At 61.0% G+C, this 54,877-nt stretch carries 59 protein-coding genes, 3 tRNA genes and 3 pseudogenes (2 of these 65 running past the window's edge); 39 read left to right on the plus strand and 26 right to left on the minus strand.

Going from position 1 to position 54,877, the window contains the following annotated elements; all coding sequences use genetic code 11:
* The 6 genes from exoR to F2982_RS00900 all read right to left on the minus strand — a co-directional run.
* Positions 1-30, minus strand: partial view of an exopolysaccharide production regulator ExoR gene (gene exoR / locus F2982_RS00875; protein ID WP_112711567.1) — the beginning only. Its footprint begins 771 nt before the window's first position; only the first 30 of its 801 coding nucleotides appear in the window; its start codon is at positions 28-30; the stop codon falls past the left edge of the window.
* Position 31: 1 nt separating this feature from the next.
* Entirely contained in the window at positions 32-523 is a 492-nt protein-coding gene (locus tag F2982_RS00880; protein WP_203428983.1) for a hypothetical protein, read from the minus strand.
* Positions 524-752: 229 nt separating this feature from the next.
* A complete protein-coding gene (locus tag F2982_RS00885; RefSeq protein ID WP_203428984.1) occupies positions 753-2,003 on the minus strand; it encodes an OmpP1/FadL family transporter in 1,251 nt (416 codons plus the stop codon).
* A gap of 403 nt (positions 2,004-2,406) precedes the next feature.
* The gene (locus tag F2982_RS00890; protein ID WP_203428985.1) at positions 2,407-5,247 is read right to left on the minus strand and encodes a valine--tRNA ligase; all 2,841 of its coding nucleotides are present in this window, start codon (positions 5,245-5,247) and stop codon (positions 2,407-2,409) included.
* Between the two features lie 119 nt (positions 5,248-5,366).
* Positions 5,367-6,245 (minus strand): DUF2497 domain-containing protein, encoded by an 879-nt coding sequence (locus F2982_RS00895; RefSeq protein WP_203428986.1) that lies wholly within the window; start codon positions 6,243-6,245, stop codon positions 5,367-5,369.
* Between the two features lie 219 nt (positions 6,246-6,464).
* Positions 6,465-7,109: a protein-L-isoaspartate O-methyltransferase gene (locus tag F2982_RS00900; RefSeq protein ID WP_112711563.1), complete on the minus strand. Its 645-nt coding sequence runs from the start codon at positions 7,107-7,109 to the stop codon at positions 6,465-6,467.
* Positions 7,110-7,474: 365 nt separating this feature from the next.
* Here F2982_RS00900 and F2982_RS00905 point away from each other — a divergent pair, with 365 nt between their 5' ends.
* The 8 genes from F2982_RS00905 (at position 7,475) to F2982_RS00940 (ending at position 10,852) form a co-directional block, all read left to right on the plus strand.
* Entirely contained in the window at positions 7,475-7,699 is a 225-nt protein-coding gene (locus F2982_RS00905) for a hypothetical protein (protein ID WP_203428987.1), read from the plus strand.
* A gap of 70 nt (positions 7,700-7,769) precedes the next feature.
* A complete protein-coding gene (locus tag F2982_RS00910) occupies positions 7,770-7,913 on the plus strand; it encodes a hypothetical protein (RefSeq protein ID WP_162708597.1) in 144 nt (47 codons plus the stop codon).
* Between the two features lie 99 nt (positions 7,914-8,012).
* Positions 8,013-8,168: a hypothetical protein gene (locus tag F2982_RS00915; protein ID WP_203428988.1), complete on the plus strand. Its 156-nt coding sequence runs from the start codon at positions 8,013-8,015 to the stop codon at positions 8,166-8,168.
* Between the two features lie 160 nt (positions 8,169-8,328).
* Positions 8,329-8,402, plus strand: a tRNA-Cys gene (locus tag F2982_RS00920).
* Positions 8,403-8,602: 200 nt separating this feature from the next.
* Positions 8,603-8,836, plus strand: coding sequence for a hypothetical protein (locus F2982_RS00925; RefSeq protein ID WP_112711560.1), 234 nt, complete (start codon positions 8,603-8,605; stop codon positions 8,834-8,836).
* A gap of 56 nt (positions 8,837-8,892) precedes the next feature.
* Positions 8,893-9,060, plus strand: coding sequence for a hypothetical protein (locus F2982_RS00930; RefSeq protein WP_199629396.1), 168 nt, complete (start codon positions 8,893-8,895; stop codon positions 9,058-9,060).
* A gap of 146 nt (positions 9,061-9,206) precedes the next feature.
* Complete coding sequence (locus F2982_RS00935) at positions 9,207-9,848, plus strand: DUF47 domain-containing protein (protein WP_112711559.1); 642 nt, start codon at positions 9,207-9,209, stop codon at positions 9,846-9,848.
* On the plus strand, positions 9,848-10,852 hold the full coding sequence (locus tag F2982_RS00940; RefSeq protein ID WP_203428989.1) for an inorganic phosphate transporter: 1,005 nt from the start codon (positions 9,848-9,850) through the stop codon (positions 10,850-10,852). Before F2982_RS00935 ends, F2982_RS00940 begins: the two co-directional genes overlap by 1 nt.
* A gap of 9 nt (positions 10,853-10,861) precedes the next feature.
* Here the strand turns inward: F2982_RS00940 and F2982_RS00945 are convergent, their stop codons facing one another.
* Complete coding sequence (locus F2982_RS00945; RefSeq protein ID WP_203429992.1) at positions 10,862-11,161, minus strand: hypothetical protein; 300 nt, start codon at positions 11,159-11,161, stop codon at positions 10,862-10,864.
* Positions 11,162-11,277: 116 nt separating this feature from the next.
* Between F2982_RS00945 and F2982_RS00950 the strand changes: the two genes are divergently transcribed.
* Positions 11,278-11,352: transfer RNA gene (locus tag F2982_RS00950), tRNA-Asn, on the plus strand.
* Between the two features lie 29 nt (positions 11,353-11,381).
* Complete coding sequence (locus tag F2982_RS00955; protein ID WP_203428990.1) at positions 11,382-11,699, plus strand: hypothetical protein; 318 nt, start codon at positions 11,382-11,384, stop codon at positions 11,697-11,699.
* Here F2982_RS00955 and F2982_RS00960 read toward each other — a convergent pair whose 3' ends face one another.
* On the minus strand, positions 11,700-11,996 hold the full coding sequence (locus tag F2982_RS00960; RefSeq protein WP_203428991.1) for a hypothetical protein: 297 nt from the start codon (positions 11,994-11,996) through the stop codon (positions 11,700-11,702). It abuts the gene before it with no gap.
* Between the two features lie 211 nt (positions 11,997-12,207).
* On the opposite strand from F2982_RS00960, the gene F2982_RS00965 reads away from it, so the two are divergent.
* From F2982_RS00965 to F2982_RS00990, 6 genes and pseudogenes are all read left to right on the plus strand, one after another.
* Positions 12,208-12,519 carry a hypothetical protein gene (locus F2982_RS00965; protein ID WP_199629399.1) on the plus strand — a complete coding sequence of 104 codons (312 nt, stop codon included), beginning with the start codon at positions 12,208-12,210 and terminating at the stop codon, positions 12,517-12,519.
* A 153-nt stretch (positions 12,520-12,672) separates the two neighbouring features.
* Positions 12,673-14,124 carry a deoxyribodipyrimidine photo-lyase gene (locus tag F2982_RS00970; protein WP_203428992.1) on the plus strand — a complete coding sequence of 484 codons (1,452 nt, stop codon included), beginning with the start codon at positions 12,673-12,675 and terminating at the stop codon, positions 14,122-14,124.
* Positions 14,121-15,467: an FAD-dependent oxidoreductase gene (locus F2982_RS00975; protein ID WP_203428993.1), complete on the plus strand. Its 1,347-nt coding sequence runs from the start codon at positions 14,121-14,123 to the stop codon at positions 15,465-15,467. The genes F2982_RS00970 and F2982_RS00975 overlap by 4 nt, the downstream gene beginning before the upstream one ends.
* 2 nt (positions 15,468-15,469) lie before the next feature.
* The gene (locus tag F2982_RS00980) at positions 15,470-16,318 is read left to right on the plus strand and encodes a DUF1365 domain-containing protein (protein WP_203429993.1); all 849 of its coding nucleotides are present in this window, start codon (positions 15,470-15,472) and stop codon (positions 16,316-16,318) included.
* A 79-nt stretch (positions 16,319-16,397) separates the two neighbouring features.
* A complete protein-coding gene (locus tag F2982_RS00985) occupies positions 16,398-17,657 on the plus strand; it encodes a cyclopropane-fatty-acyl-phospholipid synthase family protein (protein ID WP_199629457.1) in 1,260 nt (419 codons plus the stop codon).
* Between the two features lie 9 nt (positions 17,658-17,666).
* Positions 17,667-19,000: pseudogene (locus F2982_RS00990) on the plus strand (MFS transporter).
* On the opposite strand, the gene F2982_RS00995 reads toward F2982_RS00990, so the two are convergent.
* Both F2982_RS00995 and F2982_RS01000 read right to left on the minus strand, forming a co-directional pair.
* Complete coding sequence (locus tag F2982_RS00995; protein ID WP_203428994.1) at positions 19,001-19,837, minus strand: SDR family NAD(P)-dependent oxidoreductase; 837 nt, start codon at positions 19,835-19,837, stop codon at positions 19,001-19,003. It lies immediately after the preceding pseudogene.
* Positions 19,838-19,937: 100 nt separating this feature from the next.
* The gene (locus F2982_RS01000) at positions 19,938-20,588 is read right to left on the minus strand and encodes a ChrR family anti-sigma-E factor (protein ID WP_246777489.1); all 651 of its coding nucleotides are present in this window, start codon (positions 20,586-20,588) and stop codon (positions 19,938-19,940) included.
* A 218-nt stretch (positions 20,589-20,806) separates the two neighbouring features.
* Here F2982_RS01000 and F2982_RS01005 point away from each other — a divergent pair.
* The 6 genes and pseudogenes from F2982_RS01005 to F2982_RS01030 all read left to right on the plus strand — a co-directional run bounded on the left by F2982_RS01005 (position 20,807) and on the right by F2982_RS01030 (position 25,538).
* Positions 20,807-21,846 (plus strand): annotated as a pseudogene (locus tag F2982_RS01005) (cysteine synthase A).
* Between the two features lie 6 nt (positions 21,847-21,852).
* A complete protein-coding gene (locus F2982_RS01010) occupies positions 21,853-22,590 on the plus strand; it encodes an alanyl-tRNA editing protein (RefSeq protein ID WP_203428995.1) in 738 nt (245 codons plus the stop codon).
* 43 nt (positions 22,591-22,633) lie between these two features.
* A complete protein-coding gene (gene sseA / locus F2982_RS01015; protein WP_203428996.1) occupies positions 22,634-23,503 on the plus strand; it encodes a 3-mercaptopyruvate sulfurtransferase in 870 nt (289 codons plus the stop codon).
* A gap of 5 nt (positions 23,504-23,508) precedes the next feature.
* Positions 23,509-24,069 carry a GNAT family N-acetyltransferase gene (locus F2982_RS01020; RefSeq protein ID WP_130278467.1) on the plus strand — a complete coding sequence of 187 codons (561 nt, stop codon included), beginning with the start codon at positions 23,509-23,511 and terminating at the stop codon, positions 24,067-24,069.
* A gap of 97 nt (positions 24,070-24,166) precedes the next feature.
* Positions 24,167-24,964: a M15 family metallopeptidase gene (locus tag F2982_RS01025; RefSeq protein WP_203428997.1), complete on the plus strand. Its 798-nt coding sequence runs from the start codon at positions 24,167-24,169 to the stop codon at positions 24,962-24,964.
* A gap of 73 nt (positions 24,965-25,037) precedes the next feature.
* Positions 25,038-25,538: a DUF1203 domain-containing protein gene (locus tag F2982_RS01030; RefSeq protein ID WP_203428998.1), complete on the plus strand. Its 501-nt coding sequence runs from the start codon at positions 25,038-25,040 to the stop codon at positions 25,536-25,538.
* Between the two features lie 16 nt (positions 25,539-25,554).
* Here F2982_RS01030 and ald read toward each other — a convergent pair whose 3' ends face one another.
* Positions 25,555-26,673, minus strand: coding sequence for an alanine dehydrogenase (gene ald, locus F2982_RS01035; protein ID WP_203428999.1), 1,119 nt, complete (start codon positions 26,671-26,673; stop codon positions 25,555-25,557).
* 157 nt (positions 26,674-26,830) lie between these two features.
* Here ald and F2982_RS01040 point away from each other — a divergent pair, with 157 nt between their 5' ends.
* From F2982_RS01040 to F2982_RS01050, 3 genes are all read left to right on the plus strand, one after another.
* Positions 26,831-27,292: an Lrp/AsnC family transcriptional regulator gene (locus F2982_RS01040; protein ID WP_199629411.1), complete on the plus strand. Its 462-nt coding sequence runs from the start codon at positions 26,831-26,833 to the stop codon at positions 27,290-27,292.
* A 72-nt stretch (positions 27,293-27,364) separates the two neighbouring features.
* A complete protein-coding gene (locus tag F2982_RS01045) occupies positions 27,365-28,246 on the plus strand; it encodes a DMT family transporter (protein WP_130278470.1) in 882 nt (293 codons plus the stop codon).
* An 85-nt stretch (positions 28,247-28,331) separates the two neighbouring features.
* Complete coding sequence (locus F2982_RS01050) at positions 28,332-28,667, plus strand: PilZ domain-containing protein (RefSeq protein WP_112711541.1); 336 nt, start codon at positions 28,332-28,334, stop codon at positions 28,665-28,667.
* A gap of 3 nt (positions 28,668-28,670) precedes the next feature.
* Here F2982_RS01050 and F2982_RS01055 read toward each other — a convergent pair whose 3' ends face one another.
* Positions 28,671-29,372, minus strand: coding sequence for a hypothetical protein (locus tag F2982_RS01055; protein ID WP_203429000.1), 702 nt, complete (start codon positions 29,370-29,372; stop codon positions 28,671-28,673).
* A gap of 198 nt (positions 29,373-29,570) precedes the next feature.
* On the opposite strand from F2982_RS01055, the gene F2982_RS01060 reads away from it, so the two are divergent.
* A complete protein-coding gene (locus tag F2982_RS01060; protein ID WP_203429001.1) occupies positions 29,571-31,559 on the plus strand; it encodes a bifunctional 2',3'-cyclic-nucleotide 2'-phosphodiesterase/3'-nucleotidase in 1,989 nt (662 codons plus the stop codon).
* 37 nt (positions 31,560-31,596) lie between these two features.
* On the opposite strand, the pseudogene F2982_RS01065 reads toward F2982_RS01060, so the two are convergent.
* Positions 31,597-32,558, minus strand: a pseudogene (locus tag F2982_RS01065) (LysR family transcriptional regulator).
* A 135-nt stretch (positions 32,559-32,693) separates the two neighbouring features.
* Here F2982_RS01065 and F2982_RS01070 point away from each other — a divergent pair.
* Positions 32,694-33,308, plus strand: coding sequence for an FMN-dependent NADH-azoreductase (locus F2982_RS01070; RefSeq protein WP_112711538.1), 615 nt, complete (start codon positions 32,694-32,696; stop codon positions 33,306-33,308).
* 51 nt (positions 33,309-33,359) lie between these two features.
* Here the strand turns inward: F2982_RS01070 and F2982_RS01075 are convergent, their stop codons facing one another.
* Positions 33,360-33,944: a TetR/AcrR family transcriptional regulator gene (locus tag F2982_RS01075; protein ID WP_203429002.1), complete on the minus strand. Its 585-nt coding sequence runs from the start codon at positions 33,942-33,944 to the stop codon at positions 33,360-33,362.
* Between the two features lie 107 nt (positions 33,945-34,051).
* On the opposite strand from F2982_RS01075, the gene F2982_RS01080 reads away from it, so the two are divergent.
* Entirely contained in the window at positions 34,052-34,828 is a 777-nt protein-coding gene (locus F2982_RS01080) for an SDR family oxidoreductase (RefSeq protein WP_112711536.1), read from the plus strand.
* 2 nt (positions 34,829-34,830) lie between these two features.
* Here F2982_RS01080 and F2982_RS01085 read toward each other — a convergent pair whose 3' ends face one another.
* From F2982_RS01085 to ilvA, 3 genes are all read right to left on the minus strand, one after another.
* Complete coding sequence (locus tag F2982_RS01085; protein WP_203429995.1) at positions 34,831-36,099, minus strand: GGDEF domain-containing protein; 1,269 nt, start codon at positions 36,097-36,099, stop codon at positions 34,831-34,833.
* 157 nt (positions 36,100-36,256) lie between these two features.
* On the minus strand, positions 36,257-36,589 hold the full coding sequence (locus F2982_RS01090) for an HlyU family transcriptional regulator (protein WP_199629416.1): 333 nt from the start codon (positions 36,587-36,589) through the stop codon (positions 36,257-36,259).
* A gap of 37 nt (positions 36,590-36,626) precedes the next feature.
* Complete coding sequence (gene ilvA / locus F2982_RS01095) at positions 36,627-37,883, minus strand: threonine ammonia-lyase (RefSeq protein WP_203429003.1); 1,257 nt, start codon at positions 37,881-37,883, stop codon at positions 36,627-36,629.
* Positions 37,884-38,061: 178 nt separating this feature from the next.
* On the opposite strand from ilvA, the gene F2982_RS01100 reads away from it, so the two are divergent.
* Both F2982_RS01100 and F2982_RS01105 read left to right on the plus strand, forming a co-directional pair.
* Entirely contained in the window at positions 38,062-38,457 is a 396-nt protein-coding gene (locus tag F2982_RS01100; protein WP_203429004.1) for a VanZ family protein, read from the plus strand.
* Positions 38,458-38,490: 33 nt separating this feature from the next.
* A tRNA-Leu gene (locus tag F2982_RS01105) sits at positions 38,491-38,576 on the plus strand.
* Between the two features lie 5 nt (positions 38,577-38,581).
* Here F2982_RS01105 and F2982_RS01110 read toward each other — a convergent pair.
* From F2982_RS01110 to wrbA, 4 genes are all read right to left on the minus strand, one after another.
* Positions 38,582-38,989 carry a GFA family protein gene (locus F2982_RS01110; RefSeq protein ID WP_203429005.1) on the minus strand — a complete coding sequence of 136 codons (408 nt, stop codon included), beginning with the start codon at positions 38,987-38,989 and terminating at the stop codon, positions 38,582-38,584.
* Between the two features lie 70 nt (positions 38,990-39,059).
* A complete protein-coding gene (locus tag F2982_RS01115; protein ID WP_112711519.1) occupies positions 39,060-39,326 on the minus strand; it encodes a hypothetical protein in 267 nt (88 codons plus the stop codon).
* A gap of 329 nt (positions 39,327-39,655) precedes the next feature.
* Complete coding sequence (locus F2982_RS01120; protein WP_162708602.1) at positions 39,656-39,817, minus strand: hypothetical protein; 162 nt, start codon at positions 39,815-39,817, stop codon at positions 39,656-39,658.
* Positions 39,818-39,951: 134 nt separating this feature from the next.
* Entirely contained in the window at positions 39,952-40,548 is a 597-nt protein-coding gene (wrbA, locus tag F2982_RS01125; protein WP_112711518.1) for an NAD(P)H:quinone oxidoreductase type IV, read from the minus strand.
* A 223-nt stretch (positions 40,549-40,771) separates the two neighbouring features.
* Between wrbA and F2982_RS01130 the strand changes: the two genes are divergently transcribed.
* The 5 genes from F2982_RS01130 to F2982_RS01150 all read left to right on the plus strand — a co-directional run bounded on the left by F2982_RS01130 (position 40,772) and on the right by F2982_RS01150 (position 48,361).
* Positions 40,772-41,548, plus strand: a complete 777-nt coding sequence (locus F2982_RS01130) for a competence/damage-inducible protein A (protein ID WP_199629424.1) — start codon at positions 40,772-40,774, stop codon at positions 41,546-41,548.
* A gap of 111 nt (positions 41,549-41,659) precedes the next feature.
* A complete protein-coding gene (locus F2982_RS01135) occupies positions 41,660-42,502 on the plus strand; it encodes a universal stress protein (RefSeq protein ID WP_203429006.1) in 843 nt (280 codons plus the stop codon).
* Positions 42,503-42,661: 159 nt separating this feature from the next.
* Entirely contained in the window at positions 42,662-43,156 is a 495-nt protein-coding gene (gpt, locus tag F2982_RS01140; RefSeq protein WP_112711515.1) for a xanthine phosphoribosyltransferase, read from the plus strand.
* Positions 43,157-43,352: 196 nt separating this feature from the next.
* Positions 43,353-43,946, plus strand: coding sequence for a hypothetical protein (locus F2982_RS01145; protein WP_203429007.1), 594 nt, complete (start codon positions 43,353-43,355; stop codon positions 43,944-43,946).
* A gap of 590 nt (positions 43,947-44,536) precedes the next feature.
* Positions 44,537-48,361, plus strand: coding sequence for a vitamin B12-dependent ribonucleotide reductase (locus F2982_RS01150; protein ID WP_203429008.1), 3,825 nt, complete (start codon positions 44,537-44,539; stop codon positions 48,359-48,361).
* 279 nt (positions 48,362-48,640) lie between these two features.
* On the opposite strand, the gene F2982_RS01155 is transcribed toward F2982_RS01150, so the two are convergent.
* Complete coding sequence (locus tag F2982_RS01155) at positions 48,641-48,937, minus strand: GIY-YIG nuclease family protein (protein WP_203429009.1); 297 nt, start codon at positions 48,935-48,937, stop codon at positions 48,641-48,643.
* Between the two features lie 203 nt (positions 48,938-49,140).
* Between F2982_RS01155 and F2982_RS01160 the strand changes: the two genes are divergently transcribed.
* Both F2982_RS01160 and F2982_RS01165 read left to right on the plus strand, forming a co-directional pair.
* Positions 49,141-49,353 (plus strand): hypothetical protein, encoded by a 213-nt coding sequence (locus F2982_RS01160; protein WP_112711510.1) that lies wholly within the window; start codon positions 49,141-49,143, stop codon positions 49,351-49,353.
* A 90-nt stretch (positions 49,354-49,443) separates the two neighbouring features.
* Positions 49,444-50,037 carry a carboxymuconolactone decarboxylase family protein gene (locus F2982_RS01165; protein WP_203429010.1) on the plus strand — a complete coding sequence of 198 codons (594 nt, stop codon included), beginning with the start codon at positions 49,444-49,446 and terminating at the stop codon, positions 50,035-50,037.
* A gap of 419 nt (positions 50,038-50,456) precedes the next feature.
* Here the strand turns inward: F2982_RS01165 and F2982_RS01170 are convergent, their stop codons facing one another.
* The 3 genes from F2982_RS01170 to F2982_RS01180 form a co-directional block, all read right to left on the minus strand.
* Entirely contained in the window at positions 50,457-50,648 is a 192-nt protein-coding gene (locus F2982_RS01170) for a hypothetical protein (protein ID WP_203429011.1), read from the minus strand.
* Positions 50,649-50,667: 19 nt separating this feature from the next.
* On the minus strand, positions 50,668-51,663 hold the full coding sequence (locus F2982_RS01175; protein WP_246777490.1) for an alpha/beta hydrolase: 996 nt from the start codon (positions 51,661-51,663) through the stop codon (positions 50,668-50,670).
* A 117-nt stretch (positions 51,664-51,780) separates the two neighbouring features.
* Complete coding sequence (locus tag F2982_RS01180) at positions 51,781-52,626, minus strand: oxidoreductase (RefSeq protein ID WP_199629430.1); 846 nt, start codon at positions 52,624-52,626, stop codon at positions 51,781-51,783.
* A 170-nt stretch (positions 52,627-52,796) separates the two neighbouring features.
* Between F2982_RS01180 and F2982_RS01185 the strand changes: the two genes are divergently transcribed.
* Complete coding sequence (locus F2982_RS01185) at positions 52,797-53,219, plus strand: lipocalin-like domain-containing protein (RefSeq protein ID WP_130282451.1); 423 nt, start codon at positions 52,797-52,799, stop codon at positions 53,217-53,219.
* 4 nt (positions 53,220-53,223) lie between these two features.
* Here F2982_RS01185 and F2982_RS01190 read toward each other — a convergent pair whose 3' ends face one another.
* Positions 53,224-54,111, minus strand: a complete 888-nt coding sequence (locus F2982_RS01190) for a LysR family transcriptional regulator (RefSeq protein ID WP_203429013.1) — start codon at positions 54,109-54,111, stop codon at positions 53,224-53,226.
* A gap of 128 nt (positions 54,112-54,239) precedes the next feature.
* Between F2982_RS01190 and F2982_RS01195 the strand changes: the two genes are divergently transcribed.
* Positions 54,240-54,877, plus strand: partial view of an oxidoreductase gene (locus F2982_RS01195; protein WP_203429014.1) — the 5' portion only. Its footprint extends 196 nt past the window's final position; only the first 638 of its 834 coding nucleotides appear in the window; the start codon lies at positions 54,240-54,242; its stop codon lies off the right edge, out of view.

Consider the following 54,877-nt stretch of genomic DNA (forward strand, 5'->3'; position numbering starts at 1 on the left):
TCTGAAAAGTCTGAACTCGGATGTCAGCATTTCAATCAGTTTCTTTCGCTTCCATCGCAGACCAGCCCGGCAGCAAAAACTCCGCTGCACGCGTCCCGGCGTATCTCCTCCAGGCGAGCGATCCCGCGGCGAGCTCTCTGGCTCCTTTGCCCGCGTCGCATCCAGCCTTCCGCCCTTCTTCGAGGGCCTGAATTTCCTGCGCATCGCGATAGACCACCCGGGTTCCGGCCTGGCCCGCCTGCAATGCCTGCGGCGTCATTTTCGCGGAAGAAACGTCTGTCTTTCCGCCTTCCCAATATCCGTAAACACCAAATGTGACCAAACCGGTATCGGCGTGATCGCGGTGCTCGTCAGCGCCCGTCATGGACGCGGAAACATCGGAGAATGGACAGATGGAAGACACGACTTGAGAGCGAAATTTTCCGGCGGAATCGCCTTGCGGGAAAAGCTGAATCGCAAATGGAGCGGAATGAAATCCGGTCTCCGATCGGCTCTCGCCTGTCCCTGAAAAAACTCGACCCATCTTACTTTTCAAACGCACCCTACGCCTGCCATTCCCTTGCCCGCAAATACCGCTGCGCCCTGTTTGTGGCGGGAAATGGACAAATTCGCCCTAGAGATAGCTTACGCCAACTGTCGTAAAAACTGTTGCGGATTCGTCACAAAATGGGATGTCCAAAAGGCATGATTAATATGGCATCAAGCAAAGAAAAGCCCGGCACTGGGCCGGGCTTTGTGCTCCGATGATGGCGTTAGAACTTGACTTTGAAATCAGCCGAAATTGCCGCGACTAGATCGTTTCCAAAGGAGTAGGAGACGTCGTCGCCGTATGTGACCCCTTGATAGGTCACCGCGCCAGACTCGCCGCTCGTCAAGATGCCAAGTACACCAGCCAACCGGAGCTCAACATTGTCGTTAGGGGTATATGCGACGCCCGTACCAACCGTCCACGTATCGGTCTGCGTGCCGTAGCCCTGGCTAGTACCCCGATCCCAAGTCAAACTTACCGCGCCACTCCATTGGTCGTTGAATTTGTGACCAATGCCGGCGGTAACCGTCCAACCGTCCTTATAAAGCAAATCCAAGTCCGTACATGGCTGCAGCGCAGTAGGCGTAGCCGGGCAGAAATTTAGAACCTGCAATTTGCTCCAGTTGGCCCATTTAACAGAGCCAAAGGCCAACCAATCGGGTGCGATACCACTTTGAAGCTTCAACTCAAGCGTATCCGGCAAATCGGCGGAGCCCGAGACGGCATATCTTGTGCCAACAACCGGCAGGACATGCGTCAGATCAATGTTGCCTGTAATATTATCCAAGCTAACAGAGCTGTTGTAGACTAGGCTCGCCCTGAGTGCATATTCAGGGATTTCATAAGCCGCGCCGACGCGCCAACCCCAGCCATCCCCTTCGAGATCCAATCTGCCAATGCCCGAGAATCCAGCCGGCAATAGCGAAGGATCCTGAACAAGCCGCTCCTTGAACCCACTAACCTCTTGATAGAATCCGCCACCAATTATTCGGAACTGGCCCGGACCCATATCAAACTTGTACGAGCAAGTAGCAGCGTAGTTGTCACTCTCGACTTTGGTTTCAATATTTTGGTTCGCGCCAGCCCAGTTTACGCCGGGATTGGTGTGAGCACCCCAAGGCTGTGAGTAATCCGCCAAGCAGTCCACGCTGTCACCAATTGCGGCCTTAAAGCCAACTCTTGGAACCCAATAGCCATCGGTATCATGAACAGAATCGGGCCGGCCGTTAAGATCACCCCCACCATATTCGTTGGTGAAAGGGTTGGTTGGATTTGTGTCGGTATCGACGACGTTCTTCAGTTTCCGCTGCGGAGCGACGTAAACAGCCGAACTATTGAACGAGAATGGCCCCGTATCGAACAGCTGGTCGATATTGTAGCCGCCGCGTTCCAGGCCGCCGGCAAATGACGGCGATGCGAAGGACGAAAGGATAACGAGCGATGCTACGCCCTTGGAAAACATACGAGATGCCATTGTGTCTCCCCCACTCAAGCAATGCAGATGGCTGCACCTTGCAAAGGAATGGCGCGGATGACAATGCGCGCCTTCATGCCGCCACAATGCATGCAAGAAGTTAAATTGACGTAAGAAATTGACGAGCACGTCAAAAATTTGGGTATGGTAAAATTTTATCCTAACAAACTAATCATTTCGGATTATTTTTAAACGATCGTTCCAAGCCACCTAGCCCCTGTATCAATCTGACAACAGTCGGTCTTTTCGGCCTCTTCCACTGAAAATTTCGCAGATTCGTCAAACTCCACAGGGTGGAAACGCTAATTAAGGCATGCGTTTTCGACTCATGATGCCGGAAATAGAAAACGGCGCCCGGAGGGTTCCGGACGCCGTTTTGGAATAGTTTGCTACCAAGAGTGGATCAGGCCTCGATCACCCTTGCAAGCGCTACTTTCAGGCTGGCCATCTGGCTCTCGAATTCCGCGAGACGCTCGCGCTCGGCCTCCACCACTTCAGGATTGGCGTTGGCGACGAACTTCTCGTTGGAGAGCTTGCCCTTGACGCGGGACATCTCGCCCTCGGTCTTGGCAATCGCCTTTTCGAGGCGGGCCTTTTCCGCGGAGAGATCGATCAGCGAGCCGAGCGGCAGGCAGGCCGTTGCCTCGCCGATGACGATCTGGGCTGCGCCCTTCGGGGCGGCGTCGGCGAGCGAGACACTTTCGACACGCGCCAGGCGCTTGATCGCCGCGTCGTGACGCGACAGGCGTTCCTTGGTCTCGGCATTGGCGCTGACGAAGACCAGCGGTGCAGTTGCCGACGGCGGAACGTTCATCTCTGCTCGGACCGAGCGGATTCCCGAAACGAGGTCGATCAGCCAGTTGATCTCATCGGCTGCAGCATCATCCGAGAAGGACGGCGCGGGCCAGTCGGCATGGCAGACGAGCGTATCGCGCTCCGCGCCTTCGCCGGCCGTATGGGCCCAGAGCTCTTCAGTCATGAAGGGCATGAACGGATGCAGCAGCTTGTAAATCTCTTCGAGAATATAGGCGCTGCAGGCCTGTGCTTCCTTCTTGGCGGCCTCGTCTTCGCCGCTGAATACCGGCTTCAGCAGTTCGAGATACCAGTCGCAGACCTGGTTCCAGACGAAGCGGTATAGCGCGCCCGCAGCATCATTGAAGCGGTAGGCTTCGATGGCTTCCGTTACGTCACGTTCCGCACGGGCAAGTTCCGTCAGAATCCAGCGGTTGATCGTCAGCTTGACGCCTTCAGGCGCAAAATTCGGATCGCTCTTGGCGCCGTTCATCTCGGCAAAGCGCGTGGCGTTCCAGAGCTTGGTGCCAAAGTTGCGATAGCCGGCGATGCGCGCGGGATCGAGCTTCACGTCGCGTCCCTGCGCCGCCATGATGGCGAGCGTGAAGCGCAGCGCGTCGGCGCCGTATTCGTCGATCAGTTCCAGCGGATCGATGACGTTGCCCTTCGACTTCGACATCTTCTGGCCGTTCTTGTCGCGAACCAGAGCGTGGATATAGACCGTGTGGAACGGCTCGACCGGATTGCCGTCGGCGTCCTTCATGAAATGCAGACCCATCTGCATCATGCGGACGACCCAGAAGGGAATGATGTCGAAGCCGGTGACCAGAACGTTGGTCGGGTAGTAGCGGGCGAGCTCCGGGGTCTTCTCGGGCCAGCCGAGCGTCGAGAACGGCCAGAGCGCCGACGAGAACCAGGTGTCGAGCACGTCTTCGTCGCGCGTCAGGATTTCACCCGGCTGGAAGTTCTCGATCTTGTCCTGCACCCAGGCCTTCCACGGGCCTTCATGGGCGAGGTAATGCTGGATCGCGGCCTCGAGCGCCTCTTCCTCGGTCTTCTCGACGAAGACCTGACCATCCGGGCCATACCAGGCCGGAATCTGGTGACCCCACCAGAGCTGGCGGGAAATGCACCAGGGCTGAATGTTTTCCATCCACTGGAAATAGGTGTTTTCCCAGTTCTTCGGGACGAACTTGGTGCGGCCCTCGCGAACCGAGGCGATCGCCGGCTTGGCGAGCGTCTTGTTGTCGACCCACCACTGTTCCGTCAGGCGCGGCTCGATCGGCACGCCGCCACGGTCGCCATGGGGCACCATGTGCGTATGCGGCTCGATCTTGTCGAGCAGGCCGGCTTCCTCGAAGATTTCGACGATGATCTTGCGGGCAGTGAAACGGTCCTGGCCTTCGAGACGGTCCCATGCGCCATGAAGTGCCGCCGGATGATCAAGGCCTTCGAGGAAATCCTCGTTGTCCTTGATATTAACGGAGGCATCGACGTTCAGGACGTTGATGGCACGCAGGCCGGTGCGCTTGGCGACGTCGAAGTCGTTGAAGTCATGCGCCGGCGTCAGCTTGACCGCACCGGTGCCCGCCGTCGGATCGGCGTAGCTGTCAGCAACGATCGGGATCTTGCGGCCGACGATCGGCAGGATGACATGCTTGCCGACGATCGACTTGTAGCGGTCATCGTCAGGATTGACGGCAACGCCGGTGTCGCCGAGCATGGTTTCCGGGCGGGTCGTGGCTACGACGAGATAGTCGCGCGTTTCGAATTCGGTCGGCTTGCCCTCTTCATCGAAAGCAACCGGATGCTGGTAGGTGACGCCCTCTTCCAGCGGATAGCGCAGGTGCCAGAGATTGCCCTTCACTTCGATCTGCTCGACTTCCATGTCGGAAATCGCCGTCAGAAGCTTCGGATCCCAGTTGACCAGACGCTTGTCCTTGTAGATCAGGCCTTCCTTGTAAAGCGTTACGAAGACTTCAAGAACGGCTGCCGAAAGGCCCTCGTCCATCGTAAAGCGCTCGCGCGACCAGTCGCAGGAAGCGCCAAGGCGCTTCAGCTGGTTGAAGATCAGGCCGCCCGATTCAGCCTTCCATTCCCAGACCTTGTCGATGAAGGCGTCGCGGCCCATTTCGCGGCGGCCGGGAAGCTGCTGTTCCATCAGCTTGCGCTCGACAACCATCTGCGTGGCGATACCGGCATGGTCCATGCCTGGCTGCCAGAGCACGTCCTTGCCGCGCATGCGCTCGAACCGGATCATGACGTCCTGCAGCGTGTTGTTGAGCGCGTGGCCCATGTGCAGGGATCCCGTCACGTTCGGCGGCGGGATCACGATCGTGAACGTTTCGGCACCAGGCTTCTTGTTGGCACCGGCACGGAAGGCATCGGCTTCGTCCCATTTCGCAGCGATTTTCGGTTCGACTGCGGCGGAATCATAGGTCTTGTCGAGCATTTTATGACCAAACTTCGGGGTTTTAGGATGCGGGTTTGTAAATAGGATGGCTGCAGGCAAGTCAATAAAAAAGCCGCCCCGGAGACCGGAGCGGCGCATTCGGCAAAAGGCGTTTCCGGTTAGCGGCGCGGACCGCGCGCCACGCGCTCGATTTCCTCGCGCACGAGGCGCTCGACCAGCGTCGGCAGATTGTCGTCGAGCCATTCGCGCAGCATCGGGCGCAGCATGTCCTCGGCGATCTCGTCGAGAGAGCGGCGCTCGGCGCCGTCGATCGCCAACGCCAGCTCTTCGAAGGAGCGCGCAACCTGGAGGCTGGCATCCTGCGAGATCAGCGCCTGGGCTTCTTCGAGAACCTGCGGCAGGAAGGAGGGAACCGGTGCTTGCGCAACGGGTGCCGGAGCAACCGGGGCTTCAGGCGCCATCGACGCCTGCGGCTCGGCAACCGGCTCGATCTCGGATTCCACGGCCTGCGGCAGCGGCTCGGGCTCGGCAGGCTGAACTTCGGCAACAACCGGAGCAGGCTTCGGCGCCGGCAGCGGCGCAACAACCGGTGCAGCGGCGACCGGCTCGACCGGACGGCGGATTTCCTCGGCAACAGGTGCGGCAACGGGTTCCGGTTGACGGAAGACCGGCGGCAATTCGCGCGGCGGCTGGGCCGGCAGGCGCTCGGAAGCGGCGCGGACGCGGGCGGCGACATCGGCGAGCGACATGGCGCGCGCCGGCTGCTCGGCCTCGCGGGTGCCAGCCGAATTGGCGGCAACAAAGCGGGGATCCTGCGTCAGCACCGGCTCGGGGAATTCGACATTGGCGTAGGTGTCATCGACCGTCAGGTGGATGTTGGAATCGTGACCTTCATCCTCGGCATCGTCACCGTAAACCGGAGGCAGAGACGGGGAAATGGCCTTGCCGGCGCCCGGCTCATTGCTCTCGATGATCTGGCGGATCGACGCCAGGATCTCTTCCATGGACGGTTCACGCGCTACGCTTGGCTGAGCCATATCTATCCCCGTTAAGCTTAAAGCAACGATCGGATTGCATGGAGTGGGCATCCGAATCACCCAGACAGTAGAATACCCAGACGCGAAAAAAATCATCGCGAATCAAATGAATGCGTCCATGCACAGTTTTGTTGGATGAACTGGCGGGCAGCAAATGAAGCCTGGAAACAGAAACGGGCGCCCGTGGCGCCCGCATCGAAAAAGCCCTTTAGGAAAGGCTCAGAATACGAATTCGCGAAGCTTGGCAAAGCCTGGAAGCGGCTTAACCGAAGCGTTGAAGAAGACGTTTTCGGAAACCGCGCCGCGCTCCGAAACGAAGACCTTGGCGCGGGCCGCATTGCCGTAGCCTTCGACGGTGACGAGACGGCCGCCTTCGGCGAGCTGGCCGAGAAGCGAAGCCGGAACTTCCTCGACGGAACCGTTGACGAAGATCAGATCGTAGGGGGCGCCAGCCGTGTGGCCCTTGGCGAGATCGCCTGCAACGACCGACACATTCGCATAGCCGGAGAGATTGGCCTTGGCCTGCTCGGCAAGCGATGCGTCGGATTCGAGCGCGACGACGGAGCCTGCGGTCAGCGACAGCAGCGCCGAGGTATAACCCGTGCCGCAGCCGACTTCGAGAACCGTGTCTTCCTTGGTGATCGCGGCAAGCTGCAGCAGCTTGGCGAGCGGCGAAGCTTCCATCAGGAAGCGGCCGGGACAGATTTCGACATCGTTATCGATATAGGCCAGAACCTTGGCCTTCTCGGGAACGAACGCCTCGCGCGGAACCGTGAGGAACGCGCTCAACACGGAATGGGACGTCACGTCCGTCGTACGGATCTGGTTGTCGACCATCTTTACGCGTGCTGCTTCGAAATCCATCGTATCCTCTCGCCCGGTTACCGCGGCCATGTGTTCCGTCTCTTAATCCCGGGTTCGGATGCTTTCAAGGCTCCGTTCGCGCCTGCGGCAAGAATCCTTGCGGCATATCGGCCGCCTTTGCGGTGCAGGAGCGCTTTCTGAACTCCGAAGTGGAACAAAGCTTTCCCCTGTGGTATTATTGCAACCGGAGGAAATGAGGAGGAGCAGGCTATGTCTGCCTTTTTCGTACATTTGACGTTCTTCGACCTTTTCATCGCTGTGGCGCTCGTCGGCGTACTTTGCTGCGGGCTCGTCAACAGCCGGACGAGTTGAAGATAAACACAGCGCAGCAGGCAGGAATCAGACGGCCCGCTCTTTAGGTTTGAATGCGAAGCACGGGTTTTACGATTTTCATTCTGCTGCTGATCGCCGCCGCGAGCGTCATCCTCGCGGGCGTGCTGTCCTTGCGGCTATCCGTGGCGGGAACGCTCGGAGATTGCTTCGAAGGCGCTTGCGGTTACACGACCGTGTTCGTGGCCTGGCCGGGCTTTACGCTGATCTTTTTCGCCGCCGGCAGCTATCTCTACCTGAAATCCGGCCCGAAGCGCTGATTGCAGCCTTCAGGAATCCGTCAGCTTTGTACAGCATAAGCTAAAAAACAAAGGCAGAGACGGAGCCCGCATGAACAGATCCCTGATGCTTGGCGCCTGCTTCATCGGCGGGCTCATCGTCATCATTCTCTGCATTCCGCTGATTGCGTCGAGCACGCCCGGTGTGATCACCGGCGGCATTTCGCCCCTTCCCTCGCTCAGAAGCGTGAATTGAGAGCCTGCGCTCGCCGACCGGCGGCGGGCAGAATCAGCGCATCGTCTTCAGAAGCGCCATGAGAGCGGCGGAATCGGCGCGCGCCATGAGGTCCTGAATATGTCCCTCGACCAGTTCGCCGACGGCATCAACGGCTTCCTGCTCGCTCCACCCGGCCTCAACCGCGGCCTCGATCAGATCGCGGAACGCATACTGCAGCGCATCCTGACAGCGTATGTGCCGGTCCGGATCATCCCTGGTGACAAAGGGTTTTGAGATATTCCTCATATAAGGATAATGAGCGGATTCGCCGAATGATCAAGCGCATTGAATGCGACGGCCGGATGACCGCCCGATTTTTTTCGGAAAACACCTCTTGCGGTTTCCTTTGGATCATTCTAAATCCGCGCCACCACTGAACAAGTCGTTCACGGATGGCCTCGTGGCGGAGTGGTGACGCAGAGGACTGCAAATCCTTGTACCCCGGTTCAATTCCGGGCGAGGCCTCCAACTTCAAACAATCCCCGCTTGAATGATTCCGAATATAATCGCGATGATTTCATCGCGCGGGATCGTATTGCCCATTTTTGGGATAATGCTGTTTTAGGCTTATCTTATTTGTGAATAGACCAATCCTCAACTTCTGATAATATAGACAGATCTAAAATCCCATGTGACGTTGTATCTTGCGTATAGCGGCAGGATAACACATGGCGAAAACACGATATATTTTCGATCATCGATCCGAAAAGGCCGTTCTCTATCAAGCCGGCAAGTTTCTCTTCCCGATCGGCGGCAGCAAGGCCGAGCATTGGGTGGATGGCGACTATGTCTTTTCTCTTGCGACGCAGAAGATCACCTACTGGATTCTCGGCAGGGATTTGTACGGCCATCTCGGCAATGGCGAATTGACGCGCGATCCGGTTTTTTACTTCGGTGAGTGAAGCTCTTGACATTTGCATTCACGAGAACAAAATAGGAACAAACGACGGAGGTTCTTATGACGCATGCCGAGCAGGTTATCGCAAATGCCCTCGCGACCGTCGCCGCCAGCCGGGCGGAACGGGAGAAGGACGAGGAACGCCGCAGGCGGGTTTTCGGCAAGATCGAGATCGGCCTGCCGCTGCCGCAGATCAAGAACAGGCAGCTGACGCTCGATCTTCATTGAGAGTGTGACAGCTGTGGCGGCCTGTGTGATCTCAGCCGTAAACGCGTGGAAAAGCCCGAGGCTGCGGCCCTTCCCGGCCAGCTTTTATTGCAACAGAACCCCATTTGTGACAGTTGCGTGACAACTCAAGCATCCACGGGGTCACCATGTTAAGCTGGTTTCGCAAACTTCTTCCGCGCGAAGACCGATTCTTCGATCTCTTCGCTCAGCATTCCCGCACCGTCGTCGGCGCCGCAGAAGCGCTGAACGAACTTCTGGCCGGGAACGATCCCGAGCGCCATTGCGAGCGCATTGTCGCGCTCGAAAACGAGGCCGACGATATTACCCGCGACGTTCTGCTCGCGGTCCGCCGCAGCTTCATCACGCCCTTCGACCGCGGCGACATCAAGGATCTGATCCAGTCGCTCGACGATGCGATCGACATGATGCACAAGACGGTCAAGACCATCCGGCTGTTCGAGCAGAAGAGCTTCGATCCGGGCATGCAGGAAATGGGCAAGGAAATCGTCAAGGCAGCGCATCTGATTGCCGAGGCCGTTCCGTTGCTCGACCGCATGGGCGCCAACGCGCCGCGGCTGACGGCGATCGCCGAAGAGGTGACGCGCGTCGAGGGCCGGTCCGACGAGCTCTACGATCTCGGCCTCAAGGATCTCTTTCGCCGCCACGGCGCATCGAACCCGATGGCCTATATCATCGGCAGCGAGATCTATGCCGAGCTCGAGAAGGTCGTCGACCGTTTCGAGGACGTCGCCAATGAAATCAGCGGCATCGTGATCGAGAACGTCTGATGGATGCCACCCTCGCCTTTCCGCTGCTTGCCGGGCTGATCGCCGTCGCGCTGTTCTTCGACTTCCTGAACGGACTGCATGACGCGGCGAACTCGATCGCCACGATCGTCTCGACACGCGTTCTCAGGCCGCAATATGCGGTGTTGTGGGCGGCGTTCTTCAACTTCATCGCCTTCCTGTTCTTCGGCCTGCATGTCGCCGAGACCCTCGGCACCGGCATCATCAATCCTGAGATCGTCAGTCCGATGGTGATCTTTGCGGCACTGATGGGCGCGATCATCTGGAATATCGTCACCTGGGTCTTCGGTATACCGTCGAGCTCCTCGCATGCGCTGGTCGGCGGCCTCGTCGGCGCGGGGCTTGCCAAGGTCGGTTTCAGCTCGATCGTCTGGGGCGGCCTGTTGAAGACGGCCGGCGCCATCGTGCTGTCGCCGATGATCGGCTTCCTGCTGGCACTGTTCCTGGTGCTCGCGGTCTCCTGGATCTTCGTGCGCCAGACGCCCTTTGCCGTCGACAGCACCTTCCGCATCCTGCAATTTGTCTCGGCCTCGCTCTATTCGCTCGGCCACGGCGGCAATGATGCGCAGAAGACGATGGGGATCATCGCCGTGCTGCTCTATTCGCAGGGCTATCTCGGCGGCAGCTTCCATGTGCCGCTATGGGTGGTGCTGTCCTGTCAGGCGGCGATGGCGCTGGGCACGCTCTTCGGCGGCTGGCGAATCGTCCACACGATGGGCTCGAAGATCACCAAGCTCAATCCGATGCAGGGCTTCTGCGCCGAGACCGGCGGCGCGTTGACGCTGTTCGGCGCCACCTGGCTCGGCATTCCAGTCTCGACGACGCACACGATCACCGGCGCGATCATCGGTGTCGGCGCTGCCAAGCGCGTCTCGGCCGTCCGCTGGGGGCTTGCCGGCAATATCGTGGTTGCCTGGGTCGTCACCCTGCCCGCGGCAGCGCTGATCTCGGCGCTGTTCTATTGGGCCGCCAGCCTCTTCGCCTGATGTGAGGCCTCAGTTACCGGCGGGCCTGCCCCGCCGGTGCCACCATAGCGACAGCCTGCGGCGCCAGCGCCGGGCGATCGGCAGGTCGTGCGACAGCACGATGAAGCCCAGCGGCAGCATCCAGAAGCCGAGGATGGGCAAAAATCCCAGCAAACCGCAGATGATCAGCAACAGGCCGATGGCCATGCGTGCGATGCGCGAGCGCGGCAGCGGTATGCGCCATGACCCAAGAATGAGTTCTCCGGTCGCGTGATCGATGCCGAAACGCTTTTCGCGCTTTTTATCCGTGTTGTTTTTCCCGTCAGTCATCCACAGGAGATGGGGATAAGTCCAATAATTGCAAGGAGATGTCATTTTTTGAAAAAACCGCTTGGCAAATCGAACAAGCATTTGTATTAGCCCACTCACACCGCGGCAAGCGGTGATCCCTGGTAGCTCAGCGGTAGAGCATTCGACTGTTAATCGACAGGTCGCCGGTTCGAATCCGGCCCGGGGAGCCAGTTTCATCAGCGATAAGCTGACAGATTGAATGAGCCGGTTCGACCACGAACCGGCTCTTCTTTTTTCCACGACATCGAAACTCGGAACAATCATCCGCCTCGCCTCTTACCACTTTATGGCAGATGATTTTTCAGAACGTTGCGAGCAGGCGCTCCGGGTCTTCATGCGGGAGTTCGGCATCACCGACCGCGACCGGGCGATGCGCCACATCGTCAAGGACTGGCTGATCAGCCACGGCTATTCGAAGCCCGCAGACGAGGCCGACAGCACGCAAGAGCGCGCGGACGGCCGCGATCCTGAATTCGTGCAATACCCAAGCTATTACAAGGATGGCGGTAGCCTTTGATCAGAGCGCCGAGGCGCTGATCAGGTCGCAATCGATTCTGAGGCCGATATTGCTGACGCAGACGGCTCCGGCATCGGCGGCGACCTGCGCCGGATCATTGGCGGCGAAGCGGAACGGTGCGGGCACCCGTGTCGGCTCGGACGGCCAGAGGACCGGCCGGGAGAGGTCGAGGCGCGTGGTCTCCGTCGCCTCGGTCTTCAGCATCGCGGTGGCGGCCATCATGCCGCCGATCGTCACAGCGACCGACAAGGCTGCCTTGAACGACATATCCGCTGCTTCGAAAAAAGAAATGACCATTGGAGACCCCGGCGCTGCATCATGCGGCTGAGGGCTTCCTAGCGGCGCCCCGACGCATCTGCCAGCGGCTTTGCCTGTTAAGGTTTACGCGTAACCACGCTGCCCTGCGGCCGCCTGAAACCTCTGCGGGAAAGTTCGGAACAATGACGCGGCCCGCGGGTTCCGTTTCTGTCACCCCTAGAGAAAAAGCAGATCAAGGAGGAGTTTCTCCATGCGTAAGACATTTGCCGCAGCCTCGCTGCTCGCCCTCGGGCTCGCCGCTCCGGCCTTCGCCCAGTCGGCACCGGCTTACGACACCACGGCTCCCGATGCGCCGCTCTATTCTTCCGACGCGAGCAACGACAGCAACGGCTCCCATCCTGTCCGCATCGAGCGCGTCGATCCGACAACGACACAGAGCATTGCGGAGCCCCGCGGCGTTCTGGAATGCCCGAACATGCCGCGTCAGGGCCAGGGTGTGGATAGTCGCGCCGGCCAGGGCGGCGCTTCGATCAGCGAGCGCTGCCGCGAATACGACAACTGATCTTCGAAACAGCCAAGCGAAAAGGCCGGTTCTCACCGGCCTTTTTCATGTGCGCGGCAAGGCGAATAAAACTGTCTTCCCAACTGAAACTTTTGATCCAAGCCTACCGTAGATACGTAGCAGACCAAAAGAACGGGACAGGGAACGAAAGCATTGGCGAAGGCAGCGGAAAAACCGGTTATTCTCTGGTTTCGCAAGGATTTGCGTCTCGACGACAATCACGCGCTGCACGAAGCCTGCGCCTCTGGCCGCCCGATTATTCCCCTTTATATCCGCGAGCCGGAAACGTCGGGCAACGGGCCGTTGGGTGCTGCCCAGGCATGGTGGCTGCACCATTCGCTGGAGGCGTTGGAGACCTCGCTGCACAAGCACCACGGCAAGTTGGTGCTGATGACTGGCAATGCGCTGGAGGTGCTGCAGGCGCTGGTCAAATCCACCGGCGCGGAGACCGTGCTCTGGAACCGGCGCTACGATCCGCCGGGCATTGCCGTCGATATGAGGATCAAGCACGAGCTGGAGCGTCAGGCGGTCGAGGCGCGCAGCTTTGCCGGGCAGCTGCTGCATGAGCCTTCGAAGCTGAAGACCGGCGGCGGTACGCCCTATCGCGTCTACACGCCGTTCTGGCGGGCGCTCGAAGGCTCGGGCGAGCCGCCGCATCCGCTCGATGCACCGAAGAAATTCTCCTTCCCTAGCCATTGGCCGCATTCGGAGCCCCTCGCCTCCTGGAAGCTGCTGCCGGTCAAGCCCGACTGGGCATCGGAATTCAGCGATATCTGGACGCCGGGCGAAGATGCGGCGCTGGAGAAACTGCAGGATTTCGTGGACGAGCGGCTGAACGGCTACAAGAAGGATCGCGATTTCCCGTCGGTTGCCGCGACCTCGATGCTCTCGCCGCATCTGGCACTCGGCGAAATCTCGCCGGCACGGATATGGGAGGCGACGCGCGGTCTCTCCAAGCGGGTGCCGTCAGACGATCTCGTGCATTTCCGCAAGGAGCTTGCCTGGCGCGAGTTCTGCTACCACCTGCTCTTCCATTTCCCGAAGCTTCCCTATGCCAACTGGAACGACCGCTTCGACGGCTTCGAATGGCATAATGACAAGGGACATTTCAAAGCCTGGAAGCGTGGCCTCACCGGCTACCCGATCGTCGATGCAGGCATGCGCCAGCTCTGGCGCCACGGGATCATGCACAATCGCGTCAGGATGATCACCGGCTCGTTCCTGATCAAGGACCTGATGATCGACTGGCGGCGCGGCGAGAAATGGTTCCGCGACACGCTCGTCGATGCCGATCCGGCAAGCAACGCCGCCAACTGGCAATGGGTGGCGGGATCGGGCGCCGATGCCTCGCCGTTCTTCCGAATCTTCAACCCGATCCTCCAGGGAGAGAAGTTCGACCCCGACGGAGATTATGTGCGGGAGTTCGTCCCGGAGCTCGCAAAGCTCGACAACAAATATATCCACCGCCCCTTCGAGGCGCCGGCGGCCGCGCTTGAAAAGGCCGGCATCGTGCTCGGCGAGACCTACCCGAAACCGATCGTCGATCACGCCAAGGCCCGCGACCGGGCGCTGAAGGCCTACAACGCCATAAAGGACGCTGCATGAACGCGCATTTTCATCTCGCCCGGCCGCCCGAAAGCCGCTTGAAGATCGCCGTCATCGGCTCGGGAATATCGGGTGCATCGGCTGCCTGGGCGCTGAACCCGGTGCACGACGTCACGCTGTTCGAAAAGAGCAGCCTGCCCGGCGGGCACACGGCGACGGTCGATATCGACTATGACGGACAGCGTGTCCCGGTCGACACGGGCTTCATTGTCTACAACGAACATTGCTATCCGAACCTGACGGCGCTGTTTGCCGAACTCGATGTCGCGACCCACGCCAGCGACATGAGCTTCTCACTGTCGCTTGATCAGGGGCGGCTGGAATGGAGCGGCTGCGGCCTGTCCTCGCTATTTGCCCAGAAGCGCAACCTGCTGCGTCCCTCCTTCCTGCTGATGATCCGCGAGATCCTGCGCTTCAACCGGACCTGCCTCGAAGACCGGGCCGCAGGTCATCTGGCGTCGCGCTCGATCGGCGACTATCTTGACTGGCGCGGTTTCTCGCCGGGATTCACCAACAATTATCTGGTGCCGATGGCGGCAGCGATCTGGTCGACGCCGTCGCAGCGGATGCTGCAATTCCCGGCCGAGCATTTCGTCAATTTCTTCGACAATCACCGGCTGATCTACAGCAAGCAGCATCAGTGGCGCACGGTGACCGGCGGCAGCCGCAACTATCTCGAAAAGCTGCTGGCGCCGCTCGGCAGCCGCCTGAAGCTATCCTGCGGCGTGCGCGGGGTGATGCGGCATGCCAATGGCGCGACCGTCATCGACGAGAGCGGCAACGAGCAGCATTTCGACAAGGTGATCTTCGCCTCGCATAGCGACCAGACGGCGCGGATGCTCGTCGATGCCAGCGACCGGGAAAAGCGGCTGCTCGCCGCGGTTCCCTACCAGCCGAACCGGGTCGTGCTGCATCGCGACACGGCATTGATGCCGAAGCGGCAGAAGGTCTGGGCCTCCTGGAACTACCTGCGCTCCAGCCAGGAGGATGGCCGGGCCGGCGTTGCCGTCAGCTACTGGATGAACCGGCTGCAGGGCATCGACCAAAAGCTGCCGCTGTTCGTGACGCTCAACCCGGATCGCGAGCCCGATCCTTCCAAGGTCTTTGCCGAGTTCAGCTACGAGCATCCGCAATTTTCCGCCGATGGCATGAAGGCGCAGCAGGAGATCGCGGCAATCCAGGGCAAGAACAATTGCTATTTCGCGGGCGCCTGGACCGGCTACGGGTTCCATGAGGATGGGCTAGTATCCGGTCTGGCGGCGGCAGAGGCTCTGGGCGGGGTCATTCCCTGGCGAACTACCGGAGCCTCCTCCCGCGCCCCTCTCCTGGAGGCCGTTGCGTGACGATGCGGCCGCAGAGTTCTGGTGCCAGCATGGAGCGGAACGGTCCGCCACCCGACGCGCCTGCCGTGCTCTATTGCGGCCATGTCATGCACCAGCGGATGAAGCCGTTCGGCCACCGGTTCCGCTACAGCGTCTACTCGCTGATGGTAGATCTCGATCGTCTCGATGAGGCTGACGGTCTCTCGCCGCTGTTCTCGGTCAATGGCCGCAACCTGATCTCCTTTCAGGAGGCCGATCACACCGGCGATGCTGCTGTCGCGTTGCGTGCCTACGCCGACGGGCTTCTCGTGGATGCCGGGCTTGCGAAACGCGCGGCGCGCATCCTGCTCGTCTGCTATCCGCGCATCCTCGGCCACGTCTTCAACCCGCTCTCCGTCTATTACGCCTATGACGGAGCCGATGATCTGATCGCTCTCATCTACGAAGTGCGCAATACCTTCGGCGAGCGGCACACCTATGTCTGCCTGGTGGAACCAGGCGAACTGACGGACAGCGGCCTGCGCCAGAGCTGCGGCAAGCTTTTCCATGTCTCGCCCTTCATCGGCATGGACATGGACTATCACTTCCGCATGCTGCCGCCCGGCAACGAGATCCGCTGGCGTATTCTGGAGACCGATGCGGAAGGGCCGCTTCTCGCTGCCACCTTCTCGGGAGCGCAGATGCCGCTCACCAGCTGGGCGCTGGCGCGGCTGACGGCGCGCATCCCGTTCCTGACCTTCAAGATCGTCGCCGGCATCCACTGGGAGGCGCTGAAACTCTGGATCAAGGGTGCCAAATACATCTCCCGCCCGGCTCCCCCGCCACCGGTGAGTGTGCGCCGTCCGCGGCATATTGCAGAAGCTGCTGAATGACATTAGCGTTCTCTACAAATGCCGGGGGGCTGGCTCATGCAATCGCTGTCCTTAACCGGCTAAGAGGCTGGAGGAGCCGATCATGACTGCAGAAGACTGGAATTCCTTTGCCCGCGGCGCGGTGGCGCTGACGGCCGAGAATGTCGGGCGCTTCACGAAGGGGTTGCCGCTCAAGGCGAAGCTGGCGCTCCGCGGTCTTCTGCAGATGCAGCATGGCGCGCTGGCGATCGAACTTCCCGATGGACGCAAGGCCCTGATCAGGGGCAGCGTCGAGGGACCGCAGGCGGCCGTGAGGCTGAACAACTGGAACCTCGCCAGCCGGGCGATGAACAGCGGAACGATCGGCGTTGCCGAAACCTATATGGATGGCGACTGGCAGAGCCCCGATATCACGGCTTTCCTCGAGCTTTTCCTGATCAACAGTGAATCGGCGGACAGGCATTTCAACGGCAAGCAGGGCATCATGCGGGTCGTCGAGCGCGTCCGGCACTGGATGAACGCCAATACCCGCAAGGGCTCGAAGCGCAATATCTCGGCGCATTACGATCTCGGCAACGACTTCTACAAGCAGTGGCTCGATCCGACGATGACCTATTCGTCGGCACTCTATTCCACCGGCGCCAACGATCTGCAGTCGGCGCAGAATGCCAAATACCGGGCGCTTGCCGAAGCGACCGGCATCCGGCCGGGCGATCACGTGCTGGAGATCGGCTGCGGCTGGGGCGGGTTTGCCGAGTTTGCGGCGAGCGAAATGCGCTGCAAGGTGACCGGGCTGACGATCAGCCGCGAGCAGCTGGCCTTCGCGCAGGAGCGCATCCGAAAGGCCGGTCTTTCCGATCGCGTCGATCTGCGCTTTCAGGATTACCGCGACGAGAAGGGCCTCTACGACCGGATCGTCTCGATCGAGATGTTCGAGGCGGTCGGCGAGAAATACTGGCCGGCCTATTTCTCCAAGCTGCGTGAATGCCTAAAGCCGGGCGGCAAGGCCGGTCTGCAGATCATCACCATCAAGCCCGAGGCTTTCGACCAGTATCGCAGCAATCCTGACTTCATCCAGAAATACGTCTTCCCCGGCGGCATGCTGCCGACGCCGGATCATCTCGCCGAACTCGGGCGCAAGGTCGAACTGTCGATAGTCAAGGACTTCGGCTTCGGCCTGGATTATGCCCGCACACTCGCCGAATGGCGCGAGCGCTTCTGGAACGTCTGGGAGCGCGTGCGGCCGCTCGGCTTCGACGATCGCTTCAAGCGGCTGTGGGAATTCTATCTCTTCTATTGCGAGGCGGGCTTCCGGGCGAAGAATATCGACGTCCGACAGGTCGTCTTCTCGCGCAGCTGACGGCAGCGGATGGGAAAGCCGCGGCAGAGCGAGAATGTGACACCAGGCACGCGCCTCGCCTATGCCCTGCCCGCAGCACCGCTGGCTGCCCTCGGCCTGCCGCTCTATGCCGTCGTGCCGACCTATTACACCGAGACGCTCGGCCTGCCGCTGGCGGCTGTCGGCTTGACGCTGCAGCTGGTCAGGATTTTCGATGCCGTCTGCGATCCAGCGATCGGGGTGATTGCCGATCGGTACAGGCCGAAAATGGGGCGCAGACGCTTCTTCTTTGCGCTGGCATTGCCGGTGGCCGCTATATCGGCGCTGGCGCTCTATGCGCCGCCTGCGGGCGCGGGCGTGCTCTGGCTTGGCCTCTGGGGCTGTGTTCTCTCCCTCGGCTTCACGCTGGCGACCGTTCCCTATTCCGCCTGGGGCGCGGAGCTCGTCAGCGGCTATGCCGGGCGCACCTCGCTGGCAGCACTTCGGGAGGGAACGACGCTGGTGGGCACGCTGATCGCCATCGTCGTGCCCTTCGCGATCGGGCTTGATCCGCCGGGCGGACTTTCGGGGCTTGCCGTGCTCGGCATTGTCGTTGCCATCGCTCTGCCGCTCACGGGCGCACTAGCGGTCGTCAAGGTGCCCGAACCGGCGGAGCATACGGCCGCGATCGTCGGACCACGCAAAGGGCTTGGCTATCTCGCGGCGAACCGGCCGTTCGTCCGCCTGCTCGCCGCCTATTTCCTCAATGGCTTTGCCAACGGCATACCGGCAACGCTGTTTCTCTATTTCGTCTCCGACAGGCTTGGCATGCCGGAGGCTCGCGGACCGCTGCTGTTTCTCTATTTCCTCTCCGGTATCGCCGGCGTGCCGCTCGCGGCGCTGACCGCAAAGCGCCTCGGCAAGCATCGCGCATGGTGCGTGGCAATGATCGCGGCCTGCGCGGTCTTTGCCGCCGCACCGCTTCTGCAGCCCGGCGCGATCTATGCCTTCGCCTCAATCTGCGTGCTCACAGGATTGATGCTCGGTTTCGACCTGTCGCTGCCGCCCGCGATGCAGGCCGATGTCATCGATGAGGATACCGCGAATTCCGGCGAGCAGCGCAGCGGGCTCTATTTCGCGGCCTGGGGCTCGCGACCAAGGCGTCGCTTGCCGCAGGCGTCGGGCTGGTCTTTCCGGCGCTCGCCGGTTTCGGCTTCGATGCTTCCAAAGGCATGGCAAATGCGCCAGACGCACTGACGGCGCTTGCCATCATCTATGCCTGGGTACCGATTGCGCTTAAACTCGCAGCTGTCGCGCTGATGTGGAATTTTCCGCTCGACGAGGCAAAGCATCGCGAACTGCGCCAGCAGATCGAAAGCCGCTGATCACTCGGCCGGATGCGGTGTCGCCGGATGGTGACTTCGCTTGGCGAGCGGCCGCTCGCCCCAGCCGGTCGAGCGGTTCAGCAGCCAGAAATACAGGCTGTAGGGCAGCATGCGCAGCATCTTCAGCTGATAGGTGAAGCGCTTCGGGAAGGTGATCTCGAAGGATTGCGACTTCAGTCCGGCAGCGATTTCATTGGCCGCCTCATCGACGGAGACCAGCGACGGCATCGGGAACTCGTTCTTCTGCGTCGCCGGCGTATCGACGAAGCCGGGGCAGATCAGCTGGATGCGGATGCCCATCTTGTCGAGATCGAATTTCAGGCTCTCGGCCATATTGATCAACGCCGCCTTGCTGGCACCGTAGGCTGCACTCGTCGGCAGGCCACCATATCCGGTGACGGAGGAGACGATGGCGATCTGCCCCTGCCCCTTGACCTTCATGTGGCGTACGGCGGGGACCAGGCAGTTGACGACGCCCGACAGGTTGACGGCAAAGGTCTTTTCGAAATCGTCGCGATTGAGATCTTCGGCATGGACGGGCAGATAGACGCCGGCATTGAAGATCGCCATGGCGAGAGCGCCGTGCTCGTATTCGATCGAGGCAAAGGCATGTTCCATGTCTTCGGGGTCGGTCACATCGCCGTCGAGCACGATGATGCTGCCGGAAAGACCGTTCGCCTCGGCCTGGAGGTCGGCGAGTTTTTCATGATCCCGGGCGGTCACGGCGACCTTGTAGCCCTCGCCCGCGAGCTTCAGCGCCAGCGCGCGCCCGATTCCCGAGCTTGCACCGGTAATCCAGACGATGCCGTTTTCGGGGCGGGCAATGAAATCGCGCATGATGCAATCCTCCGGAACTTCAGATTCAACACGAAACCATGTCCGGAAGTTCCTCACTGCCTCCCGGATTCAAGCCTCTATCACGCTAATGTGGCTGCTTTCAGCCGATCAGGTCGCCGATCAGCTGGCGGAAGGAACCGGTGAGCTTGATCGGCGCGTCAAGCACCGAGAAAGCGATGCAAGGACGGTCCTTTTCGGCGACCGGCCGGTGGTTGAGGGTCTCGTCGGCGACGGAAATGTCACCCGGGCCGAAACGGCCGCGCTCGTCGACGAAGGCGCCGTCGAGGATCAGAATCAGCTCCATGCCCTTGTGGGTATGCGCGGGAAGCGCGCGGCCCGGCCGGATCCACATCAGGCTAACCTCGCAGCCGTCGATATCGACCGAATATTCCTTGAAGCCCGGCAGCTTCGTCTTCCACGGCACCGTATCGGCGTCGAAGCCGACGAGATCGCGGATCGGGCGCGGAAAGACGCCTTGCTGCTTATCCTTTGTCGCGCCTGCCGGCGCGCTTGAAGCGAAGATCGCGGCGAGGCGTTCGTCGCGGCCGGTTATCGGCGTGCCCGCCGTTTCCTCGAGCGCTTCACCCGCCAGCAGTTCCAGATCCTGGACCAGGGCACGGTTATCCGGCTTGATTTCAAGATGAGATTGCACGAGAACCCGCGCCGGTTCAGGTAAAGAACCGGCGACATAATGCGCCATCAATGCATCGACCGTGTCGATATGCTCGTGAACCATGTCGGATTCGGCCACGCCTTTTTCCTGCGTTCCGCGTTTGCTTTGTCGTCGTGCATACGCCGAAAGTCAATCTTCGGATCACCTGCCACTTTTGGGCGGACTGCGGGACTTGCTCAAGACGAAGACTAATTTTACCGGCGCGGGCGAAGGCATGGAATAGCATTTCTTGCCAACCCTGCCTTGTGAAGGGAAAAGACCGTTCTTACAGTAAGAGCTCCAAAGAGGCAGATTCCATGACCTTCTACCCCTCCGTGATCGAGGCGATCGGCAACACCCCGCTCATCAAGCTCAAGGGCGCTTCCGAAGCGACCGGCTGCACCATTCTTGGCAAGGCGGAATTCCTCAATCCCGGCCAGTCGGTGAAGGATCGCGCCGCGCTCTACATCATCCGCGATGCGGAAAAGAAGGGCCTGCTGAAGCCGGGCGGCGTCATCGTCGAAGGCACCGCCGGCAACACCGGTATCGGCCTCACCGTCGTCGCCAAGGCGCTCGGCTACCGCACCGTCATCGTCATTCCTGAGACGCAGAGCCAGGAAAAGAAGGACGCGCTGAAGCTGCTCGGCGCCGAGCTCGTCGAAGTGCCTGCCGTGCCCTACAAGAACCCGAACAACTACATCAAGGTCTCCGGGCGCCTGGCCGAACAGCTGGCGAAGAGCGAGCCGAACGGCGCGATCTGGGCCAACCAGTTCGACAATGTCGCCAACCGCCAGGCGCACATAGAGACCACCGCCAAGGAAATCTGGCGCGATACCGACGGCAAGATCGACGGCTTCATCTGCGCCGTTGGCTCCGGCGGGACGCTCGCCGGCGTCGCGGCCGGCCTGAAGGGCTTCAACAAGGACATCAAGATCGGGCTTGCCGATCCTGAGGGTGCGGCCCTTTACGAATTCTACAAGAACGGCGAGCTGAAATCCTCCGGCAACTCGATCACCGAAGGCATCGGCCAGGGCCGCATCACCGCCAATCTCGAAGGCTTTGCGCCCGACTTCGCCTATCAGATCAGCGATGCCGAAGCCCTGCCCTACGTCTTCGACATGGTCGAGCATGAAGGCCTCTGCCTCGGCGGATCCAGCGCCATCAACATTGCCGGCGCGGTGCATCTCGCGAAAGATCTCGGCCCGGGCACACCGTGGTGACGATCCTCTGCGATTATGGCAACCGCTACCAGTCGAAGCTTTTCAACGCCGATTTCCTGAAGTCCAAGGGCCTGCCGGTTCCCTCCTTCATCAAGTCGTCGAGCGACCTCAAGATACCCTACGAACCTGCAGCGTGAGACCCAATGCCAGTCAATGCCCTCTATCGTGACGACTTCTACCTTTCGACATGCGAGGCGGTGGTCACCGCCGTTCACGAAGAGGGGGGCATCGAGCTGGATCAGACCTGCTTCTATGCAACATCGGGCGGGCAGCCGGGCGATACCGGCTTCCTGGAACGCGCCGATGGCTCGAAGATAGCGCTGGGGCAGACCAAGCACGGCGCCACCAAGGATATCGTCATCCACGTACCGCTCGAGGGTGAGCCGCGCCCTGAAATCGGCGAGAAGCTGGTGCTGCATGTCGACTGGCCGCGCCGCTACAAGCTGATGCGCATGCACACCGCCTGCCACCTGCTCTCCGTCGTCTGTTCCTACCCGATCACCGGTGCCGCCGTCGGTGAGGATGAGAGCCGCGTCGATTTCGACATGAGCGAGACGATCGACAAGGACGAGGTGACGGCGAAGATGATGGAACTGGTGAGCCAGAACCATCCCGTCTACCTGCAATGGATCACCGACGAGGAACTTGCGGCCAACCCCGGCATCGTCAAGTCGAAGAACGTCCGCCCGCCAATGGGCCTCGGACGCGTCAGCCTCGTCTGCATCGGCGAAAACTCTTCAATTGACAGCCAGCCCTGCGGCGGCACACATGTGTCCGAAACGCAGGAAGTCGGGCAGATTCACATCGCCAAGATTGAGAAGAAGGGCAAGGAAAACCGCCGCTTCCGCATTCGCTTCGGCGCTCCCGGCGACGAGGCGTAAGGCAGTCTCCGCGACTGCGACCGTGTATTCTAGGGAGATTGGAATGAGTGACGAGAAAAGCCGCTTCGTGGTTTCGGCCGACTGGCTGCAGGGCGAACTCGGAAAGCCGGATCTGCGCGTCCTCGACGCCTCCTTCTATCTCCCGGCGCAGAAGCGCGATGCGGACGCCGAATATGCCGCGGGGCATATCCCGGGCGCGATCCGTTTCGATCAGGACAAGATCGCAGATCACTCCACCAACCTGCCGCACACTATTCCCTCGCCCGATCAATTCGCCGCCGAAGTGGGTAAGCTCGGCATCAGCGAAAACGACCGGATCGTCGTCTATGACGGCATCGGCATGTTCGCCTCGCCCCGCGTCTGGTGGCTGTTCCGGGTGATGGGCGCCAAGAACGTCTTCGTGCTCGACGGCGGCCTGGATGGCTGGAAGGCCGAGGGCCGTCCGCTGGAAACGGCAACGCCCGCCTACCCGGCCGCGACCTTCAAGACGAATTATGACGAAGCCCGTGTCGTGACGCTCGAGCGGATGCGCGACATCGTTTCCAGCGGCGCACTGCAGATCGCCGATGCCCGCAGCGCCGGCCGTTTCGCGGCAACGGAGCCCGAGCCCCGCGCCGGCATGCGCTCCGGCCATATGCCGGGCGCCCGCAGCCTGCCGTCGGGCTCCTTCGCCACGCAGGGCCGTTTCAAATCGCTGCCCGAACTGAAGCAGACGATCGAGGATGCCGGCATCGACCTTTCGAAGCCCGTCGTCACTTCCTGCGGCTCCGGCATCACCGCCGCCATCATCACGCTGGCGCTGGAATCGCTCGGGCATAGCGACAACAAGCTCTATGACGGCTCCTGGAGCGAGTGGGGCAGCCGCGACGACACGCCCGTCGTCACCGGCCCTGCCGATCCGATCAAGGTTTGAGCGGCATGGCGAAATCTCCCGCGTCGCTGACGGCCCACATCACCCGCCTTGAAATGACGGCGCCGCCGAAGAGCAGCCTGCCGATGCCGGTCAACATCCAGACGGCGATCATGCGCACCAGCGAGATCCCGCTGCCCTTCTACCGCCATCTCTACCGGCAGGTGGGCGCACGCTGGCAATGGGTCGACCGCCTGCGGATGAGCGACGAGGAACTGACGGCAGCGCTGCACGACAAGCGCAACAATATCAGCGTGCTCTACGTCAACGGCGCGCCGGCCGGCTTCTACGAGTATTTCTGTCAGGACGAGGACACGATCGAGCTGTCGCATTTCGGCCTGATCGAGCATGCGCTCGGCCTCGGCATCGGCAAATGGTTCCTGCTGCAGGCGCTCTACGCGATCTGGACGCTGAACCCGAAGCGCGTGCTGACCACCACCAACAATCTCGACCATCCGCGCGCCCTGCAGCTCTACCAGATGTTCGGCTTCTCGCCTGTTTCGACCGGCACCGGCATCGTCCGGCCGCTGAGCGACAAGGAATTGCTGGAGATCGCGCGCAAGAGCTGAGCGCAATCCAATTGCACCCTGAGTTGCCGGATTGGATGCAACTCAAGATGGATTCCGCCAGCCCGATGCGGTAATCTCGCTCTCATCTGAGGGAGGGATGACGATGCCAATAGGGACTTATAATCACCCGCTGTTCGGGGTCGTGAAATTCAAGACAAAGCACAATGACTGGCGCCGCGGCGACCCAATCACCTTCATCGATGGCTTCGATTCAGCCGACGTAATCAACGTTACCGTTCCGCAACTGAAGCACATCCCGAACACGAACAACGGGGTGATCAAGTTCCACAAGCGTGGACAGAAACAGCTACTGGCGGCATTCGAGGACATTGAAAATCTGGGACTGCTGAAACATATCGACAGCTGTGCCGGTGCCTTTTATCAGCGGTTAAAGAAGCCGGTGTCGGGTGCGCTCAGCAAAGAGCCATCCAACCACTCGTTCGGGATCGCGATCGACCTCAACGCCGACGACAAATGTCTGGGCTGCACCACGGCTCCGATTGCGCCGGTCTTCCAGCATCATGGCTTTCGCTGGGGAAAATCCTTCAACGACCCCATGCATTATGAGATCATCAAGTTCATCGACAACGATGCGCCGTCCGTCAAGGACGTCCAGATGAGCATAAGCGGCGCCACCGTCGCCGCCGACGTGAAGAGCGTCTTTGGCGACCTTTTCGTTAAGGTGGCCGATATTGGCATGATCCCCGGCCTACAGGTGGCAGATGTGGGACCGAATGCGGTCGCGGTGGATTCGTCCGCTGGCAGCGAAGTGTTTTCAACCTTGCAGTTCGGAGGACTCAACTTCGCCCCACTGCCGCAAGTCTTGGGCTTCGCGGGACTGAAATCGGCCTTCGACAATTCGAAGAAAACTCTCGACGCCGATAGGCTTGCGTGAGGTTTGGCAGGAATCGGGTGGTTTCGGCCGCCCGATCGGCGCATTTCATGGCGGAAACCAAGAGGAGACCGCCATGACCGATATCCGTTTTTCAGCAATGCCGACTGCAGATGCCGACCATCTCTGGAACGGCGGCAGCGATTCCTATGGCTTCCTGCCGGAGACCATGGTCTCCGATGGGCCGGGTCATCCCTGCCGTCACTGTCTTGGGAATATCGATGCGGACGAAGAGCTGCTGGTCTTCGCCTATCGTCCATTCCCGGCGATGCAGCCCTATGCCGAGACCGGGCCGATCTTCCTGCACAAGCGGCGCTGCGCACGCTATGCGGCCGAAGAAATTGCGCCGCCTGCGCTTAGCAGTTCCGACTACATCGTGCGCGGCTATGGCGAGAACAACCGCATCGTCTACGGCACCGGCGCCGTGACGCCGACGCGGGAGATTGCCGCTTACGCCGGTGGTCTGCTTGCGCGGCCCGAGATCGCCTATGTGCATGTTCGCTCGGCGCGCAACAACTGCTTCCAGTGCCGCATAGAAAAGGCGCAGGATTACAAGGAATCCGGCGCCTTCATCTAACGTAACGCGATGGGAATTACGCTACGTTAAGTACACTTTCCGGTGCGTAGGCTTCATAGCCCAGCGCTTCGGCGACCGGCTTGTAGGTGACGCGGCCCTTGTGGACGTTCAGGCCGTTGCGCAGGTGCTTGTCTTCGGCAATGGCGCGCAGGCCGCGATCGGCGAGCGCCAGGCCGTGGACGAGCGTGGCGTTATTCAGCGCATGGGCCGAGGTGACCGGAACGGCGCCCGGCATGTTGGCGACGCAATAGTGGACGATGCCGTCGACTTCGTAGGTCGGCTCGGAATGCGTCGTCGCATGCGAGGTCTCGAAGCAGCCGCCCTGGTCGATCGCGACGTCGACGATGACGGCGCCCTTCTTCATGCCCGAGAGCATTTCGCGGGTGACGAGCTTCGGTGCGGCAGCGCCCGGGATCAGCACGGCGCCGATGACGAGATCGGCAGTGAAGACTTCTTCTTCCAGCGCCTGGATGCTGGAATAGCGGGTGTGGACGCGGCCGCCGAAGATATCGTCGAGCTGGCGCAGACGCGGCAGCGAGCGGTCGAGGATACTGACATCGGCGCCGAGACCGGCTGCCATCTTCGCTGCATGCAGACCGACGACGCCGCCGCCGATGATCGCGACCTTGGCCGGCAGAACGCCGGGGACGCCGCCGAGCAGGATGCCGAGGCCGCCATTGGCCTTCTGCAGCGCAGTCGCACCGGCCTGGATCGACAGGCGGCCGGCAACTTCCGACATCGGCGCCAGCAGCGGCAGGCCGCCGCGCTCGTCGGTGACGGTTTCATAGGCGATCGCGGTGACGCCGGAGGCGAGCAGGCCCTTGGTCTGTTCCGGATCCGGAGCGAGGTGGAGATAGGTGTAGAGAAGCTGGCCATCGCGAAGCTGCGCCCATTCGGAGGGCTGCGGCTCCTTGACCTTCACGATCATATCGCACTTCTCGAAGATATCCTTGGCGGAGGCGGCAATCTTTGCGCCAGCGGCAACATAGGCGGCGTCATCGGCACCAATGCCGGCGCCTGCCTTGGTTTCGACCCAGACCTCGTGGCCATGGGCGACATATTCACGAACCGAAGCGGGTGTCAGACCGACACGATATTCATGGTTCTTGATTTCCTTCGGGCAACCGACACGCATACTGCGTTCCTCTCATATATGCCCGCTTGGCGCGGGACGTTTTCAATGGACAAATCCAACCACCGCCGCCACGAAATGTCCTTGCAAAGAGGCATTGCCTGAAAGCTATTTTTCGAAGATTGTGCGGTTTGATCAAACCAAATCGAAGGTTCTTCGAATGTCTGAACTCGACAGTATCGATCTTGCGATTCTGAGAGCACTTCAAGCAAACGCCCGGATCACCAACGCCGAACTCGCCAGCAAGGTCGGCCTCTCGGCTTCGGCCTGCTCGCGGCGTCTCGACATCCTGGAGAAGAACGGCGCCATCGCCGGCTATCACGCACGCCTTTCCAACAAGGTGCTCGAATACAAGATGATCGCCATCGTCCACATCTCGCTTTCGGGACAGTTCGCCAAGACGCTCTCGGAATTCGAGGCGGCGGTGAAGCGCTGCCCGAACGTGCTGGTCTGCTACCTGATGTCGGGCGAGTATGACTACATCCTGCGGGTCGCCGCCCGCGATCTGGAAGACTACGAGCGCATTCATCGCGACTGGCTCTCGGCGCTGCCGCATGTGGTGAAGATCAATTCCAGCTTTGCGCTGCGCGAAATCTTCGATCGACCCAATGTTGGCTTCTGAGACCTTGCAAAGGATCGGGAATCCTGACCAAGTTTTGCCGATGCGGATGCTCCCTCCGCCTGACGGCAAGACATGAAATCCAAGACGCAAGGCTATATCTTCGTCCTTCTGGCGCTGACGATCTTCTCGACGCAGGATGCGATCTCCAAGCATCTCGGCGGCCTTTATCCGCCGATCTTCGTGACGATGATCCGCTACTGGGCCTTCGCTCTGTTCACCATTCTCCTCGCGTCGAAGATGCGCGGCGGCATCCGGCAGACGGCGAAAACCAAGCGGCCGCTGCTGCAGGTGACACGCGGCATCCTGCTCGCCGTTCAGGTGGTGCTCGCCATCACCTGTTTCGCGGTCATCGGGCTCGCGCATTCACAGGCGATCTTTGCCGCGACGCCGATCGTCATCGCGCTGCTGTCTATGCCGATCCTCGGCGAGCGTGTGGGATGGCGGCGCTGGACGGCGATCGGCGCCGGGCTGTTCGGCGTGCTGCTGATCCTGAAGCCCGAAGGCGAATTCTTCGATCTGAAGCTGCTGCTCGCCATCGTCTCCTGCTTCATCTTCGCCTTCTATGTGATCGCCACGCGCCTCGTGTCCCGCGACGATTCATCGATGACCAGCTTCTTCTATACCGGCGTCGTCGGCGGCATCACCATGACCCTGATCGGGCCGTTCTACTGGACATGGATGTCGCCCGGCGACTGGGGCTGGATGGCGCTCGTCTGCATGACCAGCATCTCCAGCCATTATTGCCTGATCCGCGCCTATGACATGCTGGATGCAGCAGCCGTTCAGCCGCTCACCTACCTGCAGCTCGTCTATGCCTCGATCCTCGGCGTCACCATCTTCGGCGAGAGCCTCAGCCTCAATACGGTGATCGGCTCCGTCATCGTCGTGGCGGCCGGGATTTTCACCATCTGGCGCGAGCATGTCGTCTCTCGGCAGGCGGCAAAGGCGCATTAGATTTCGCGCAATTTTATCGAACAGTCTAAACGGATTTCAATTTTTCGTTGCTACGGTCTCTGCAGTATAATTTCGGAGACCCTGCATGCAACGCAATCTCAACATCATCACCCGCAAGTCGGAGCGCAAGTATTGCCGTCTCTTCGGCAAGCTGCGTTACCTGAACCAGGAGATCGACGCCCGTATCGTCAACCTGTCGACGACAGGCATCGCCGTCGACCTCAGGACACCGGTTGCCGCCGCATCCGGCAGCCGAGTGCGCATCGAGGCCGAGGATCTCGGTTCGCTCGAAGGCATCATCCGCTGGAGCCACAACGGCCGCCTCGGCATCCACTTCGACCCGAATTCCAACGCCCGCGCGCAGGTCGCCTCCTACTTCCGTTTCTTCCATAGAGACGTGAAGCCGGTGCTGGCGCGCTAGACTCTATTTCTGGACACCGACGCTGAAGTCATAGGGCTGGATCGACCTGTTTCCGAAGCCGCGCCAAAAGTCATTGGCATAGTTTCGATCACGCGCGACATCCAAGGTGACAGTTCCGTTGTTTGCGTCAGGTGCAACCTTCTGAAGATCAACGACCGCGGGGTTTGTTGCGCCGCCCGAGATCCAGACTTCTTTCGTATTGTTCGGTACGGGAACCGAGGGTGTGCCGTCTTGAGGCCCGATCGGCTGGCTCTTCAAGAGCTCGCCATTTTTGCTATAGAACTTGATTTCGCAATCTCCGCAAACGGTACCCGTCCAGGCAGGCTTTATCTGGAGTTCCAAAGAATTCGGCAGAGCCTCTTGGGCAATAGCGGGCGTGAAAAGCATCGAGACGACGGTAGGTGTCGTCACTTTGGGTATCCCATCCACATTTCCAGACTTTGCGGAAATAATAAGCGACGGAGCAGCGATACCGATAAGGATGGCCTTCCAGCCGTCCTGTTCTTTGATGCTCAGAACAACAATGCCGCCAATGATGAAGAAGATGAATGCACCGGCGGCTCCAGCCGCCAGAGAAAATAGTGCTTCTCCATGACTTGCGATCCAAGTCGTCAAGCTGCCCTCTAGCAGCGTCCGTGCAAAATCGACCAAACTCGGGGCAATTCCCCCAAAGCCACCGCAGAGAAAAATAACCAGCTTATTCATAGCGCGCCCCAACGTTTCAACAGGTTGCAGCAGACTACCATAAGCAACCCTCGGATGATTACTGCACGTTTCGCGCTTTTAGCGAGTAGCCGATTGCAGGTGATGAGCCACTGTCATTTTACGGATGCACTCCCGTGCAAATCATTCTACGTTCGACCCCGGGCTGGGCGTTGCGTGATTTTTTGAAGGAGTGTTTTGATGTCTTCCATTCTCGATTTGCACCCGATCAGCCGCAGGTCGCTGCTGAGCGGAATCGCTGCCACCTCGGCCCTCGTCCTGCTCCATCCCTTCACCGCCCGCGCCGCCGCAAACCAGGCGCATCTCCGGCTGATGGAAACGACCGACATCCACGTCAACGTCTTCCCTTACGACTATTACGCCGACAAGCCGAACGACACGATGGGCCTCTCGCGCACCGCGACGATCATCGATTCGATCCGCGCCGAGGCCGCCAATTCACTACTGATCGATAATGGCGACGTGCTGCAGGGCAACCCGATGGGCGATTACATGGCCTATCAGCACGGCATGAAGGATGGCGACGTCCACCCGGTCATCAAGGCGATGAACACGCTCGGCTATACGGTCGGCACGCTCGGGAATCACGAGTTCAATTACGGCCTCGATTTCATGTTCAAGGTGCTCGGCGGCGCGAACTTCCCGTTCGTCTGCGCCAACCTGACGAAGGGGCAGCTCGCCGCCGATCCCAAGAAGGACGACCTGTTCTTCAAGCCCTACATGATCGTCGAAAAGCAGATCAAGGACGGCGCCGGCAACGAGAGCCCGGTCAAGATCGGCTTCATCGGCTTCGTGCCGCCGCAGATCATGCTCTGGGATATCAAGAACCTCGAAGGCAAGGCGCAGACGCGCGATATCGTCGAGGCTGCCAAGGCCTGGGTACCCGCCATGAAGGAAGAAGGCGCGGATATCGTCATCGCCCTCTCCCATTCCGGCATCGACGGCGCGGCACCATCCGAGAAGATGGAAAACGCCTCGCTCTATCTCGCGGCGATCGACGGCATCGATGCGATCTTTACCGGCCACCAGCATCTGGTCTTCCCCGGCCCCAAGACCTGGGACGGGATTGCGAATGCCGATCCGGTCAAGGGTACGCTGCATGGCAAGCCGACTGTGATGGCCGGCTTCTGGGGCTCGCATCTCGGCCTGATCGACCTGTTGCTGGAGAAAGACGGCAAGAGCTGGAAGATCGTCGATTTCACCGCCGAGGCGCGGCCGATCTATCACCGCGACGACAAGAAGAAGGTGATCGCCGACGTTGCCGACAAGAAGGAAGTCGTTGAAGCCGCCAAGGCCGAGCATGAGGCGACGCTCGCCTATGTGCGCACCCCCGTCGGCAAGACATCGGCACCGCTCTATTCCTACTTCTCACTCGTCGCCGACGACCCTTCGGTGCAGATCGTCAGCCAGGCACAGACCTGGTACATCAAGCAGATGCTGGCCGATACCGAATTCAAGGATCTGCCGGTTCTCTCGGCAGCAGCGCCCTTCAAGGCGGGCGGCCGCAACGGTGCCGACTACTATACCGACGTTCCCGCAGGCGACGTGGCGATCAAGAATGTCGCCGATCTCTATCTCTATCCGAACACCGTCCAGGCCGTCGTCATCAATGGCGAGCAGGTGAAGAACTGGCTGGAAATGTCGGCCGGGATGTTCAACGAGGTGAAGCCGGGCTCCAAGGACGCTCCGCTGCTGAACAACGAATTCCCGTCCTACAATTTCGATGTCATCGATGGCGTGACCTACCAGATCGACCTCTCCCAGCCGCGCAAATACGACAATGACGGTAAGGCGATCAACGAGAGCTCGAACCGCATCCAGAACCTGCAATTCGAGGGCAAGCCGATCGATCCGAAGCAGAAATTCGTGGTGGTGACCAACAACTATCGCGCCGGCGGTGGCGGTCATTTCCCTGACATCGCTGCCGACAAGGTGGTGTTCCAGGCACCGGATACGAACCGCGACGTCATCGTCCGCTTCATCCACGACCAGGGCACGATCAACCCGTCTGCCGACGGCAACTGGACCTTCAAGCCCCTGCCCGGCACCACGGCCGTCTTCGAAAGCGGACCGAAGGCCAAGCAGTTCATGGCGGACGTCAAGGGCGCCAAGATCGAGGAAGCCGGCGACGCCGCAGAAGGCTTTGCCAAGTTCCGGCTGGTGCTCTGAGATTTTGATCGACAACGGGGCCGGCGGCGACGCCGGCCTATTCTGCTGCTTCCTGCATCGAGGTTAGCGCGGCAAGCTGCTCCTGGAATTCACTGTGGCTCGGGCACATGGACAGGAGATTGCGGAAGCGGTCGATCAGCCAGGCCGTCGCTGGTCCCGGGGATTGGCGACCTTGTGCAGGCTGTAGATCGGATATTCGCCCTGCTCGTAGGCCGGAAGATCGAGCTGCACCAGCTTGCCGGAATTCAGGTCGTCGCGTGAGACCGAAGCCGGCAGACCACCCCAGCCGAGGCCGCCTGCAATCAGCTGGTGCTTGATAGCGATGTCGCTGACCCGCCAGGTCCGGTAAGAGAGCACGTTGAAATCGCGCCCGTTGGTGATGCCCGAGGTATCGCGCACCACCATCTGAACCTCTTCGCGCACATCCGAAAGCGTCAACGGACGGCGAAGCTTCGCGAGCGGATGGAAAGGTGCTGCGACGGGGATCATGAAGGAATGGCCGATGCGCTCGGCAACCAGCGTATCGTCCTGCTTCATCAGCGCGCCGCCGATGCCGACGGTCGCTTCCCCGGTTGCCACCATGTTCATGACTTCGCCGAGCTCGCCGACCATCAGGTTGACAGTCACCGACGGGAATTTGGTGCGGAACTCGCGCAGCACCATCACGACGGCCTGCGACGGCACCATGACGCTAATGGCGATCGAGAGTTCGGCTTCCAGCCCCTCTTTCAGGTTTTTCACGCGGGCACGCATGACTTCGAGATCGGCGACAAGCCGGCGGGCATCGGCCAGCATCGCATGGCCGGCCTTGGTCAGCTTCGGCTGGCGGGCGCCGGAACGCTCGAAAAGCTCGACCTCCAGCTGCGCCTCGAGATTGGCGATCGTGTAGCTGATGACGGACTGCGCGCGGTTCAGAAGGCGCGAGGCGGCGGAGAAGCTGCCGCTATCGGCAACGGTCAGAAACACCTGCAACTGGTCCAGCGTCGGGTTCGGGAGCATATCTAATCCATCGATAATTTCGATCTATATTATCCCAGTTTTTTCGATAGCAGGCCAGTCCTATTTCTCTCCTCGAAGCCGCGGCGAACCTCCCTGACAGCCACGGCAAACCCAATTCGAAATGAGGAGCCTGCCATGTCTTCCATCCTTCTTCTGACCTCCAGCCCGCGTGCTGAATCGCTGTCGACGACGATCGCCGCCGATCTCGCCAACAAGATCGCCGCCCAGAACGCAGGTAGCGTCGTCGTTCGCCGCGACCTCGCCGCCAACCCGCTGCCGCATATCGACGACCTCTTCACCGCCGCGATCCGCAAGCCCGCAGACCAGCGCACCGCGCAGGAAGCCGAAGCGGTCAAGACTTCCGACGCTCTGGTTGACGAACTGCTCGCCGCCGACACCGTCGTCATCGGCACCGGCCTCATCAACTTCAACATCTACTCGTCGCTGAAGACCTGGATCGACAACGTCGCCCGCGCCGGCCGTACCTTCAAGTACACGGAAAGCGGCCCGGTTGGCCTCGCCACCGGCAAGAAGGTCTATGTCGTTCTGGCTTCGGGCGGCGTCTATTCGCAGGGCCCGGCCGCCGGCATGAACCACGCCGTACCGTACCTGAAGTCGGTCCTCGGCTTCCTCGGCATCGCCGATGTCGAAACCATCTATGTCGAAGGCCTGGCCTTCGGTCCGGAAGCTGCCGAAAAGGCAATCGGTGCCGCCAAGGCGCGTGCTGAAGAGATCGCGCTCGCAGCCTAATCGGCGCAACGCATATTCGAGGAAAACGGCCGGTTCATCACCGGCCGTTTTTCATTTCCCGGCGAAGTCGTTGACGAAGCTTTCGGCGGTTTTCAGGATCTCGGCGGCGAATGCCTCGTCATTGGCGACCCGCGCCAGGCCGACCGCGCCGGTCATCAGCGCGCTGAGGATGATTGCCTTGCGGCGTGCCTCTGCATCCCCCTCGTCACCGCCGGAAATGCGCGCCGTCATCCGTCCGACATTGGTCTTCAACTGATCGGTCGCCAACGTCCGGCATTCGTCGCCGGAGCGCGCGAGATCGGCCGTCAGCGCCGCAAACGGGCATCCTTCGCCGACACCCTCGCGATGATCCCCGCCGAGATAAGTTGCCGCATAAGCGCTGACGGGAATATCGGCCGGGTCGACGCCTTCGGCCCGAACCTTCGCTTCCCAGGAGCCGAAGGCCAGCTGCATCGCCTCACGAACCAGCTGGTCGCGTGATTCGAAGTGCTTGTAGAAGCCGCCGACCGTCAGTCCCGCTTCCTTCATAAGGTCGGCGACGCCGATGCCTTCGAGACCCTTTTCCCGGAGACGGCGGGAAGCGATCTCGACGATCTTCTCGTGCGTCTTCTGTTTTTCGACCTGCGAATGACCCATGCGACGCTCCCGCAATGCTGCTTGACAATTCTGGATTACATTCATAATCCTATTTGTGGATTTCAATCATAATCCAGAACGCAGTCAATTCCAAGAGGAGTGCTCCCATGCGTCTCAAGAACAAGGTCGCCCTGATCACCGGCGGCAATAGCGGCATCGGCCTTGCAACGGCCAAGGTCTTTCTCGCCGAAGGCGCCAAGGTGATCATCACCGGCCGCAACCCCGATACGCTCGCCGCCGCCGTCAAGACGCTCGGCGATGGCGTGCTCGCCATTTCGCTCGAGCTCACCGATGTTGCCGCGATCGACAAGGCTTTCGAGGAAGCCGCCGCCAAGTTCGGCAAGTTCGATATCGTCTTCGCCAATGCCGGCATCGGCGGCGTCACGCCGCTCGGCCAGACGTCGCTAGAACAGTTCGAGCGCTTCGTCAGCACCAACCTGACCTCGGTGTTCTTCACGGTTCAATCCGCCCTGCCGCATCTCAATGACGGCGCTTCGATCATTCTCAACGGCTCGGTTCACGCCGTGCTCGGCGCTCCGGGCTGGACGGCCTATGCAGCCACAAAGGGCGCGATCCGCGCCATGACGCGCACCATGGCCTCGGAGCTCGCCCCGCGCGGCATCCGCGTCAACCAGGTGACACCCGGCGGCACGAAGACGCCGATCTGGTCGCCCTTTGCGCCGACGGCGGATGCGAGTGCTGCTCTCGAAGAAAAGCTCGGCAGCCTCAGCGCACTCGGCCGGATGAGCGAAGCCGAGGAGATCGCCAAGGCGGCGCTCTATCTGGCGTCCGATGACGCTGCGAACGTTACGGCGATCGAGATCACCGTCGATGGCGGCATGACCAATGCGCCTTCAGGCGCGAAACTGTTCCGTGAAGGCTGATATCAGCCGACCTTGACGAGACCGGAGCGGCCGACAACGCAGTTGCGGCCGCTTTTCTTTGCCTGGTAGAGCCGGTCGTCGGCGGCAGCGAGAACGGTGGTGAAGCTGACGCCGTCCTCGTCGGCGGTGGCGACGCCGATGCTGACGGTGACGGGCTTGCCATCCGGGGTCTTGACGCTCGTCGCGATCGTCCAGCGCAACCGCTCTGTGACGATCAGGCCTTCCTCGTGATCCGTCCCAGGGCAGACGGCGACGAATTCCTCGCCGCCGAAGCGGAAGACGCGGTCGGCCGAACGCAGGATGGTGCCGAGCCGCCCGGCGATCGCCTTCAGCACCTCGTCGCCCTGCAGGTGGCCGAAATTGTCGTTCACATCCTTGAAGTGGTCGGCATCGATGATGATCACGGTGCCGTAGAGGCCCTGGCGCTGCGCCTCGCGGATCATCACCGGCGCTTCGAGTTCCATGCGGCTGCGGTCATAGACACCGGTCAGGATATCGCGGCCGGTGCGGTCGAGGAGATCGTTGTAGCGCTCGCGGAAGGTCAGGTCGCCGAAGACGTCGCTGATCGAGCGGGCGGCGGCCGGAATGCCGTCGCGGCGCACATAGATCTCGTAGAGCGCAAACAGCACGGTGTAGACGCAGACGGCGAACATCTTCGCCTTCCAGCCATCCCAGAAGGCCGACAGCGGCACGCCGAGGAAATAATGCAGGCCGCCGAAGAAGCCTACCTGGTCAAACGTCAGCAGCACGAAGCCGCAGATCATGAAGCGCAGGATGACCTTGCGCTTGATGTAACGGCCGAGCCGCTCGTAGAGCAGGATGATGCCGATGGAATCGAGATAGAGGATGGCGGTACCCCAGATCATCAGCCATCCCATTTCCTTGAGGAAACCGAAATCCGCCTCGTTCCCCGGCGACATCTCGATCGTGTGATGCAGTTGCAGGATCCAGGCGATCGCCACCGTCAGCAGGTTGCCTATGAACAGGCCGTAGATCGGCTGGCGGACTGTCGAGGCATCCTCCTGCAGATAGAGCATCAGGATCATCATCAGCTTGCCGGCGAAGAACACCGACGAACCCGGCGACGCAACGCCGAACGGCAGGTTCACGTAGAAGACCGCCGCCAGATAGGTTTCCATGAAATGCATGACGCCGAGCGCGGTGACGAAAACACCGAGGCCGAGGCGATTGCGGAAATGCAGGAGTGTCACCATCAGCCCGAAGTAGCCGATAGCTTCAAGAACGAAGAGACCGAGATTGGTGGCCTCTATCATGCGCCGGAAACCCTGCCCTGGCAAAACTGCCAGCGGCGCTTCATTCCGGTCTTGGGACGGGCTGCAACAACCACGAAATGATCCTGCGATTCCTTTCGCAGCACCTTTGACGGCAATCACTTAAAATTAAGTGACAAAGCAGCCGCTTGTGGATTTAGACCTGACGCTGCTTGACACCGTCTCCGAAGAGCGAGGCGCCGTGCTGATCGATGATCTGCTGGGCCTTGCGCACGGTGCATTCGTTGGCATCGTCGAGCGAGGAGAACATGTCGGCGCGGATGAAGGTCCGCACCAGCACCTCATCGCCGGATGTCTTTTCAATGCGGCCGGCAAGGCGATACTGGCCGCCTTCCTTCTGCGGTTCGGCATAGATCGCGCAGTCTCCGTAGAGCTGCGGCTCCACCGACTTGGCGCTGCTGCCGCCGCCTTCGCTGGGCTTGGCGCCACCTGAGAATATCGAGACAATGCTGGAGAATATCGAAGCCATGTTTCGCCTTTAACACGCGGGACTTGCTGCCGCAAAGTCAAATGATGAGGTTTGCCAGGATCTCGTTTTCGGTGATGTCCTCGAAGCCCATGCCCGACTTCTCGAAATTTTCGACCAGTGTGGCGAAATTCTCGGGCGCCTTGGTTTCGATGCCGATCAGGATCGAGCCGAAATTGCGCGCCGTCTTCTTCAGATATTCGAAGCGGGCGATATCGTCGTCGGGGCCGAGCAGATTGAGGAAATCGCGCAGCGCGCCGGGACGCTGGGCAAGCCGCAGGATGAAATATTTCTTCAGCCCCGCATAGCGCATGGCGCGCTCCTTGACGTCAGGCAGGCGCTCGAAGTCGAAATTGCCGCCGGAGACGACGGCGACGACCGTCTTGCCGCGGATGTCTTCCGGGTTCATCGACGCCAGCGCCGTCAGCGACAGGGCGCCGGCCGGCTCGAGCACGACGCCCTCGACATTCAGCATCTCGGAGATCGTCACGCAGATCGCGTTCTCCGGCATCAGCATCACCTGATCCGCCCGAAAATCCTTGAGCGCCGCGAAGTTCAGATCGCCGATGCGGGCAACGGCGGCGCCATCGACGAAATTGTCGACCTTAGCGAGCGTCACGGGTTCGCCGGCCTCGATGCTGCGCTTCAGGCTCGCGGCACCCGCGGGCTCGGTGAAGACGAAGCCCGACTTTGCGACGATGCCGTCGAGATAGCCGGTGATGCCGGCTGCCAGACCGCCGCCGCCGACAGGCATGACGATCATGTCGGGCACCTTGCCATCCGGCAGCTGCTGCATGACCTCGGCTGCGACAGTCGCCTGCCCCTCGATGATATCCTCATGATCGAAGGGCGGCACCATGACGCCACCCACCTGCTCCGCGTGATCGCGCGCTGCCTGGTAGCACTGGTCAAAGAAGTCGCCGTAGAGCTTGATGGTGATGAATTCGGCGCCGAACATGCGGGTCTTGTCGATCTTCTGCTGCGGCGTGGTCACCGGCATGAAGACGACGCCGGGAACACCGAAATGACGGCATACGAAGGCAAAACCCTGGGCGTGATTGCCTGCCGAAGCGCAGACGAAGGTGCGCCCCTCGCCGCCTTCGGCAATCGCCTTGCGGAAGAAATTGAAGGCGCCGCGGATCTTGTAGGAACGAACCGGAGAAAGGTCTTCGCGCTTCAGCCAGATATCGGCGCCATAGCGTGCCGAAAGATGATCATTGAGCTGCAGTGGCGTTGCCGGGAAAAGGCTGCGCAGCGCTTCCTCGGCGTTTTCAACATCCTGACGGTTGACGGTCATCGGTCCATTCCTCATTTCGCCCGCCCGCTATGGCACAGAGCGGCGCCCGAAAGAAAGCCTCAAACCGGGCAAGCCGGTTCGCCCCGGCCGAAAGCATTTTTTAAGCGCACCCGCCGAACACGCGGTGGACACGGCTTTTTGCAGTGCACCACGCGGCGCGCCCTGCTAATATGACAGGATGATAACACCGAAATTCATGAGGCCGCTGGCCTGGCTCGTCCTCGCCGGCATCGTCTTCGTCACGATCTCCCCGATCGGCCTGCGCCCGCACACCGTGACCACCGTCGATTTCGACCGGGCGCTCGCCTATGCCGTGACCGGCTTCATCTTCGTGCTCGGCTATCCCAAGCAGTGGAAGCTGATCGTGCTGCTGCTGGCCTTCGGCGCGATCGCCATCGAGGCGCTGCAATATTTCTCGCCGACCCGCCACGCCCGCCTGCATGACGGCATCATCAAGGGCATCGGCGCTGCCATCGGCGCCATGGCCGCCCACGCCCTCCTGAAAATCCGCGCCCGCAAGGCCACACCCAAAGCCCCCACCGAACCCGCCCCCTCCAGCGCCGCCCTTGACTGAATCGCCGATGTCGTTGATTGAGAAGCGCGCGCTGCGGGCGTGGCGAAACTGGTAGACGCAAGGGACTTAAAATCCCTCGGCCTTAGGCTATGCGGGTTCGATCCCCGCCGCCCGCACCAAGCGTTCATTCCGGATCCTTGTCGTAGACGGTGATGCCTTCGGGCAGTTGCACCCAGCGGTGCCTGCGGCAGTCGTAAACGGAATCCCGGGGCGGCGGGAAATCGGGGTCGGCGAAGGCGCCGACGGCGACGCCGACCGAGCGGTTATCCTCGCCTTCTTCCGTATGAAAGAGATTGGTGCCGCAGACCGGGCAGAAGCGGAAGCGGAATTTGGCGCCCTGATCGCCGGTGCGGACATAGTCGGTGGCGCGGCCGGTTACCCTGTAGCCGGGGCCGAAGGCTGCGAGGGCGGCGAAGACGCTGCCGGTGCGGCTCTGGCAGGCGAAGCAGTGGCAGACGCCGACGCCCAGCGGCTCGCCCTCGACCGTGATCTGCAGCTGGCCGCAGGTGCATTTGGCAATTCTTGTCACCATGGCGCGAAACTCCGTGGGCGGGATCTGCCCGAAAGCTGGCGCGGATGGCGGTGAAGTCAAACCGCCGATCTCACCAGTGGCGAATCTTCCAGTAGTCGGAACCGGTGCGGCGCGAGATCAGTTTCAGCGTGCCATCGGGCTGGACGACATATTTCTCGAAGACGCGATAGCCGAACTTATCGGGGAATTCGTGGTCGACGACATGGCCGGGCGCCGCCTCATAATAGACCACCCGGCCGCCATAAGTCAGGCTGCCACGCATCGGTTCGGGCGGCGGCATCGTCGCGTTGCAGCTCGCGAGAGCCAGCAAAAGCATCAGCGGGACAATGGCGCGCATCGGCGAATCTCCTTTTCATTCAGCCATATAGGAGCTTCGCTCAGGGTGTCAGCGGCGATTGCCCCATTTTTGAGCAAGCGGGTGATTTGCCGAAGGCTTTATCATGCTGTTCGAATGTGCTTGTATACCGGGGAAAACGAGGCCCGGGCGGTTGAAAGCCGGGTTCAGCATGCAAGAATGACGATGCGGCGTATGGGTAAAGCTAGTCTTGTGGGAGTAAGACGGTGGTTTACGATTGGGATGGCGTCAGAACGAAGCGTTTGAAATTCTATAAGACGACAATGGCCTGCCTGTTTGCAACGGCGGTTGTCGCGGTTTCGTTCTTCGCGTTAGCTTCGCAACTTCACAATCTCGGCGGGTGAACCCGTCTTCAGCTTGGCGCTTTCATCGTCCTTACCGTCGAAATCGATGGTGAGCGCGAGAAGGATCACCGAAAGGCACACCAGCCCGGCGATCACGCAAGCCAGCAGTTTCATCATATAGCGGTCCATCAGGGCCTCCTTACGCGTCTCCTTATGATTTTATCATATACGCATGGAATGCGCCAAAACGCCGCCCACACGAAGACGTGAAAACGGCGCAGCCTCGGGCCGCGCCGTTTTCAATTTTTCAGGCCGTATGAAGCTTAGGCGAGCTTCGCAGCGATCTTGGCGACATGGGCGCCCTGGAAGCGTGCACCTTCGAGTTCGATCTCGGAAGGCTGGCGCGAGCCGTCACCGTTGGTGATCGTCGACGCGCCGTAGGGCGAGCCACCCTTGACTTCTTCGGTGCCCATCTGGCCCTGGAAAGCGTAGGGAAGGCCGACATAGGCCATGCCGTGATGCAGGAAGGTCGGCACGAAGCCGAGGATCGTCGATTCCTGGCCACCGTGCTGCGTAGCGGACGAGGTGAACATCGAGCCGACCTTGCCGACGAGCTTGCCGCCAAACCACAGACCGCCGGTCTGATCCCAGAAATTGCGCATCTGCGAGGCAACAGTGCCGAAGCGGGTGCCGGCGCCGACGATGATCGCGTCATATTCTGTGAGTTCGTCTACCGTTGCGATCGGAGCCTTCTGGTCGAGCTTGTAGTAGGAAGCCTTGGCGACTTCTTCCGACACGAGTTCCGGAACGCGCTTGACGGTTACGTCGGCACCAGCCGACTTCGCGCCTTCTGCAACGGCATAGGCCATGGTTTCGATGTGGCCGTAAGCCGAATAGTAGAGAACGAGGACTTTTGCCATTTTCAAGCTCCGTCTGGGTTGATGTGCATTTAAACCGGCGATGGTTCTATCAGCGCGGCGGTGACGGCGCATCCCTTCCGGCAAGAACTCACTGTTCACTCAGCGGAGACGCGAAAGTGCTTGCTGTCTTATTTTTGTGATATTGCTTTGCCGTTCAGCCGCATTTGCAAGCGGGGAAATCGGCGCTACCTATAGCGGACCCATTTCATTCCGGACGTTTTCCATGACCAATCAGACCATCGTTACCGCCGCCATGCTCGCTATCGGCGACGAACTGCTTTCGGGCCGCACCAAGGACAAGAATATCGGCTACCTCGCCGATCTGCTGACGCTGTCGGGCATCGACCTCAAGGAAGTCCGCATCGTTGCCGACGAGGAGGATGCCATCGTCGAGGCGCTGAATGCACTGCGCGCCCGCTACGAATATGTCTTCACCTCCGGCGGCATCGGCCCGACCCATGACGATATCACCGCGGACGCGGTTTCAAAGGCTTTCGGCCTGCCCTGCGAGCATGACGCGAAAGCGATGTCCCTGCTCGGAGACATGTACAAGCGCCGCGAATTGGAATTCACCGAGGCACGCCAGCGCATGGCGCGCATGCCGCGCGGTGCCGCCCATATCGAGAACCCGGTCTCGACGGCGCCGGGCTTCATCATCGGCAATGTCTATGTGATGGCCGGGGTGCCGCAGGTGTTCCAGGCGATGATCGGCAATGTGCTGCCGACGCTGAAGACCGGCGCCAAGGTTCTGTCGCTGGCGATCGCCTGCCCTTACGGCGAAGGCGATATCGGCACGCCGCTCGCGGCGATCCAGAAGGCGCATCCGGACACCAGCATCGGCTCCTATCCGCGCTATGTCGGCCAGAAGTTCTCGACCGAGATCGTCGTGCGCGGCCGCTCGCAGGATGTCATCGAGGCTGCCGGCAAGGACGTCGAGGCGATGATCGAGGATATCCGCAAGGCCAAAGAAATTGCCGAGAACCATTCGGCGGAAGCGTAAGCCCCAGCCCCTCTCCTCTCAAACCATTGATCTCAGTCAAGGAACCGCAACGCAGGCCAACGCATTCTTTTCATGCGGAAGTTCATTTCAGCCGCCCAAGGAGAATTTGATATGTCCTACAAAACCATACTCGCCATTCTCGATACTGCCGATAACAGCGGTGCCGTTGCCGATTTTGCGATGGCGCTTGCTGCTGGCCACGGCGCGCATGTGATCGGGCTGCATGCCGAGACGATCTCGGCCGTGCCGCTGGTGGCGCCGATGGAAATTCCCGATCCCGTCGCGGTGCAGGCCCTGCAGGACATGGCGCATTCTGAGACCATAGAGGTCGAGCGGATCTTCAAACAGAAGGCGGCGGCGAGCGGCGTCTCCTTCGAGTGGCGCAGCTTCGCCACCTCCACCGGCTACGGCTCGGCGCCGCTGATCGAAACCGCCCGTAGCGCCGATCTGCTGATCGCCTCGCAGGCCGATCCGGCGCGGCCCTCCGACAGCCATGTCGATGTCGACAACTTCCTGTTCGAAAGCGGCCGTCCCGTTTTGATGATCCCCTACATCATCCGCAACCCCAAGCCGATCAAGCGGGTGCTGATCGCCTGGAACGGCTCGAAGGAAGCGGCCCGCGCCACATTCGACGCGCTGCCGATCCTCAAGGGTGCCGATGCGGTGGAGATCTTCTCCGTCGATCCCGTCGATAGCGCAACGCAGAGTGCCGGTCTCGCCGGCGCCGATATCGCCGCCACCCTCGCCCGCCATGGCGTCAACGCGACGCTTGCGACTGCCGAGAGCGCCAGCAAGAGCGCGTCGTCGGTGATCGAGAACCGGCTTTCCGACAACAGCATCGATCTTCTGGTCATGGGCGCCTATACGCATTCGTGGCTCTGGCAGACGATCTTTGGCGGCACGACCAAGTCTCTCTTGCAGTCGATGACGGCGCTGACGCTGCTATCCCGTTGATGATTGCGTGCCGGGACTTGCGTTCCGGCCGCAAATGCCGCTATTTCAGGCGACCGGTGACGGGCCCCGGCAATCATTCGCGCAGCTCCGGCTGCGCGATTTGCGTTTGTGGTCGCCCTGAGGTCGCCGGCGGTTTCCATCATGCCGCGGAGCAGTCCCATGTCCCTTCCCGATAAAGCCTTTCCCGTTTCCTGGGACCAGTTTCACCGCGATGCGCGCGCGCTCGCCTGGCGGATCGCAGGATTGAACAAGGAATTCACAGGCATCGTCTGCATCACCCGCGGCGGCCTCGTTCCGGCGGCAATCATCTGCCGCGAGCTCAACATCCGCCTGATCGAGACGGTTTGCGTCGCCTCCTACCACGACTATGTGAACCAGGGTGACATGGTCGTCCTGAAGGGCATCGCGCCCGAGCTGCAGGAAAATGGCGGCGAAGGCATTCTCGTCATCGACGACCTGACCGACACCGGCAAGACGGCGGCCCAGGTGCGCGGCATGCTGCCGAAGGCGCATTTCGCCTGCGTCTACGCCAAGCCCCAGGGCGTGCCGACCGTCGATACCTTTGTCACGGAAGTCAGCCAGGATACGTGGATCTATTTCCCGTGGGATATGGGCTTCACCTATCAGGAGCCGATTGCAAAAGGCCCGAAATAAACCTAAAGATGATAATATCCGAAGCAGCAGCCGCTGCGGGTATTGATTGTTATCTTAGTAATATTGCGAATGTATAGTGGATGCTCGGCAAGGGCATCCACAGTTTACCGGCATCAGGGCGCGCCGGAAAACATGCCCCCGCTGCATAGACTATATGGGCAACCGCGTGCCGTCAGGCGCGCAGCAAGGAAGGGCAATGCGCTACGGGGGTTGGGTCATTGCGGTCGTGGCTTCAGGGCTTTCGATCTCGACATTTGCGCTGCCCGCGCCGTCCTATGCCGAACCTGCCTATATCTCCGTCGTGCGCGAATATGTGGATACCGTGGTCCGGCCGATGGTCAACAATCCCGTCGTGCTGAAGGCCATCAAGGACCAGAACGTCCGCTTCGGCGATGTCAGCAAGACCGATATCCAGGTTCTGGACGGCACCTACCGCTCCGAGGTCGAGACCGGCCAGTTCCAGATGATCTCGAAGCTGATGATGAACCCGGTCTCCCGCTATCTGAAATCGAAGCAGGACAATTCCCAGGGCGTCATCATCGAGTTCTTCGTCACCGACAAGAACGGATTGAATGTCGGCGAGAGCCGCACGACGATGGATTACTGGCAGGGCGACGAGAACAAATACCTCCGAACCTTCGCGCGTGATTCGGACGAGACCTTCATCGACCGCGCCGAGCGCGATGACGTGACGCAAATCCTTGAAACACAAGCGAGTTTCACGATCCGGGACGAGACCGGCAAGGCCATCGGCATCGCCACCGTGACGATCGCGCTGGACGCAATCTGAAGCTTCTTCGTGTTTCGAATCGCTAGACCGATTTGCCGACGAAACACCATCGCTAGATTTAAAATTTCGTGTTTTTTTGATGACATCGGTATCATTTCCCGGCTTGACCGCGCCAAGCCCTTGAAAAACAAGGCCTCCAGGCTTTTCCCCAGTGTCCACAGCCCCATCCACAATATGTTGTGGTGAACGCTTCGTTAAAAACCACCCCTTGACGGAATCGCGTGTTTCAAACTTAATGGGATCCGATGTTGCGGCGGCAACTGGACCGGAATTAACGAGGCCGGTTCTCTTCAAAATTCAAGCGTGGAATCAGGGCGTTGCATCTATGACGGATGACCGCTGCGTGGCATTCCTTGCGCAAATTTTTGACCGCCCGGCAGTGACATTGGGGCTGGCGAAAAATAGCTGTTAATACTATATTTAGTGCTAGCAGCCATCATCACCACAATATACAGGAAGGACATCTCCGGATGACACCCCTGTCACAATACGGATACGAGAACTGGCTGCGCCCTTCCTGGCGCGCTGCCGGATGAGGAAACTTGCGCCTTGGTCATCGGGGACGGGCGCGCAGATTAGAGGTTGGCGACATGCGCATTGAACGGCGTTTCACGAAAGCGGAACAAGGTGCCTATGGGGAAATCGAATTCCGCAAGGCGACCAGCGAGATCAAGAACCCTGACGGTTCGATCGTCTTCCGCCTCGAGAACATCGACGTTCCCGCGCAGTTTTCGCAGGTCGCCGCCGACATCCTGGCGCAGAAGTATTTCCGCAAGGCCGGCGTTCCCGCACGCCTGAAGAAGGTCGAGGAAAACGACGTTCCGTCGTTCCTGTGGCGCTCGGTTGCCGATGAAGCAGCGCTGAAGGATCTGCCGAAGGATCAGCAGTACGGCTCGGAAACCGACGCCCGTCAGGTTTTCGACCGCCTGGCCGGCACCTGGACCTACTGGGGCTGGAAGGGTGGCTACTTCTCTTCGGAAGAAGATGCGTCGGCATTCAAGGACGAGCTCGCCTACATGCTCGCCACGCAGCGCGTTGCCCCGAACTCGCCGCAGTGGTTCAACACCGGCATGCATTGGGCATACGGCATCGACGGCCCGGGCCAGGGCCACTATTACGTCGATCCGTTCACCGGCAAGCTGACCAAGTCGAAGTCCGCCTACGAACATCCGCAGCCGCATGCCTGCTTCATCCAGTCGGTTGAAGACGACCTCGTCAACGAAGGCGGCATCATGGACCTCTGGGTGCGCGAAGCGCGCCTCTTCAAGTACGGCTCCGGCACCGGCTCCAACTTCTCCATGCTGCGCGGCGAAGGCGAAAGGCTTTCCGGCGGCGGCCGCTCCTCCGGCCTGATGAGCTTCCTGAAGATCGGCGACCGCGCTGCCGGCGCCATCAAATCGGGCGGCACGACCCGCCGTGCGGCCAAGATGGTCGTCGTCGACATCGACCATCCGGATATCGAGGAATACATCAACTGGAAGGTCAAGGAAGAGCAGAAGGTTGCCGCTCTGGTCACCGGTTCGAAGGTCGTCGCCAAGCATCTGAAGGCGATCATGAAGGCCTGCGTCAATTGCGACGGCGGCGATGACGGCGAGTGTTTCGACCCGGCCAAGAACCCGGCCCTGAAGCGCGAAATCCGCGCTGCCAAGAAGGACCAGGTTCCGGAAAACTATATCGGCCGCGTCATCCAGTTCGCCCGCCAGGGCTACACGGACATGGAATTCAAGACCTACGACACGGACTGGGATAGCGAAGCCTACCTGACCGTTTCGGGCCAGAACTCCAACAACTCAGTCTCGATCAAGGACGACTTCCTGCGCGCTGTCGAAAACGACGGCGACTGGCACCTGACCGCCCGCAAGGACGGCAAGGTCATGAAGACGCTGAAGGCCCGCGACCTCTGGGAGTCGATCTCCTACGCCGCCTGGGCATCGGCCGATCCGGGCCTGCACTTCAACACGACGATGAACGACTGGCACACCTCGCCGGCCGGCGGCCAGATCCGCGGCTCGAACCCGTGCTCGGAATACATGTTCCTCGACGACACCGCCTGCAACCTGGCTTCGCTGAACCTGCTGCAGTTCAAGGACAAGGCAACGAAGCGCATCGACATCGCCGATTACGAACATGCCGTCCGCCTCTGGACCGTCGTGCTCGAAGTTTCGGTCATGATGGCGCAGTTCCCGTCGAAGCGGATTGCCGAACTCTCCTACGAATACCGCACGCTCGGCCTCGGCTACGCCAATATCGGCGGCCTGCTGATGTCCTCCGGCATCCCCTATGACTCGGCAGAAGGCCGCGCCATTGCCGGCTCGCTGACCGCGATCATGACCGGCATCTGCTACGCAACCTCGGCTGAAATGGCCTCCGAGCTCGGCCCGTTCCCGAACTTTGCGCCAAACCGCGAGAGCATGCTGCGCGTCATGCGCAACCATCGCCGCGCCGCTTACGGCGAGACCTCCGGCTATGAGGCCCTGTCGGTCAACCCGGTCGCGCTGATCCATTCCGAAAACCCGGATCAGGACCTCGCCGCTCACGCCAAGAGCGCCTGGGACAAGGCGATCGAACTCGGCGAGAAGCATGGCTACCGCAACGCCCAGGTCTCGGTTATTGCCCCGACCGGCACGATCGGCCTGGTCATGGACTGCGACACGACCGGCATCGAGCCCGACTTCGCACTCGTCAAGTTCAAGAAGCTCGCCGGCGGCGGCTACTTCAAGATCATCAACCGCGCCGTTCCGGATGCGCTGCGTTCGCTCGGCTATTCCGAAGCGCAGATTGCCGAGATCGAGGCCTACGCTGTCGGCCACGGCAACCTGAACCAGGCGCCCGGCGTCAACCCCTCGACCCTGAAGACCAAGGGCTTCACCGACGAGAAGGTGGAAGCCGTCAACGCCGCGCTGAAGAACGCCTTCGACATCAAGTTCGTCTTCAACCAGTGGACGCTCGGCACCGACTTCCTCAAGGATACCCTGAAGGTCTCCGACGAGCAGCTCGCCGACATGAGCTTCAACCTGCTCGACCACATGGGCTTTTCGAAGAAGGACATCGAGGCCGCCAACGTTCACGTCTGCGGCGCCATGACCCTGGAAGGCGCACCCTTCCTGAAGAACGAGCATCTGCCGGTCTTCGATTGCGCCAACCCGTGCGGCAAGATCGGCAAGCGTTATCTCTCGGTCGAGAGCCATATCCGCATGATGGCGGCTGCGCAGCCGTTCATCTCGGGTGCGATCTCCAAGACGATCAACATGCCGAATGATGCCACCGTCGAGGATTGCAAGAGCGCTTACATGCTCTCCTGGAAGCTCGGCCTGAAGGCAAACGCCCTCTACCGTGACGGCTCCAAGCTGTCGCAGCCGCTGAACGCTTCGCTGATCGAAGACGAAGCCGATGAGGATGCACTCGAAGAGCTGCTGCAGCAGCCGGTCGCGGCCCAGGCCGTCACCGTCACCGAGAAGATCATCGAGCGTGTCATCGAACGCGTGACCCGCGAACGCGAGAAGCTGCCGAACCGCCGCCAGGGCTACACCCAGAAGGCAGCTGTCGGCGGACACAAGGTTTATCTGCGCACCGGCGAATTCGGTGACGGCCGCCTTGGCGAAATCTTCATCGACATGCACAAGGAAGGCGCTGCTTTCCGTGCGATGATGAACAACTTCGCGATCGCCATCTCGCTCGGCCTGCAGTACGGCGTGCCGCTCGAGGAATATGTCGAAGCCTTCACCTTCACCAAGTTCGAGCCGGCCGGCATGGTCATCGGCAACGACGCGATCAAGAATGCCACGTCGATCCTCGACTACGTGTTCCGCGAACTCGCCGTCTCCTATCTCGGCCGTCATGACCTGGCGCATGTCGATACGTCCGACTTCTCGAACACGGCACTCGGCAAGGGCATCCAGGAAGGCAAGACCAACCTCGTCTCGACCGGCTGGACCCGCGGCTACAAGCCGACGCTCGTTCCCGGCACCGGCGACCGCCTGGTCGGCGAACCGAAGGGCGCATCGGCAGCAACGCCTGTCCGCGCCTCCTCGGCCGGTACGGTCACCGCCTTTGCGGGCGCTGCTGCCCGCAAGCTGGAACCGGCAACCGCCGTCGCCACCTCCGAAATCGTCGCCTTCAAGCGCGATTACGAGGAGCGCGCCAAGGAACTGGCCGAGGAAATCGCCGACGAAGTGAACGAAGAGCTCGCTTCCGAAGCCCAGCAGCAGGCCACCGCTCTCTTCTCCGACAAGGCCGCCGCCGACGCTGCGACCGCCAAGACGGAAGCCAAGAAGGTAGAAGCCGAACGCCGCGCCCGCTCCATCATGCAGGGCTACACGGGCAACATGTGCTCCGAGTGCCAGAACTTCACGATGGTCCGCAACGGCACCTGCGAGAAGTGCGACACGTGCGGCGCGACCAGCGGCTGCAGCTGATTTTTCAGCGGAGAGTGAATGTGATAGGGGCGCTTCGGCGCCCCTTTTTGTTTTCGTGGCACGGCCGATCATCACCCGCCCTCGTCCTTCGAGGCTCCGGCTTTGCCTCCGCACCTCAGGATGAGGGCTGGCCGTTGGCGCCTAACCGAAGCAAGTAACGCCACGAGTGAGTTGCTAGAGGTCTGGCCTCCCATCGCAGGCAAAGCGCCCACTCCAGCCTCATCCTGAGGTGCAAAGCCCAAAGGGCGCAGCCTCGAAAGATCAGGCTGGCCACCGCTCTTATTTTGCCGACACCGGCCCACGCTTCGACAGACCCGGCAACGCCTCATAATTCAGGGCGATCAGCGCCTCCTTCTTGCGCCGCGACCAGCCCGTGATCTGCCGCTCCCTTGCGATGGCATCGATGATGCGGTCGTAGGTCTCGGTGAAGACCAGTTCGACGGGCAGGCGTTTGGCAGTGTAACCATCGTATATCCGGGCATTGTGCTCCCAGACGCGCGCTTCGATATTCTGCTTCGTCAGCCCGGTATAATAGGACCCGTCGCGGCATCGCAGGATGTAGACGGTCACTTCCATGAACTGCTCCGATGCCAACGGCGAACGCTACCATGGCGAGTGCCAGAGCTACAACCCGCCCTCGTCCTTCGAGGCTTTTGCTTCGCCTCCGCACCTCGGGATGCGGGCTGGCCGTTGTGCGCGTGTTGTTTTTGCCTAGAAACACCGGCCGGCTTCATGCCATATGCAGACATCAAGACAGCCGGTTGAGTTTGGGTAGGATCATGGACGAAAAACAATTCCTCGCGCTTTGCAAGAACGGGCAGTTCAAGGAAGCGCTGGCGCTGGCGAATGAGGGCCGTGAGGACCAGAAGTTTACGCCGAGCCGGTTCTCGATGGACAAGAAGACCAAGAAGCCGATCTTCTATCGCGGCAACAAGCGCGTCGAAGTCGATGAAAACGGCGAATGGCAGATTTCCAAGAATACGCATGATTGAGCGCTTGCCGTGACCGGCGGCGCGCGAAGCGCATAGGCGAGAAGGCCATTCTGGAATATCCTGATCGGACCAGAAACGGAGGATCGCGCCATGGCCTTCATTCACACTCCCGATGCATCCGCAAATGACAAGACGGCATCGATGTATGCCGCGGCGGAGGCGAGTTACGGGTATCTGCCGAACATGTACCGCGCCTTCGGGCACCGGCCGGAGGTGATGGAGCATTGGGGTGCGCTGCTGTCGAGCATCCGCAGCCACATGACGCTCAGGCGCTACGAGCTGGTGACGCTGGCGGCCGCCAAGGAGTTGAAATCCTCCTATTGCATGTTGGCGCACGGTTCCGTGCTGCTGCGCGAAGGCTTTACCAATGATGGGCTCGCGGCAACCGCCGATGGCGGCGAGAAGGCGCCTGTCGATGCGGGTGAGCGGGCGATCATGGCGTTTGCCGCCAAGGTGGTGCGCGACGCCACCAGTATCACCCAGCAGGATGTCGATGCGCTGAAGAAGCACGGGTTCTCGGATGCAGAGATTTTCGACATCACGGCAGCGGCCGCCGTGCGCTGCTTCTTCTCGAAGATGCTGGATGGTCTCGGCGCTGCACCCGACCATGCCTATGCCGAGCGGCTCGATCCCAATCTGCGCAAATCGCTCGCCATCGGCCGGCCGATCGAGGGGCTCGTCTGACAATGCAATCGACCTCTCGCCGTCCACCACCTTGCGGCTGTGGCTGGTTCGTGGAGCATGCGGCTTTTCTCGCTTAGGTTCCTCGGGTCACTCAACGCTGACGGGAGGAAATGATGGCTTACAGGAAGCGCAACGGCAAAGATACCTGGCATTGGTGCCGCAACTGCAGCAACTGGCCGATGTCAGACTATGACGAACGCCCTACGAAGCCTGCGAGCGGCGAGCTTTGCAATGAGTGCTTGGCCAAGGACAATGCAGGAAACTGCACCAAGTAGATTATTCACCCCTCGGTCCCTTTGCGTCTCAGTGGGATCAAGTGCGCCCAGTATTGGGGCATGGGCGTGGAGACGTGAGTCAGCCACCGCGCAGACGAGCGGTGGCTGGATTCCTGTGACAGGCACAGGCATGAGGGAGCGGCCCTAGGCCCGCCGTCTGGCGAGCGCGATCACCACGACGCCGACGATGGCGGCCAGCGCGCCCCAATAGATCCAGGGCGTCTGGTCGATCATGAAGCTCTCGGCGGGATAGGGGAAGTAGCCGCTGCCCTGCCCCATCCAGACGAGGCCGACGAGGATCAAGAGTATTCCGAGCACATAGGCGGCCTTGGTCATTGGCGGTCTCCTGCCCGCGTTATTGCTGCGGGCTGTCGGCGAAATGGCGCATGGCGAATTCGGCGATGCGCTGGTTGGATTTGTCGGCATCCTCGAGCAGATGCGGGAAGAGCTGCCAGCCGTGGATCAAGCCCGGCCAGACTTCAAGCGTCACATCGACACCGGCCTGGCGTGCCTTGTCGGCAAGGCGCAGGCTGTCGTCGAGCAGCGCTTCGCTGCCGGATACCTGCAGCAGCATCGGCGGCAGACCGGAAAGATCGGCGAAAAGCGGCGAGACGGCTGGATCCTGCGGCGCGGTGGCGCCGAGATAGGGCTTGGCGAACGCATCGATCACCGCCTTGCTGATCACCGGATCGGTCGCGGCATTGGCCTGCATCGAGGCGCCGCTGGCGGACAGATCGGAAACCGGGCTGATGGCGACGAAGGCTGCAGGAAGCTGGCGGCCAGCCGCCTTCTGCCGCAATACCGCTTCGAGCGCCAAGTTGGCGCCGGTGCCATCACCGGCGACGACGATATTGCCGCTCTCGTAGCCGTTTTCGAGCATCCAGCGATAGGCGGTCCTGATATCGTCGATCTGCGCCGGATAACGCCCCTCCGGCACAAGACGGTAGTCGATCAGCAGCACATCCGACGAAGCCGCCTTGGCGAGCGATCCGGCCAGCAGCCGGTGTGTGCGCGGCGAGCCGCCGTGAAAGCCGCCGCCATGGACATAGAGAATACCGCGGCGGCCGAGCGGATGGTGAAGGCGGGCCGGCCAGATGAGATCGGCCTCAACGCCATCGGCATCCATATGGCGGATCTGCACACGGGTCGGTTCGGGATTGTCGGCCATGAAGCTGCGGAAGGCGGCGGCCCGCTTTTCCGGCGTTGCGGCCTCGGAGAAATGCTTGGTCCAGCGGGAGCCCAGCGTCTCGACCTCGGTCTTCGACTTGGCGCTCTGCGGCGGCACATCGGCGGCGATCGCGAGCCCGGCCAAAGCAGGCAGGAGCGCAAGCGCCAGAACGGCCGTCCTCATCGCCCTAGCCTGAGATATTAACCGGTCACGCATCCAACCCTCCGAAAAACCGCGGCCGCCCTGCCCGATCATCGGACAGGACGGCCGCAGAAGTCAAAGGGTTGCTCGGGATTGCCCTCAGCTTTTCGGGAAGTCGGCGCCGATGCTGGTATCCTTCCAGGCTTCGACCAGCGCCAGCCGCTCGGCAAGCTTCTTGGTGACTGCTTCATAGCCGAACGCGCCGAGCACGAGATGGCGCGGCGCCTTCTCGACCTCCGTGATCTTGATCATCGCCTCGGCAGCACGCACGGGATCGCCCGGCTGCTGGCCGCTATAGCCCGACGTCTGCTTCATGCGCCCGGCAGCGGTCTCGGCATAATCGGCGATCTTGCTCTCCGTTTGGCGCAGCGAGCGGCCGGCCCAATCGGTGCGGAACGGGCCGGGCTCGACGCAGGTGACTTGGATGCCGAGGGCAGCCGTCTCGGCCGCCAGCGAATCTGAGAAGCCTTCGACGGCGTGCTTGCTGGCCGAATAATAGCCGGATGCCGGGAAGCCAATGAAACCGGCGACGGAGGTGATGTTGATGACATGGCCGCGGCGGCGGGTACGCATGCCGGGCAGCACGGCACGGGTCATGGCGAACAGGCCGAAGACATTGGCTTCGAACTGATCGCGGATTTCCTGATCGTCGCCTTCCTCGATCGAGGACTGGTAGCCATAGCCGGCATTGTTGACGAGAACGTCGATGCGGCCGAAGCGCTCCTCGGCTTCCTTGACGGCCGAGGCGATCTGCCCCTTGTCGGTGACATCGAGCGCGATGGCCAGCGCATTGTCATGACCTTCGGCGAGATCGGCGACGCGGGCCTTGTCGCGGGCAGTGACGATGGTCGGCCAGCCGCGGGCGATGGTGAGCTTGGCGAGCTCGCGGCCGAAGCCTGTCGAGCAGCCGGTGATGAACCAGACGGGGGCGTTGTCTTGGGACATGGTCTATTCCTGATCTTTTGGGAGGTGCCTCGGAAGGCAAGAGGTAACAAGACTGATGTAGGGCGAAACGGCCGAATTTCCAGATTACCGGCGGAAGCTCCCCCGCCCTTTCGGCATATAAGCGATGACTGCATCAAGCCGGTCGTGCTACTTTGACGAGGGGGACGACCATGGATGCGCAAGCGCTGATCGGCACATGGAAGATGATTTCCTGGACGCGGAGAGTGGTCGCGACCGGCGAGGTCAGCGATGCCATGGGCGCCGATCCTGTTGGGTACATCGCCTATCAGCCCGATGGCCGGATGATGGCCTTCGTTGCCAACCGCCAACGCCCCGCAGGGCGCCGCGAAGGCTATTCGGATGCCGACAAGGCTACCCTCTTCGACACCATGCTTGCCTATACAGCCACCTACACGCTGGAGGGCGATCGCGTCGTCCATCATGTCGACGCCGCCTGGGACCCGGCATGGCAGGAAGATCAGATCCGGCCCATCCGGCTCGAAGGCGACAGGTTGGTGATCCACAATGCGCCGGGCAAGGATCTCCTGAGCAGCCAGGATGTGATCTTCCGCCTCGAATTCCGCAAGCTCTGACGCGCTACTCCGCCCGGATCGCCTCGATGAGCGCCCGGAAGCCGGCCGACATGTGGCGGCGGCTGGGATAATAGAGATAGAGCGGCTCCTCGGGCTGGCACCAGTCATCGAGCACCTTGATCAATCTGCCGGCGGCGACATGCTCGGCGACGCGGTTTTCCCAGACATAGGCGAGCGCGACGCCGCCCAGCGCAGCCTGGGTCATCAGTTCGTGGTCGTCGAGCGACAGCGGCCCGTTCGGATGGAAGGTGACCGGCTGGCCGTCGCGCGCGAAATCCCAGGGATAGCGCACGCCCGAAGGATACATGTTCTGGATACAGAGATGGCGCTTCAGATCATGCGGCGTCAGCGGCTTCGGCCGGTGCTCGAAATAGGCGGGCGAGCCGACGACGACGAGACGCAGGCGCGGGCGGATGCGCAGCGCGATCATCCCCTCGGTGACGCGCTCGCCAAAGCGTATGCCGGCATCGAAGCCTTCCTCGACGATATCGACCAGCCGGTCCGTGGCGCTGATTTCCAATTGCAGATTGGGGTTCTTCGACAGCAACGGGCCGATGATATGGCCGATGACGAAGGGGGCAATCGAATTGGCGACGTTGAGGCGCACCTTGCCGAAGGGCGTGTCGCGGAACTGGTTCAGCGTATCGAGCGCCGAGCTGATCTCGCCGAAAGCGGGATCGAGGTGGGATTTGAGGAGCTCGCCGGCCTGGGTCAGCGATACGCTGCGGGTAGTGCGGTTGAGCAGTCGGATGCCGATCCGTTCCTCGAGATTGAGCACGGCATGGCTGATCGCCGAAGCCGTCACACCCCGCTCCTCACCTGCCTTGCGGAAACTGAGATGCCGGGCGACGGCGGCGAAGGCCGCCATTTCGGAGAGATCGGTCGCGCGCATTGATGAATCTCACTCAGCATAATTCGGAAAATAACGAATCTTATGCAGGAGCGGCTTTCAGGTCAAATTCTCCTCACCGGCACTGAGAGACCGGCACACAACGAAGAGAGATCTGAAAGGAACGTGTCATGAAAGTCTGGTTCATCACTGGTGCATCCCGCGGTTTCGGCGCGCTGATGACCAAGGAAGCCCTGGCCGCAGGCGATGCCGTCGTTGCCACCGCCCGCAATCCGAAGACCGTCATCGATGCCATCGGCGAGCATCCCAATCTGCTTGCGGCAGCACTCGATGTCACCAATGAGCGACAGGCGCAGGAAGTTGCAGCGGCAGCGGTTCAGCGCTTCGGCCGCATCGACATCCTGGTCAACAATGCCGGCTACGGGCTGCTCGGCGCCGTCGAGGAGGCAACGGCAGAGGAGATCGAGAAGATCTATGCGACCAATGTCTTCGGGCTGCTGAAGGTCACCCGCGCCGTACTGCCCCATATGCGCCGCCAGCGCTCGGGCCGCATCCTGAACTTCTCGTCGATCGGCGGCTATGCCGGCTATCCGGGCTGGGGCGTCTATGGCTCGACCAAGTTTGCGGTCGAGGGTCTTTCGGAATCGCTGGCGACAGAAATCGAACCGTTCGGCATCAAGGTGACGATCGTCGAGCCCGGCTTCTTCCGCACCGACTTCCTGGCCGACAATTCGCTGTCGATCAGCCCGGCATCGATCCCGGACTATGTGGGAACGCCGGCCGGCGACATGCGGGACTTTGCGGCCAG

This window comes from Rhizobium sp. BG4, from assembly GCF_016864575.1.
Lineage (GTDB): Bacteria > Pseudomonadota > Alphaproteobacteria > Rhizobiales > Rhizobiaceae > Rhizobium.

Coding starts and splice junctions, on each gene's coding strand:
- F2982_RS00880 (WP_203428983.1), bottom strand. CDS start 523: ATGGGTCGAGTTTTTTCAGGGACAGGCGAGAGCCGATCGGAGACCGGA.
- F2982_RS00885 (WP_203428984.1), bottom strand. CDS start 2,003: ATGGCATCTCGTATGTTTTCCAAGGGCGTAGCATCGCTCGTTATCCTT.
- F2982_RS00890 (WP_203428985.1), bottom strand. CDS start 5,247: ATGCTCGACAAGACCTATGATTCCGCCGCAGTCGAACCGAAAATCGCT.
- F2982_RS00895 (WP_203428986.1), bottom strand. CDS start 6,245: ATGGCTCAGCCAAGCGTAGCGCGTGAACCGTCCATGGAAGAGATCCTG.
- F2982_RS00900 (WP_112711563.1), bottom strand. CDS start 7,109: ATGGATTTCGAAGCAGCACGCGTAAAGATGGTCGACAACCAGATCCGT.
- F2982_RS00905 (WP_203428987.1), top strand. CDS start 7,475: ATGCGAAGCACGGGTTTTACGATTTTCATTCTGCTGCTGATCGCCGCC.
- F2982_RS00910 (WP_162708597.1), top strand. CDS start 7,770: ATGAACAGATCCCTGATGCTTGGCGCCTGCTTCATCGGCGGGCTCATC.
- F2982_RS00915 (WP_203428988.1), top strand. CDS start 8,013: ATGTCCCTCGACCAGTTCGCCGACGGCATCAACGGCTTCCTGCTCGCT.
- F2982_RS00925 (WP_112711560.1), top strand. CDS start 8,603: ATGGCGAAAACACGATATATTTTCGATCATCGATCCGAAAAGGCCGTT.
- F2982_RS00930 (WP_199629396.1), top strand. CDS start 8,893: ATGACGCATGCCGAGCAGGTTATCGCAAATGCCCTCGCGACCGTCGCC.
- F2982_RS00935 (WP_112711559.1), top strand. CDS start 9,207: ATGTTAAGCTGGTTTCGCAAACTTCTTCCGCGCGAAGACCGATTCTTC.
- F2982_RS00940 (WP_203428989.1), top strand. CDS start 9,848: ATGGATGCCACCCTCGCCTTTCCGCTGCTTGCCGGGCTGATCGCCGTC.
- F2982_RS00945 (WP_203429992.1), bottom strand. CDS start 11,161: ATGACTGACGGGAAAAACAACACGGATAAAAAGCGCGAAAAGCGTTTC.
- F2982_RS00955 (WP_203428990.1), top strand. CDS start 11,382: ATGAGCCGGTTCGACCACGAACCGGCTCTTCTTTTTTCCACGACATCG.
- F2982_RS00960 (WP_203428991.1), bottom strand. CDS start 11,996: ATGGTCATTTCTTTTTTCGAAGCAGCGGATATGTCGTTCAAGGCAGCC.
- F2982_RS00965 (WP_199629399.1), top strand. CDS start 12,208: ATGCGTAAGACATTTGCCGCAGCCTCGCTGCTCGCCCTCGGGCTCGCC.
- F2982_RS00975 (WP_203428993.1), top strand. CDS start 14,121: ATGAACGCGCATTTTCATCTCGCCCGGCCGCCCGAAAGCCGCTTGAAG.
- F2982_RS00980 (WP_203429993.1), top strand. CDS start 15,470: ATGCGGCCGCAGAGTTCTGGTGCCAGCATGGAGCGGAACGGTCCGCCA.
- F2982_RS00995 (WP_203428994.1), bottom strand. CDS start 19,837: ATGCGCGATTTCATTGCCCGCCCCGAAAACGGCATCGTCTGGATTACC.
- F2982_RS01010 (WP_203428995.1), top strand. CDS start 21,853: ATGCCAGTCAATGCCCTCTATCGTGACGACTTCTACCTTTCGACATGC.
- sseA (WP_203428996.1), top strand. CDS start 22,634: ATGAGTGACGAGAAAAGCCGCTTCGTGGTTTCGGCCGACTGGCTGCAG.
- F2982_RS01020 (WP_130278467.1), top strand. CDS start 23,509: ATGGCGAAATCTCCCGCGTCGCTGACGGCCCACATCACCCGCCTTGAA.
- F2982_RS01025 (WP_203428997.1), top strand. CDS start 24,167: ATGACGATGCCAATAGGGACTTATAATCACCCGCTGTTCGGGGTCGTG.
- F2982_RS01030 (WP_203428998.1), top strand. CDS start 25,038: ATGACCGATATCCGTTTTTCAGCAATGCCGACTGCAGATGCCGACCAT.
- ald (WP_203428999.1), bottom strand. CDS start 26,673: ATGCGTGTCGGTTGCCCGAAGGAAATCAAGAACCATGAATATCGTGTC.
- F2982_RS01040 (WP_199629411.1), top strand. CDS start 26,831: ATGTCTGAACTCGACAGTATCGATCTTGCGATTCTGAGAGCACTTCAA.
- F2982_RS01045 (WP_130278470.1), top strand. CDS start 27,365: ATGAAATCCAAGACGCAAGGCTATATCTTCGTCCTTCTGGCGCTGACG.
- F2982_RS01050 (WP_112711541.1), top strand. CDS start 28,332: ATGCAACGCAATCTCAACATCATCACCCGCAAGTCGGAGCGCAAGTAT.
- F2982_RS01055 (WP_203429000.1), bottom strand. CDS start 29,372: ATGAATAAGCTGGTTATTTTTCTCTGCGGTGGCTTTGGGGGAATTGCC.
- F2982_RS01060 (WP_203429001.1), top strand. CDS start 29,571: ATGTCTTCCATTCTCGATTTGCACCCGATCAGCCGCAGGTCGCTGCTG.
- F2982_RS01070 (WP_112711538.1), top strand. CDS start 32,694: ATGTCTTCCATCCTTCTTCTGACCTCCAGCCCGCGTGCTGAATCGCTG.
- F2982_RS01075 (WP_203429002.1), bottom strand. CDS start 33,944: ATGGGTCATTCGCAGGTCGAAAAACAGAAGACGCACGAGAAGATCGTC.
- F2982_RS01080 (WP_112711536.1), top strand. CDS start 34,052: ATGCGTCTCAAGAACAAGGTCGCCCTGATCACCGGCGGCAATAGCGGC.
- F2982_RS01090 (WP_199629416.1), bottom strand. CDS start 36,589: ATGGCTTCGATATTCTCCAGCATTGTCTCGATATTCTCAGGTGGCGCC.
- ilvA (WP_203429003.1), bottom strand. CDS start 37,883: ATGACCGTCAACCGTCAGGATGTTGAAAACGCCGAGGAAGCGCTGCGC.
- F2982_RS01100 (WP_203429004.1), top strand. CDS start 38,062: ATGATAACACCGAAATTCATGAGGCCGCTGGCCTGGCTCGTCCTCGCC.
- F2982_RS01110 (WP_203429005.1), bottom strand. CDS start 38,989: ATGGTGACAAGAATTGCCAAATGCACCTGCGGCCAGCTGCAGATCACG.
- F2982_RS01115 (WP_112711519.1), bottom strand. CDS start 39,326: ATGCGCGCCATTGTCCCGCTGATGCTTTTGCTGGCTCTCGCGAGCTGC.
- F2982_RS01120 (WP_162708602.1), bottom strand. CDS start 39,817: ATGGACCGCTATATGATGAAACTGCTGGCTTGCGTGATCGCCGGGCTG.
- wrbA (WP_112711518.1), bottom strand. CDS start 40,548: ATGGCAAAAGTCCTCGTTCTCTACTATTCGGCTTACGGCCACATCGAA.
- F2982_RS01130 (WP_199629424.1), top strand. CDS start 40,772: ATGACCAATCAGACCATCGTTACCGCCGCCATGCTCGCTATCGGCGAC.
- F2982_RS01135 (WP_203429006.1), top strand. CDS start 41,660: ATGTCCTACAAAACCATACTCGCCATTCTCGATACTGCCGATAACAGC.
- gpt (WP_112711515.1), top strand. CDS start 42,662: ATGTCCCTTCCCGATAAAGCCTTTCCCGTTTCCTGGGACCAGTTTCAC.
- F2982_RS01145 (WP_203429007.1), top strand. CDS start 43,353: ATGCGCTACGGGGGTTGGGTCATTGCGGTCGTGGCTTCAGGGCTTTCG.
- F2982_RS01150 (WP_203429008.1), top strand. CDS start 44,537: ATGCGCATTGAACGGCGTTTCACGAAAGCGGAACAAGGTGCCTATGGG.
- F2982_RS01155 (WP_203429009.1), bottom strand. CDS start 48,937: ATGGAAGTGACCGTCTACATCCTGCGATGCCGCGACGGGTCCTATTAT.
- F2982_RS01160 (WP_112711510.1), top strand. CDS start 49,141: ATGGACGAAAAACAATTCCTCGCGCTTTGCAAGAACGGGCAGTTCAAG.
- F2982_RS01165 (WP_203429010.1), top strand. CDS start 49,444: ATGGCCTTCATTCACACTCCCGATGCATCCGCAAATGACAAGACGGCA.
- F2982_RS01170 (WP_203429011.1), bottom strand. CDS start 50,648: ATGACCAAGGCCGCCTATGTGCTCGGAATACTCTTGATCCTCGTCGGC.
- F2982_RS01175 (WP_246777490.1), bottom strand. CDS start 51,663: ATGAGGACGGCCGTTCTGGCGCTTGCGCTCCTGCCTGCTTTGGCCGGG.
- F2982_RS01180 (WP_199629430.1), bottom strand. CDS start 52,626: ATGTCCCAAGACAACGCCCCCGTCTGGTTCATCACCGGCTGCTCGACA.
- F2982_RS01185 (WP_130282451.1), top strand. CDS start 52,797: ATGGATGCGCAAGCGCTGATCGGCACATGGAAGATGATTTCCTGGACG.
- F2982_RS01190 (WP_203429013.1), bottom strand. CDS start 54,111: ATGCGCGCGACCGATCTCTCCGAAATGGCGGCCTTCGCCGCCGTCGCC.